General features: G+C 70.3%; 47 protein-coding genes, 2 pseudogenes and 1 riboswitch (2 of these 50 only partly in view). Of the genes and pseudogenes, 26 read left to right on the forward strand and 23 right to left on the reverse strand.

The genetic code is table 11. The features are described from left to right. Positions 1-1,129, forward strand: the 3' portion of a protein-coding gene (groL, locus tag AB0N06_RS04855) for a chaperonin GroEL (protein ID WP_327244799.1). 497 nt of this gene lie to the left of the window's left edge; 1,129 of the gene's 1,626 nt are visible here — the last part of the coding sequence; its start codon lies off the left edge, out of view; the stop codon is at positions 1,127-1,129. Between the two features lie 93 nt (positions 1,130-1,222). On the opposite strand, the gene AB0N06_RS04860 is transcribed toward groL, so the two are convergent. The 6 genes from AB0N06_RS04860 to AB0N06_RS04885 form a co-directional block, all read right to left on the reverse strand. Further along, positions 1,223-1,918, reverse strand: a complete 696-nt coding sequence (locus AB0N06_RS04860) for an ester cyclase (RefSeq protein WP_366133281.1) — start codon at positions 1,916-1,918, stop codon at positions 1,223-1,225. 266 nt (positions 1,919-2,184) lie between these two features. Beyond that, positions 2,185-3,213 (reverse strand): hydroxyacid dehydrogenase, encoded by a 1,029-nt coding sequence (locus tag AB0N06_RS04865; protein ID WP_366133282.1) that lies wholly within the window; start codon positions 3,211-3,213, stop codon positions 2,185-2,187. Positions 3,214-3,264: 51 nt separating this feature from the next. Then, complete coding sequence (locus AB0N06_RS04870) at positions 3,265-4,119, reverse strand: carbohydrate ABC transporter permease (RefSeq protein WP_366133283.1); 855 nt, start codon at positions 4,117-4,119, stop codon at positions 3,265-3,267. Continuing rightward, positions 4,116-5,009, reverse strand: a complete 894-nt coding sequence (locus tag AB0N06_RS04875) for a sugar ABC transporter permease (protein WP_366133284.1) — start codon at positions 5,007-5,009, stop codon at positions 4,116-4,118. The genes AB0N06_RS04870 and AB0N06_RS04875 overlap by 4 nt, the downstream gene beginning before the upstream one ends. Further along, complete coding sequence (locus tag AB0N06_RS04880; RefSeq protein ID WP_366133285.1) at positions 5,009-6,337, reverse strand: sugar ABC transporter substrate-binding protein; 1,329 nt, start codon at positions 6,335-6,337, stop codon at positions 5,009-5,011. Before AB0N06_RS04880 ends, AB0N06_RS04875 begins: the two co-directional genes overlap by 1 nt. Before the next feature lie 162 nt (positions 6,338-6,499). Continuing rightward, positions 6,500-7,597 (reverse strand): substrate-binding domain-containing protein, encoded by a 1,098-nt coding sequence (locus AB0N06_RS04885; RefSeq protein WP_366133286.1) that lies wholly within the window; start codon positions 7,595-7,597, stop codon positions 6,500-6,502. Between the two features lie 166 nt (positions 7,598-7,763). Between AB0N06_RS04885 and AB0N06_RS04890 the strand changes: the two genes are divergently transcribed. Then, entirely contained in the window at positions 7,764-9,293 is a 1,530-nt protein-coding gene (locus AB0N06_RS04890; RefSeq protein WP_366133287.1) for a right-handed parallel beta-helix repeat-containing protein, read from the forward strand. Between the two features lie 171 nt (positions 9,294-9,464). Here AB0N06_RS04890 and AB0N06_RS04895 read toward each other — a convergent pair whose 3' ends face one another. Together AB0N06_RS04895 and AB0N06_RS04900 are read right to left on the reverse strand one after the other, a co-directional pair. Further along, positions 9,465-10,238, reverse strand: a complete 774-nt coding sequence (locus AB0N06_RS04895; protein WP_366133288.1) for an SDR family oxidoreductase — start codon at positions 10,236-10,238, stop codon at positions 9,465-9,467. Between the two features lie 34 nt (positions 10,239-10,272). Further along, positions 10,273-10,947: an MOSC domain-containing protein gene (locus AB0N06_RS04900; protein WP_366133289.1), complete on the reverse strand. Its 675-nt coding sequence runs from the start codon at positions 10,945-10,947 to the stop codon at positions 10,273-10,275. 99 nt (positions 10,948-11,046) lie between these two features. Here AB0N06_RS04900 and AB0N06_RS04905 point away from each other — a divergent pair, with 99 nt between their 5' ends. Next, positions 11,047-11,937 (forward strand): LysR family transcriptional regulator, encoded by an 891-nt coding sequence (locus tag AB0N06_RS04905; RefSeq protein ID WP_366133290.1) that lies wholly within the window; start codon positions 11,047-11,049, stop codon positions 11,935-11,937. A gap of 90 nt (positions 11,938-12,027) precedes the next feature. Here the strand turns inward: AB0N06_RS04905 and AB0N06_RS04910 are convergent, their stop codons facing one another. Further along, entirely contained in the window at positions 12,028-12,360 is a 333-nt protein-coding gene (locus tag AB0N06_RS04910) for a WhiB family transcriptional regulator (protein ID WP_358860549.1), read from the reverse strand. Positions 12,361-12,773: 413 nt separating this feature from the next. On the opposite strand from AB0N06_RS04910, the gene AB0N06_RS04915 reads away from it, so the two are divergent. The 4 genes from AB0N06_RS04915 (at position 12,774) to AB0N06_RS04930 (ending at position 17,110) form a co-directional block, all read left to right on the forward strand. Further along, positions 12,774-13,385: a response regulator transcription factor gene (locus AB0N06_RS04915; RefSeq protein ID WP_003948568.1), complete on the forward strand. Its 612-nt coding sequence runs from the start codon at positions 12,774-12,776 to the stop codon at positions 13,383-13,385. 278 nt (positions 13,386-13,663) lie between these two features. Next, positions 13,664-14,239, forward strand: a complete 576-nt coding sequence (locus tag AB0N06_RS04920) for a sigma-70 family RNA polymerase sigma factor (protein WP_366133291.1) — start codon at positions 13,664-13,666, stop codon at positions 14,237-14,239. A gap of 139 nt (positions 14,240-14,378) precedes the next feature. Further along, positions 14,379-15,881, forward strand: a complete 1,503-nt coding sequence (gene guaB / locus AB0N06_RS04925; protein WP_366133292.1) for an IMP dehydrogenase — start codon at positions 14,379-14,381, stop codon at positions 15,879-15,881. A gap of 104 nt (positions 15,882-15,985) precedes the next feature. Continuing rightward, the gene (locus AB0N06_RS04930) at positions 15,986-17,110 is read left to right on the forward strand and encodes a GuaB3 family IMP dehydrogenase-related protein (RefSeq protein ID WP_030914322.1); all 1,125 of its coding nucleotides are present in this window, start codon (positions 15,986-15,988) and stop codon (positions 17,108-17,110) included. Positions 17,111-17,176: 66 nt separating this feature from the next. Here AB0N06_RS04930 and AB0N06_RS04935 read toward each other — a convergent pair whose 3' ends face one another. Both AB0N06_RS04935 and AB0N06_RS04940 read right to left on the reverse strand, forming a co-directional pair. Further along, positions 17,177-17,755 (reverse strand): hypothetical protein, encoded by a 579-nt coding sequence (locus tag AB0N06_RS04935; RefSeq protein ID WP_366133293.1) that lies wholly within the window; start codon positions 17,753-17,755, stop codon positions 17,177-17,179. Positions 17,756-17,859: 104 nt separating this feature from the next. After that, the gene (locus AB0N06_RS04940) at positions 17,860-19,122 is read right to left on the reverse strand and encodes a nucleotide sugar dehydrogenase (protein ID WP_366133294.1); all 1,263 of its coding nucleotides are present in this window, start codon (positions 19,120-19,122) and stop codon (positions 17,860-17,862) included. 249 nt (positions 19,123-19,371) lie between these two features. Between AB0N06_RS04940 and AB0N06_RS04945 the strand changes: the two genes are divergently transcribed. Further along, positions 19,372-21,078 (forward strand): glycerol-3-phosphate dehydrogenase/oxidase, encoded by a 1,707-nt coding sequence (locus AB0N06_RS04945; RefSeq protein ID WP_366133295.1) that lies wholly within the window; start codon positions 19,372-19,374, stop codon positions 21,076-21,078. Between the two features lie 36 nt (positions 21,079-21,114). Here AB0N06_RS04945 and AB0N06_RS04950 read toward each other — a convergent pair whose 3' ends face one another. Beyond that, a complete protein-coding gene (locus tag AB0N06_RS04950; RefSeq protein WP_366133296.1) occupies positions 21,115-22,203 on the reverse strand; it encodes a serine hydrolase domain-containing protein in 1,089 nt (362 codons plus the stop codon). A gap of 119 nt (positions 22,204-22,322) precedes the next feature. Between AB0N06_RS04950 and AB0N06_RS04955 the strand changes: the two genes are divergently transcribed. The 5 genes from AB0N06_RS04955 to AB0N06_RS04975 all read left to right on the forward strand — a co-directional run bounded on the left by AB0N06_RS04955 (position 22,323) and on the right by AB0N06_RS04975 (position 32,863). Continuing rightward, positions 22,323-24,275 carry a serine/threonine-protein kinase gene (locus tag AB0N06_RS04955; RefSeq protein WP_366133297.1) on the forward strand — a complete coding sequence of 651 codons (1,953 nt, stop codon included), beginning with the start codon at positions 22,323-22,325 and terminating at the stop codon, positions 24,273-24,275. Positions 24,276-24,442: 167 nt separating this feature from the next. Then, positions 24,443-27,085, forward strand: coding sequence for a protein kinase (locus AB0N06_RS04960; RefSeq protein ID WP_366133298.1), 2,643 nt, complete (start codon positions 24,443-24,445; stop codon positions 27,083-27,085). A 125-nt stretch (positions 27,086-27,210) separates the two neighbouring features. Continuing rightward, the gene (locus tag AB0N06_RS04965) at positions 27,211-28,857 is read left to right on the forward strand and encodes a protein kinase (RefSeq protein ID WP_366133299.1); all 1,647 of its coding nucleotides are present in this window, start codon (positions 27,211-27,213) and stop codon (positions 28,855-28,857) included. Positions 28,858-29,173: 316 nt separating this feature from the next. Further along, a complete protein-coding gene (locus tag AB0N06_RS04970; RefSeq protein ID WP_366133300.1) occupies positions 29,174-30,790 on the forward strand; it encodes a succinic semialdehyde dehydrogenase in 1,617 nt (538 codons plus the stop codon). Between the two features lie 243 nt (positions 30,791-31,033). Then, positions 31,034-32,863, forward strand: a complete 1,830-nt coding sequence (locus tag AB0N06_RS04975; protein WP_366133301.1) for a GMC family oxidoreductase — start codon at positions 31,034-31,036, stop codon at positions 32,861-32,863. Between the two features lie 933 nt (positions 32,864-33,796). On the opposite strand, the pseudogene AB0N06_RS04980 reads toward AB0N06_RS04975, so the two are convergent. After that, positions 33,797-34,024: pseudogene (locus AB0N06_RS04980) on the reverse strand (transposase); the annotation flags it as partial. A 202-nt stretch (positions 34,025-34,226) separates the two neighbouring features. Here AB0N06_RS04980 and AB0N06_RS04985 point away from each other — a divergent pair. Next, a complete protein-coding gene (locus AB0N06_RS04985) occupies positions 34,227-34,406 on the forward strand; it encodes a hypothetical protein (protein ID WP_366133302.1) in 180 nt (59 codons plus the stop codon). A gap of 92 nt (positions 34,407-34,498) precedes the next feature. Next, complete coding sequence (locus AB0N06_RS04990) at positions 34,499-34,726, forward strand: hypothetical protein (RefSeq protein WP_366133303.1); 228 nt, start codon at positions 34,499-34,501, stop codon at positions 34,724-34,726. A 95-nt stretch (positions 34,727-34,821) separates the two neighbouring features. Here AB0N06_RS04990 and AB0N06_RS04995 read toward each other — a convergent pair whose 3' ends face one another. Next, positions 34,822-35,127, reverse strand: coding sequence for a chorismate mutase (locus tag AB0N06_RS04995; RefSeq protein ID WP_358860534.1), 306 nt, complete (start codon positions 35,125-35,127; stop codon positions 34,822-34,824). 383 nt (positions 35,128-35,510) lie between these two features. Between AB0N06_RS04995 and guaA the strand changes: the two genes are divergently transcribed. From guaA to AB0N06_RS05025, 6 genes and pseudogenes are all read left to right on the forward strand, one after another. Continuing rightward, entirely contained in the window at positions 35,511-37,106 is a 1,596-nt protein-coding gene (gene guaA, locus AB0N06_RS05000; protein WP_366133304.1) for a glutamine-hydrolyzing GMP synthase, read from the forward strand. A 114-nt stretch (positions 37,107-37,220) separates the two neighbouring features. Further along, positions 37,221-37,823: a Uma2 family endonuclease gene (locus AB0N06_RS05005; RefSeq protein ID WP_366133305.1), complete on the forward strand. Its 603-nt coding sequence runs from the start codon at positions 37,221-37,223 to the stop codon at positions 37,821-37,823. Positions 37,824-37,898: 75 nt separating this feature from the next. Further along, positions 37,899-38,204: pseudogene (locus AB0N06_RS05010) on the forward strand (SAM-dependent methyltransferase); the annotation flags it as partial. Positions 38,205-38,296: 92 nt separating this feature from the next. Further along, on the forward strand, positions 38,297-39,094 hold the full coding sequence (locus AB0N06_RS05015; RefSeq protein WP_366133306.1) for a class II aldolase/adducin family protein: 798 nt from the start codon (positions 38,297-38,299) through the stop codon (positions 39,092-39,094). A 113-nt stretch (positions 39,095-39,207) separates the two neighbouring features. Next, positions 39,208-40,473 carry a hypothetical protein gene (locus tag AB0N06_RS05020; protein ID WP_366133329.1) on the forward strand — a complete coding sequence of 422 codons (1,266 nt, stop codon included), beginning with the start codon at positions 39,208-39,210 and terminating at the stop codon, positions 40,471-40,473. A 284-nt stretch (positions 40,474-40,757) separates the two neighbouring features. Next, the gene (locus AB0N06_RS05025; protein ID WP_366133307.1) at positions 40,758-41,267 is read left to right on the forward strand and encodes a DoxX family protein; all 510 of its coding nucleotides are present in this window, start codon (positions 40,758-40,760) and stop codon (positions 41,265-41,267) included. Here AB0N06_RS05025 and AB0N06_RS05030 read toward each other — a convergent pair. Both AB0N06_RS05030 and AB0N06_RS05035 read right to left on the reverse strand, forming a co-directional pair. Beyond that, a complete protein-coding gene (locus AB0N06_RS05030) occupies positions 41,174-41,437 on the reverse strand; it encodes a hypothetical protein (RefSeq protein WP_366133308.1) in 264 nt (87 codons plus the stop codon). The two genes, AB0N06_RS05025 and AB0N06_RS05030, sit on opposite strands and share 94 nt — an antisense overlap. Beyond that, entirely contained in the window at positions 41,424-42,734 is a 1,311-nt protein-coding gene (locus AB0N06_RS05035) for a PspC domain-containing protein (RefSeq protein WP_366133309.1), read from the reverse strand. Before AB0N06_RS05035 ends, AB0N06_RS05030 begins: the two co-directional genes overlap by 14 nt. A 200-nt stretch (positions 42,735-42,934) precedes the next feature. Here AB0N06_RS05035 and AB0N06_RS05040 point away from each other — a divergent pair, with 200 nt between their 5' ends. Next, on the forward strand, positions 42,935-44,221 hold the full coding sequence (locus tag AB0N06_RS05040) for a PspC domain-containing protein (RefSeq protein ID WP_366133310.1): 1,287 nt from the start codon (positions 42,935-42,937) through the stop codon (positions 44,219-44,221). Then, positions 44,218-44,913, forward strand: coding sequence for a response regulator transcription factor (locus AB0N06_RS05045; RefSeq protein WP_366133311.1), 696 nt, complete (start codon positions 44,218-44,220; stop codon positions 44,911-44,913). Before AB0N06_RS05040 ends, AB0N06_RS05045 begins: the two co-directional genes overlap by 4 nt. A 110-nt stretch (positions 44,914-45,023) precedes the next feature. Here the strand turns inward: AB0N06_RS05045 and AB0N06_RS05050 are convergent, their stop codons facing one another. Together AB0N06_RS05050 and AB0N06_RS05055 are read right to left on the reverse strand one after the other, a co-directional pair. Next, positions 45,024-45,797: a GNAT family N-acetyltransferase gene (locus AB0N06_RS05050; RefSeq protein ID WP_366133312.1), complete on the reverse strand. Its 774-nt coding sequence runs from the start codon at positions 45,795-45,797 to the stop codon at positions 45,024-45,026. 71 nt (positions 45,798-45,868) lie between these two features. After that, positions 45,869-46,918 (reverse strand): C40 family peptidase, encoded by a 1,050-nt coding sequence (locus AB0N06_RS05055; protein ID WP_366133313.1) that lies wholly within the window; start codon positions 46,916-46,918, stop codon positions 45,869-45,871. Positions 46,919-47,273: 355 nt separating this feature from the next. On the opposite strand from AB0N06_RS05055, the gene AB0N06_RS05060 reads away from it, so the two are divergent. Then, positions 47,274-47,627, forward strand: a complete 354-nt coding sequence (locus AB0N06_RS05060; protein WP_366133314.1) for a hypothetical protein — start codon at positions 47,274-47,276, stop codon at positions 47,625-47,627. Between the two features lie 93 nt (positions 47,628-47,720). On the opposite strand, the gene AB0N06_RS05065 is transcribed toward AB0N06_RS05060, so the two are convergent. Continuing rightward, on the reverse strand, positions 47,721-48,887 hold the full coding sequence (locus AB0N06_RS05065) for an NlpC/P60 family protein (RefSeq protein WP_366133315.1): 1,167 nt from the start codon (positions 48,885-48,887) through the stop codon (positions 47,721-47,723). Further along, a riboswitch (cyclic di-AMP (ydaO/yuaA leader) is annotated at positions 48,886-49,049 on the reverse strand. Its footprint overlaps the gene before it by 2 nt. Before the next feature lie 257 nt (positions 49,050-49,306). Here AB0N06_RS05065 and pcrA point away from each other — a divergent pair. Further along, positions 49,307-51,760 carry a DNA helicase PcrA gene (pcrA, locus tag AB0N06_RS05070; RefSeq protein WP_366133316.1) on the forward strand — a complete coding sequence of 818 codons (2,454 nt, stop codon included), beginning with the start codon at positions 49,307-49,309 and terminating at the stop codon, positions 51,758-51,760. A gap of 83 nt (positions 51,761-51,843) precedes the next feature. Here pcrA and AB0N06_RS05075 read toward each other — a convergent pair whose 3' ends face one another. Both AB0N06_RS05075 and AB0N06_RS05080 read right to left on the reverse strand, forming a co-directional pair. Next, entirely contained in the window at positions 51,844-53,331 is a 1,488-nt protein-coding gene (locus AB0N06_RS05075; protein ID WP_366133317.1) for a M23 family metallopeptidase, read from the reverse strand. A 294-nt stretch (positions 53,332-53,625) separates the two neighbouring features. Then, on the reverse strand, positions 53,626-54,489 hold the full coding sequence (locus AB0N06_RS05080) for an alpha/beta fold hydrolase (protein ID WP_366133318.1): 864 nt from the start codon (positions 54,487-54,489) through the stop codon (positions 53,626-53,628). A 352-nt stretch (positions 54,490-54,841) separates the two neighbouring features. On the opposite strand from AB0N06_RS05080, the gene AB0N06_RS05085 reads away from it, so the two are divergent. After that, on the forward strand, positions 54,842-55,255 hold the full coding sequence (locus AB0N06_RS05085; RefSeq protein ID WP_358863017.1) for a cobalamin B12-binding domain-containing protein: 414 nt from the start codon (positions 54,842-54,844) through the stop codon (positions 55,253-55,255). A gap of 170 nt (positions 55,256-55,425) precedes the next feature. Here AB0N06_RS05085 and AB0N06_RS05090 read toward each other — a convergent pair whose 3' ends face one another. After that, complete coding sequence (locus tag AB0N06_RS05090; protein ID WP_366133319.1) at positions 55,426-57,024, reverse strand: DUF5691 domain-containing protein; 1,599 nt, start codon at positions 57,022-57,024, stop codon at positions 55,426-55,428. A 17-nt stretch (positions 57,025-57,041) separates the two neighbouring features. Next, positions 57,042-57,671: the 3' portion of an SWIM zinc finger family protein gene (locus AB0N06_RS05095; protein WP_366133320.1), read on the reverse strand. 774 nt of this gene lie beyond the right edge of the window; the window shows 630 of its 1,404 coding nt (coding positions 775-1,404); the start codon falls outside the window, past its right edge; the stop codon is at positions 57,042-57,044.

Here is a 57,671-nt window from a genome sequence, read left to right on the forward strand (position 1 = left end):
GGTCGGCAAGGACGGTGTCATCACCGTCGAGGAGTCCAACACCTTCGGTCTGGACCTCGAGTTCACCGAGGGCATGGCCTTCGACAAGGGTTACCTGTCCCCGTACATGGTGACCGACCAGGAGCGTATGGAGGCCGTCCTCGACGACCCGTACATCCTGATCCACCAGGGCAAGATCGGCTCGATCCAGGAGCTGCTCCCGCTGCTGGAGAAGGTCATCCAGGCCGGTGGCTCCAAGCCGCTGCTGATCATCGCCGAGGACGTCGAGGGCGAGGCCCTGTCGACCCTGGTCGTCAACAAGATCCGTGGCACCTTCAACGCCGTCGCGGTGAAGGCCCCGGGCTTCGGTGACCGCCGCAAGGCCATGCTCGGCGACATCGCCACCCTCACCGGTGCGACCGTCATCGCCGAGGAGGTCGGCCTCAAGCTCGACCAGGCCGGTCTCGACGTGCTGGGCACCGCCCGCCGTGTCACCGTCTCCAAGGACGACACGACCATCGTGGACGGCGGCGGCGAGCCCGGCGACGTCAAGGGCCGGGTCAACCAGATCAAGGCCGAGATCGACGCCACCGACTCCGACTGGGACCGCGAGAAGCTCCAGGAGCGCCTCGCGAAGCTGGCCGGCGGCGTGTGCGTGATCCGTGTCGGTGCCGCCACCGAGGTGGAGCTCAAGGAGAAGAAGCACCGTCTGGAGGACGCCATCTCCGCGACCCGCGCCGCGGTCGAGGAGGGCATTGTCTCCGGTGGTGGCTCCGCTCTGGTCCACGCCGTCAAGGTCCTCGAGGGCAACCTCGACAAGACCGGCGACGAGGCCACCGGCGTCGCGGTCGTGCGCCGCGCCGCGGTCGAGCCGCTGCGCTGGATCGCCGAGAACGCCGGTCTCGAGGGTTACGTCATCACCTCGAAGGTCGCCGAGCTCGACAAGGGCCAGGGCTTCAACGCCGCGACGGGCGAGTACGGCGACCTGGTGAAGGCCGGTGTCATCGACCCGGTCAAGGTCACCCGCTCCGCGCTGGAGAACGCCGCGTCCATCGCGTCGCTGCTGCTGACGACCGAGACCCTGGTCGTCGAGAAGCCGGCCGAGGAAGAGGCCGAAGCCGGCCACGGCGGCCACGGTCACTCGCACTGACGCGCTGCCGCCTCGGCTCACCGCCGCACAAGGCCCCCGTTCCCGCTGTTCAGCGAGGGGAACGGGGGCCTTCGGCCGTCCTTGGCCGCTGGATCAGTCGAGCGCGCCGAGCTGCCGCATCAGGCCGAGGAGATCCTCGTGCCACCAGCCTTCCTGGATCCTGCCGTCCTTGAAACGGAAGATCGTGGTGCCCGTCATGGTGCACTGCCTGCCCGTGGGGGCGATCCCCATGAAGTCGCCCTCATGGGTGCCGGTCCAGGTCCACAGCGTCACGACGTCGTCACCCTCGCAGACCTGCCGGTCCAGGCTGAAGGTGAAGTCGAAGGCCGCGCGCCATGCGATCACGTCGTTCTTCAGGGAGCCGGACCCGATCACCGTGTCCTGTTCCTTCGCGACGTCGTGGTCGATGTAGTCGGGCGCGAACACCTCGTCGATGGCTTCGAGGTTGCCCCCGACAGCGATCTCGTGGAAGAACCGGCGCGACAGTGTCTGGTTCAACTGTTCGTCACGGACCACATCGAGGTCGGTGAAGGTGGGCATCCCGTCGCAGAGCGCCACCAGTTCCTGGAAGATCTGGTCGGTCTCCGGCAGCTTCGAGTTCGCCATCGCATCTTCGTACGAAGGGAATTCGACGATCTCGACGTAGTGGGACCCGTCGGAGCGGTCCTTGCCGATGAGGCTGTGCGTGGCCGTCCGGGTGCCCTTGGTCTGTGCGACCCATTCGTCCATGAGGCGGTCCATGTCGTCGAACCGCTCGGTCTTGCAGTCGATCACTTGTACGAATCTCATGGCGTCTCCCGGTCCTGCGGTGCGGATGGGATCCTTTCAGTTTAGAGGCCGCGCCCATAGGTGGGGCGGCGTCGCGTGCCGATGGGCGGCGCCTGGCGGCGTTGTCCTCGGTCGACGACTCCCCCATGGCCCGAAAGGCATGGGAGGGGCCCCCTCCGCGTCGCCTCCCTCCTCCGCCTTGGCAGGCTTGCCCCTCGCCCCGCTCCTTCCTCCACCCCACCTCTGTGCGCGGCCTCTTACAGGAGCGGGCTTTCGACCTTCAGGGCTCAGGCCGAGTGCTGGAGGCTTCCGGCGTGCACGGGGTCCGCGAAGGGCAGACCGGACGCGAACCGCTCCATCTCGTCGAGTGCCTGGTCGGCCATCCGGTGCAGCTCATCGCCCAGCGAGCCCGCGATGTGCGGAGTGAGCAGCACATTCGGCAGCTCGTACAACGGCGAGAGCGCGGGCGGAAGTTCGGGATCCGTCACATCCAGCACCGCGTGCAGCCGCCCGCTCCGCAGCTGGGGGAGCAGGGCGTCCTCGTCGATCAGTGACCCGCGAGCCGTGTTGATCAGCGTCGTGCCCGTCGCCATCGCCGCCAGCTGCGCCGCGCCGATCAGATGATGCGTCTCCGGCAGCTGCGGCGCATGCACGGAGACGACGGAACTGCCTGCGCACAGCTCGTCCAGCGCCGCGAGCCGTACGCCCAGCCGGGCCGCCTCCGCCGCGTCGACGTACGGGTCGTACAGCAGGACGTCCAGGTCGAAGGGGCGCAGCAGCTCGATCACCCGTCGGCCGATGCGGGATGCGCCGATGATGCCGACGGTACGGCGGTAGTTGCCGGAGCCGGCCAGCTCCTGGAGCCAGTCGTGGCCGGTGCGCAGGGCGGCGTAACGCTGCGCGGTCTGCAGCACCCGCTTGCCCGCGAACAGGATCGCGGCAAGGGTGAACTCGGCGACGGGCAGCGCATTGGCAGCGGCCGCCGAGGTGACGGCGATCCCGCGTTCCCAGCAGGCGTCGGTGATGTGGTGCTTCACGGAACCGGCCGCGTGCACCACCGCTCGCAGCCGCGGCGCGCCCTCCAGCACCTCGGCGGTCAACGGTGTCGCACCCCAGCAGGTCAACAGCACGTCGGCCTCGGCGAGCGCGGCGGCCGTCTCCGGTGTCGGGTCGGCCAGGTCGTGGGCGACGAAGCGGGGATCCGTACGGGTGAGGGCGGCCAGTCGTGTGCGGTGGCGGTCGGCGAGGAGCCGGTCGGCGATGCCGGGGCCCATCGCCAGCAGGGCTTTCGGCCGGTTGTCAGTGGCGTGGGGCATGGTGGAACTCGGACTCCTCAAAGGGTGCTCGGCTCACGGGGCGGGTGACGGTCACTTGACGCTTCCGGCGGTCAGCCCCGCCTTCCAGTGCCGCTGCAGGGAGACGAAGGCGACGATCAGGGGGATCACGGCGAGGAGGGATCCGGTGACGACGAGCGGATAGAAGCTCGGCTCGCCGTGGGTGTTGGTGTTCCAGGAGTACAGACCGAGGCTCAGCGGGAACAGCTTGCGGTCCGACAGCATCACGAGGGGGAGGAAGAAGTTGTTCCAGATCGCGGTGAACTGGAAGAGGAAGATGGTCACGAAGCCCGGCATGACCATGCGCAGCCCGATCGACCAGAAGACGCGCAACTCGCCGGCTCCGTCGATACGGGCGGCCTCCAGCGCCTCGTTCGGGATGTAACCGGCGGAGAAGACCCGGGCGAGGTAGACGCCGAACGGGTTGACGAGGACCGGGATCAGCACGGACCAGTAGGTATTGACGAGGCCGGTCTTGGACGCCAGGAGATACATCGGCAGGGCGAGCGCGGTGGTCGGGACCAGCACGCCCATCAGCACCAGGCCGAACAGCTTCTCCTTGCCCCGGAATTCGTACGTGTCGAAGGCGTACCCCGCGGCGACACAGATCAGCGAGCAGACGACCGCGCCGCCACCCGCGTAGATGAGGCTGTTGAGGTACCAGCGGAAGTAGATGCCGTCGCCGTAGGAGGCGAGGTTCGACAGGTTCTCGCCGAGGTTGAAGCCGTCGAAGGAGAACGCGTTGCCCGCGAGCAGGCCGCCGGTGTCCTTGGTGGCGGCGGTGACCAGCCAGACGAGGGGGAAGAGCATGTAGACGACCGCGAGGACCAGGAAGCCGTTGACCGCCGTCCTGGACATCCAACGGCTCTTAGGGGCTGAGGAGTTCATGCCTTCCTGGCCTTCTGTCCGGTGAAGCGGGTGACGACGAAGGACAGCAGCGCGGCGGTGAGGGCCAGCAGGATGGAGGCCGCGGCCGCGAGGCCGTAGTCGTTGCGTTCGAAGGCCGCGGTGTACGCGTACATGTTCGGCGTCCAGGTGGAGGAGACGGCGGATCCAGTGCCCTTGTTGAGGATCAGCGGTTCGGTGAACAGCTGCAGCGAGCCGATGACCGTGAACAGGGCGACCATCACGACGGATGCGCGGATCAGCGGCACCTTGATGCTCAGCGCGATGCGCCAGGCGCCCGCCCCGTCGACGGTGGCTGCTTCGAGCACGGAGCGGTCGATGGCCTGCAGCGCCGCGTAGAAGATCACCATGTTGTAGCCGAGCCATTCCCACAGGGCGATGTTGACGACGGACGGGAGCGCGCCCTCGGGGGAGAAGAAGTCGAAGCCGATACCGCCGGACTCCATGGCGCTGATGACCGGGCTGAGCTGCGGCGTGTAGAGGTACACCCAGATCAGCGCGGCGATGATGCCTGGCACGGCATGCGGCAGGAAGAGCGCGAGCTGGAAGAACCGGCGGGCGCGGGCCAGCGTGGAGTCCAGCAGCAGGGCGAGGGCGAGGGCCCCGATGAGCAGCAGTGGAATGTAGAAGAGGCAGTATCCGAGGAGTACGCCGAAGCCCTCGCGGAACGCCCGGTCGCCCAGCGCCGCCGTGTAGTTGTCGAGTCCGCTGAAGACGGTCTCGGTGCCGCCGAAGCCCAGGCCGGACTGTTTCTCGGTGAACAGGCTGAGCCAGACCGCGTATCCGGTCGGCACCACCATCGCCAACGTGAACAGTACGAAGAAGGGCCCCAGCAGGATGGCGGCGGCTCTGGTCGTCCGGGCGCGGTTCATCAGCCTGCGTCCTCGACCTTCAGACCGCGCTTCTTCAGTTCGGCGACCGTGGCGTCATGGCCCGCCTTGACCGCGTCGGTGATCGTCGTGCCGCCGGCCGCGACCTTGCCGAACTGGTCCTTGACGGTGGTGTTCGTCGTGCCGGTGGTCGGACCCCAGGTCCAGTCGGGGCCGATGGACGCCGCCGCGTCCTCGAACACCTGGTAGATGTCCTCGCCGCCGTAGAATTCCGCGTCGAAGGCCTTCTTCGCCACCGGACGCAGCTCGGCCGCGGCCGGGAAGGCGCTCGACGTGCCGGACTCGATCCGGGCCTTGATGCCGTCCTCGGAGGTCGACATCCAGGTGGCGAACTCGACCGCGGCCTTCGCCTTCTTGCTGGTCTTCGTCACCGCGAAGGTGGAGCCGCCGAGCATGCCGCTGGCCGGCTTGCCGTCCCAGCTGGGCATCGGGGCGACCGCCCACTTGCCGCTCTGCTCGGGCAGGGTGCCCTTGAGGACGCCCGCACCCCAGGAGGCGCCGAGATAGCCGACGGTGCCGCCGCTCTTCAGGGAGTTGGTCCACTCGGGGCTGAACGAGGCGTTGGCGCGTATGAGGTCGTCGTCGAGCAGACCCTGCCAGTAGTCGGCGACCTTGTTGGTGGCCGCGTCGGTCGTGTCGACCTTCCAGGTGTCGCCCTCGGCCTTGAACCACTGGGCGCCGGCCTGCCAGGCCATTGCCTGGAACGTGGTCGGGTCGTCGGGGAAGAACGTGCCGATGCGGGCCTTCTTGTCGGCCTTCTTGATCTTTTCGGCCGCCTTGCGGAACTCGTCCCAGGTGGTGGGGACCTCGACGCCGTACTTCTCGAACAGGTCCTTGCGGTAGTAGAAGGACTGCGGCGAGGCGTCGAAGGGGACGGCCCAGTTCTTGCCGCCGAGCGTCGTCAGTTCCACCGCCTGCGGCAGCAGCTTCTTCCTGATGTCGTCGGTGAAGTACTGGCCGATGTCCTGGAGCGCGCCCTGACTGACGTACTCCGGGAGCTGCGGGTACTCGATGGAGACCAGGTCGGGGGCGTTGCCCGCCTTCACCGCGTTGGAGATCTTGGCGTAGCCGCCCGCATTGCCGGACGGGATCTCCTCGTACACGACCTTGATGTTCTTGTGCGAGGCGTTGAACGCGTCAACGACCTCCTTGGACCCCTTGGCCCAGCCCCAGAAGGTGATGCTGACGGGCTTGCCGTCGCTTCCGGGCGCGGCGCTGTCGTCGCCGCTGCCGCCGCAGGCCGTGAGTACGGCGAGGGCGGTGGCGGCGCCGACGAGGGCAAGGGACGTTCTGCTCGAACTGCGGCTCACAGCGAGGCTCCTGAACAGGCGACGACATTGGCGTTGGCCGTGATCCTTGAACCAGTCGTGACCGAAGTCAAGAGCGAAAGATTGATTGATCGAAAAAAGATCAAATAAGTTACGTACGGAAGCGGGCGGTGGGAGCTGCGGGAGGGACCGCGTGGGGACGGGTTACGGGAGGGGTGAACCGCACGAGTCGCGGACCCGCAGCTGCGGCAGCAGCGTCAGATGGCGCCGCGGCGCACCCTCGCCCCCGCCCAGCCGTTCCACCAGCAGTTCGGTGGCATGCCGGCCCACATCGCGCTTGGGCGGCGCCACCGCCGTCAGCGGTGTGTCCGCGAGCGCCGCCACCTCGTCGTCGTACGCGATCAGCGCCAGGTCGTCCGGCACCCGCACACCCAGCTCGGCCAGGCGCTGCACCACCTGGATCGCGTCCACGTCGTTGTGGATCAGCGCCGCCGTGGCCACCCCCGAGACGACCGCCTCGCGCAGCGCCTGCACCGCCGCCTCGAAGGCGTCGGGGGCCAGCTCCGCCGGTACGGAATCGATCACGTCCTGCGGTGCGCGCAGCCCCAGCACGGCCAATGCCTCCGCGTATCCGGACCGCACCGCGACCGCTGTCGGGGAGTCGGCGCGGGCCATCAGCAGCGGCGCCCCGTGTCCCAGTTCCACCAGGTGGCGCACGGCGAGCAGCACCCCGTGGGCATGGTCCGAGCAGACCCGGTCCAGGCCGTCCAGCCGCGAGCCCGCGGCGGGCCGGCGCTCCAGCAGCACCGTGGGCACCGGCAGTGAGGCGATCCAGTCGCCGAACGCCGCCGGGTCGCCGGGATGCTGCCAGCCTGGCGCGATCAGCAGGCCCTCGGCGCCCGCCGAGAGCAGCCCCTCGGTGCGCGCGTGGTCCTCCTCGGGCCGGTAGTCCGAGATCCGCAGGATCAGCCGGGCCCCGGCCCGGGCCGCCGCCTCGTGCGCCCCGCGGATGACCTCGGCGAAGTAGTACGTCGCTGAGGGCGCGAGCATGCCGAGGACCAGGCCGCTGCCTGCGCCGGTGGCCGCACCGGAGGCGGCACCGGTGGCCGCGTGGTCCTGCGGCCAGGAGACCGAGCCGTGCACCCGGTCCAGCAGGCCCCGGCCCGCCAGCTCCTCCACGTCCCGGCGCGCCGTGACGGGCGAGACGCCCAGCTGGGAGGCGAGATCGGAGACCCGGGCCGAGCCCCGTTCCCGTACCAGCCCCAGCAGCCGGTCATGACGTTCAGCAGCAGTTTCGCGCACGGCAGCAGTCCCCTCGTAGTGATCCGACCCCGGGGTCGACCCTAGTCCAGCGTGATCGAACGATGGAAGTTTCGATCATTCAAACGCAATCCATTGACGTTCGATCAATCCGAGTCCAGGATTCCGGCGATGCCGACTCGACCCTGACTGTTCGTACGGAGGAATTGTGAGACATCGCGTCACCGTCGCAGCGCTCGCGGCCCTGACTGCTGCCGCGGGTGTGACCGTCGCGGACCAGGGAGCCGCACAGGCCGCGCCCACCGGCCGCACCTTCCATGTCGACTGCTCGGCCGACCCGGCCGGTGCCACCGGCAGCAAGGAGCATCCGTGGACCACCCTGGCCGAGGCCGGCGCCCCCACCTACGGCCCCGGCGACCGGCTGCTCTTCAAGCGCGGCACCACCTGCACCGGCACCTTTGCCCCGCAGGGTGAAGGCTCCGCCCGCGCGCCCTTCACCATCGCCGACTACGGCAGCGGCGAGGCCCGCGCGAAGCTCGACGGCGCGGGCGCCCACGACGTCGTCCTGCTCTCCAACACGCAGTACGTGCACCTCGGCGACCTGGAGATCACCAACGCCGCCGCCCCCGGCAGCGAGCGCAACGGGGTCCGGCTGCGCCTGACCGACTACGGCACCGCCCGCGGCTTCAAGATCTCCGGCCTGTACATCCACGATGTGCGCGGCGGCGACTACAAGACGGTCTCCGGCTCCAGCGCGATCCAGATCGCGGTCGAGGGGAAGGCGAAGCCGAGCGCGTACGACGGTCTCGACATCAGCCACAACCGCATCGAGGACGTCGACCGCGAGGGTATCTACTTCAAGTCGACCTTCTCCAAGCGCGATCTGGTCGGCCAGCAGCAGGACCCGAACGTCTACCCGGGGGAGTGGACGCCCAGTACCGGCGTCCGGATCCACCACAACACGCTGAAGTCCCTCGCGGGTGACGGCATGAAGCTCGACACCACCAGCGGCGCCCGCATCGACCACAACAGGGTCGACGGTTTCCAGCTCCGCTCGCCCTCCGCCAACGCCGGCATCTGGACCTTCAACACCGACGACACGACCATCGAGTACAACGAGGTCTCGGGCGGCGGAAACACCCACGACGGCATGTCCTTCGACGCCGACGGCGCCTCGCAGAACACCGTCTTCCAGTACAACTACAGCCACGACAACGCCGGTGGCTTCCTGCTGATCTGCCCGTACAGCGGCGCCAAGACCATCGGCACGGTCGCCCGCTACAACGTCAGCCGGAACGACGGCGCGCGCCTCATCCAGAACTGCTGGGGCCCGATCCTCGACACGCAGATCTACAACAACACGTTCCACAACAAGGAGAAGGTGCCCGGCTACCTCGTCCAGGACGACGCCGGAAGCCCCGCCACCACCCAGCACGAACTGTCCGTCCGGAACAACATCTTCGTGAGCGAGGGCACCGGCGGCTACGCGTTCAAGAACCCGACCCCCGGGCTCTCCTTCGACCACAACGCGTTCCACGGCATCGACATGACCCGCCCCAACCCCGGCGGCATCACCGAGGACCCGAAGCTGCGGGACGACTTCCGGCTCGGCGACGGCTCGCCCGCCCTGGCCGCCGGAGCCGTCATCGAGAACAACGGTGGCAAGGACTGGTTCGGCAACGAGCTGAAGCCCGGCGCCCCCAACATCGGCGCGTACGCGGGCCGCGGCGTCAAGTAAGACCGACCGGCACATGGGGGGTCGGAGTGGGAGCGGGGCTGGGTGCGTGCAGCTGCAAGGCGGAGGACTGAGCCATGGTGATGGACGACAACGCGGCAGATGTGCGTGCCCAGCCCCGCGACGCCGCCCCCCATGTGCCGGTCTGTCTCATCCGCTCACCGTCCGACCGCCCTACTGCGGACCGTACTTGCGGCCTGTCTTGGAGGTGACCCCTCCGAGCAGGCCGCGCGGCGCCACCTTCGCCAGCCCCATCAGCGCCTTGTACCGCGCGTCCGGGATCGACACCGACTTCCCGCGCGCCAGATCCGCCAGCGCCGAGGCGACCAGCTTGTCCGCGTCGAGCCACATCCAGCCCGGGATGTTGTCGGTCCCCATCCCGGCGCGCTCATGGAACTCGGTCCGTACGAAGCCGGGGCACAGCGCCATCAGCCGCACCCCCGAACCGGCCAGGTCCTTCGCCGCGCCCTGGGTGAACTGAACAACCCACGCCTTGGACGCGCCGTACGTTCCGCGCGGTACGAACGCCGCCACCGAGGCCACATTGACCACCCCGCCCCGCCCGCGTTCCTTCATCCCCGCCGCGGCAGCCGAGGTCAGCCGCAGCACCGCCTCGCAGTGCACTTTCAGCATCTTCAGCTCGTCCGCCATCGACACATCCAGATAGCGGCCCTTGTTGCCGAACCCGGCATTGTTGATCAGCAGATCGACAGGCTGCCGGCGGTTCGTCAGCCGCGCCTCGACCGAGGCGATCCCGTCGTCCTCGGAGAGGTCGGCGGTCAGCACCTCGGCCTCGATGCCGTGCCGGTCGTGCAGCTCGGTGGCCTGTTCCTGGAGCCGTTCCGTGCTGCGCGCCACCAGCACCAGGTTGTGCCCGTCTGCCGCAAGACGCCGCGCGAAGGCGGCCCCGATTCCCGCGGTCGCGCCCGTAATCAGTGCAGTCGTCATACGCGGCACGTTAGCGCCCCGCACGCCGCACTGATCACTCGCCGGGTGCCTGCGACGCCACGTACTTCAGGGCGGCGCGCAGCGTCTCGGGATGCAGTGCGTCCCGGGCCGTGAGCAGCTCCGGCAGCAGGTCCCGTCGCGTCGTCGCCGCCAGGAACTGCATCCGTACGGTGACGTCGTGGTCCGGCCGGTGCACGATCTCGACCGGGTCCCCGGCGCGGATCTCGCCCGGCTCGATCACCCGCAGGTAGGCACCCGGAGCGGCCGCCTCCGTGAATCGCTTGACCCAGTGCTTCTCTCCGAGGTGGCCGGCGAACGTGCGGCACGGAATGCGGCCCGACGTCACCTCCAGGACCAGATCGGGTCCGATCCGCCAGCGCTCGCCGATCCTCGCGTCGCTCACGTCCAATCCGGCGGTCGTCAGGTTCTCGCCGAACGCGCCGTTGGCCAGCGGGCGGCCGAGCGAACGCTCCCAGACGTCGAGATCCTCGCGGGCGACGGCGTACACGGCCTGGTCCGAGCCGCCGTGATAGCGCAGATCGCACACCGCGTCCCCGGCCACCCCACTGCCGCCGCTGCCCTTGGGACCGGGATCGGTGACCCGCACCGGGCCGTCGGCCGGCTGCTTGCCGATCCCGGTCACGCCGCCGGCGGCGTCGGTGTAGTCGACGGCCTCGGGCCGTCCCACATTCACAGTCAGCAGTTCCATGCAGCGAACGCTAGCGCCGCGACCGGCACTAGCGACCCCATCCTCAAAGCTACACGCGAATAATTCGCATGTGTTCCAAGCTGCCCTTATGGTTGAAGAGTGATCGAAGCCCGTCATCTCCGTGTCCTGCGCGCCGTGGCCGCCACCGGCTCGTTCTCCGCCGCCGCGCGCGAACTGGGCTGCACCCAGCCCGCGGTCAGCCAGCAGATGAAGGCTCTGGAGTCCTCGGCCGGCACCACGCTACTGATCCGGACAGGCCGCGAGATGCGGCTCACCCAGGCGGGTGAGGCGCTGGCACGTCACGCGTCCGGCATCCTCGCCGGGCTGACCGCCGCCGAGGAGGAGGTCGCCGCGATCGCCGGGCTGCGGGCCGGCCGGGTCCGGCTCGTCTCGTTCCCCAGCGGCAGTTCCACTCTGGTTCCCGGGGCACTGGCCGCCCTGCGCGCCGCCCACCCGGGGACGAGGGTCTCCCTGGTCGACGCGGAGCCGCCGCGCTCGGTCGAGATGCTCAGGGAGGGGGACTGCGACATCGCTCTGGCGTTCCGCTACGGCGCCTCGGGCGGCGAGTGGGAGGACCTGGTCGTGCGCCCCCTGCTCACCGACCGGCTGATCGGCCTGGTTCCCGACGGGCACCGGCTGGCCGGCGCGGACGCGGTGGGGATCGGTGAACTGGCCGACGAGTCCTGGATCGCGGGCTGCCCGCGCTGCCGTCGACAGCTGGTGGAGGTCTGCGAGAAGTCCGGCTTCATTCCCCGGATCGACTTCGCCACCGACGACTACCCCGCGGTGATCGGCCTGGTCGGCGCCGGTCTGGGAGTGGCCGTACTGCCGGAGCTGGCGATCGAGTCGGTACGTCCCAAGGGGGCCCGTACGGTGACGGTGGAGCCGGCGATCGAACGCGAGATCGTCGCGCTGACTCTTCCCGACCTGGCCCACGTTCCCGCGGTGGCAGCCACCCTGGACCAGCTGTCCCTGGCGGCCGCCCGCTAGGCCGGGTCCGGGGCATGCCACTGGCCCGCCCCGCAGGCATGCGGTGCAGGAACGTTTCTTCCGTTGTTTTGCAAGGCGCGGAAGGATCGATCAGCCGTGTCCGGACGGGGCGGCCATCCCTGTAGGTGCCGCCGCGATCAGCCGGTTGCGGGCCCGTCCCATGAGCTCCTCACGCTCGTCCTCGGTCAGTCCGCCCCACACTCCGTAGGGCTCGCGCACTGCCAGGGCGTGCGCCGCACACTCGGCCCGTACCGGGCATCGCATGCAGACCTCTTTCGCCGAGTTTTCGCGGGCGCTCCGTGCCGCTCCGCGCTCACCCTCCGGATGGAAGAACAGCGAGCTGTCGACCCCACGGCAGGCCGCCAGCAGTTGCCAGTCCCACAGATCGGCGTTGGGTCCGGGAAGGCGGGAGAAATCTGCCATTGCTTGTCTCCTCGAAACCTTGGTGGGTCGGAAACGTCGTTGTCGTTCGTCGTTGGACCGGTGCCCATGACCGTACATCTACGGTGCTAGTAGATGTAAATATGACTGATTGCGAATCTAGCCACAGACACCAGCAAAAGGGAAGAAAAGTGACTAAATGGGGCATACGTTCAAGTGAAGTTCGGTTGACGGCTTGACGATCCGCGCCGCTCTCCTCTGTGCACGGCCCCTCACGTAGAGTGCCGAACCCGCCCTGCGGGCCCGTAACTCTTTCGAGTGACCATCGTTGAGAGTGCGGAGGCGGTTGGCAGAAAAAGCGATCGGGCAGATGTCCGAGAGCGTCAATCGCACAGGTGACGACTTGTAACAGCCTGGAGGCTCAAGGTGACGCGCATCAGCTGCGGAGGACGGCCATGACATCCGTCCTCGTCTGCGACGACTCCCCGCTTGCCCGAGAGGCGCTCCGTCGCGCGGTCGCGACCGTGCCCGGCGTCGAGCGTGTGACGACGGCGGCCAACGGCGAGGAAGTTCTCCGCCGCTGGGGAGCCGACCGTTCGGATCTGATTCTGATGGACGTACGCATGCCCGGCCTGGGAGGTGTGGAGACGGTCCGGCGGCTGCTCTCCGCCGACCCCGGGGCCCGGATCATCATGCTGACCGTCGCGGAGGACCTGGACGGTGTCGCGCTCGCGGTCGCCGCCGGTGCCCGCGGATATCTGCACAAGGACGCCTCCCGCGCGGAGCTGCGGGCGACCGTCACCCAGGCGCTGGCCGATCCGACGTGGCGGCTCGCCCCGCGTCGGCTGCGGTCCGCCGAGATGGGTGCGGCGCCCACGCTCACCGCGCGTGAGATCCAGGTGCTCGAAGGGATGAGCCATGGCCGTTCCAACGCGGAGATCGGGCGCGAGCTCTTTCTCTCCGAGGACACGGTGAAGACGCACGCCAGGCGGCTGTTCAAGAAGCTCGGCGCCTCGGACCGGGCGCACGCCGTCGCACTCGGCTTCCGCTGGGGCCTGGTCCGCTGATGACCGGCCATGACCGGTAGCCGGCCGCTTCCCCGTCCGCACTTCGGCGGACGGGGTGACGGGGCGGCAGGACGTCGATCGGCTGCTCGGCGGCCGCGGTATGTGACGCTTCCCGGCCGATGACGCATCCTTGAGATGTGGAGTTCCTCGGGAACGATTCGGTCGAGCGGAAGGGGAGGGCGCAGGACATGACTTCCGGCGCACCCGCTCATAACGCTTCGGTGCACAACTGCGGACGCGGTGCCGCGGATGAAGCGGCGTCGAGGCACCATGGTCCGATGCGCGACGACGAGACGACGGTGATCGGTGCTCTGGTGCAGCGCGCCGTCGACGGAGACGCCCAGGCCACCCATGACCTGCTGGCCCATGTCCATCCCCTCGCGCTGCGCTATTGCAGGTCCAGGCTGAACCGGTTGCCCGGTGATGCTCGCCACTTCGTGGAGGACCTGGCGCAGGAGGTCTGTGTCGCGGTACTGATGGCGTTGCCGCGCTACAAGGACACCGGCAGGCCCTTCGAGGCTTTTGTCTTCGCCATCGCCGGCCACAAGGTTGCCGATCTCCAGCGGGCCGCGATGCGGCACCCGGGGTCGACCGCCGTGCCCTCCGACGAGATGCCGGAGCGGCCGGACGATTCACTCGGGCCCGAGGAGCGTGCGCTGCTCAGCAGCGACGCGGCCTGGGCCAAGAAACTCCTCGCCAATCTTCCGGAGAACCAGCGTGAGCTGCTGGTTCTCCGGGTCGCGGTCGGTCTGACCGCCGAGGAGACCGGACAGATGCTCGGCATGTCGCCGGGTGCGGTCCGGGTTGCTCAGCACCGCGCACTGAGCAGGCTGCGCGCCCTCGCCGAGCAGTAGAGCGGCGTCGGATGTCCTTGTACGCAGGTTCCGTACGAAGCTACAGAACCTCTAGGTGATCTTGATCGTGGAATGAGACACCCCCGGAGGCCGTTAGCATGGACATCCGCACCGATCAAGGCCATTTGGGGAAGGTGTCATGACTGCAAACGTCGACGGAGTGCCCGAGAAATTCGCGACGCTCGGGCTGACATACGACGACGTGCTGCTGCTGCCCGGCGCGTCCGACATGGCGCCCGATCAGATCGACACCTCCTCGTACATCTCCAAGAACGTACGGGTGAACATCCCGCTGCTCTCCGCAGCGATGGACAAGGTCACCGAAGCCCGCATGGCGATCGCCATGGCCCGGCAGGGCGGCGCCGGTGTACTGCACCGCAATCTCTCCATCGCCGACCAGGCCAACCAGGTCGACCTGGTGAAGCGCTCCGAGTCCGGGATGGTCACCGACCCGATCACGGTGCACCCGGACGCGACCCTGCGTGACGCCGACGAGCTGTGCGCCAAGTTCCGCATCAGCGGCGTGCCGGTCACCGACGCCGCGGGCAAGCTGCTCGGCATCGTCACCAACCGCGACATGGCCTTCGAGTCCGACCGTTCGCGCCAGGTGCGCGAGGTCATGACGCCGATGCCGCTCGTCACCGGCAAGGTCGGCATCTCGGGCGTGGACGCCATGGAGCTGCTGCGCCGCCACAAGATCGAGAAGCTTCCGCTGGTCGACGACGCCGGGGTCCTCAAGGGCCTCATCACCGTCAAGGACTTCGTCAAGGCCGAGCAGTACCCGAACGCCGCCAAGGACAAGGACGGCCGACTGCTGGTCGGCGCCGCCGTCGGTGTCGCGGGCGACGCGTACGAGCGGGCCCAGGCGCTCATCGAGGCGGGCGTCGACTTCATCGTCGTCGACACCGCGCACGGCCACTCCCGCCTCGTCTCCGACATGGTCGCCAAGATCAAGTCGAACTCCTCGGTCGATGTCATCGGCGGCAACGTCGCCACCCGTGACGGCGCCCAGGCGCTGATCGACGCGGGCGTGGACGGCATCAAGGTCGGCGTCGGCCCCGGTTCCATCTGCACCACCCGCGTGGTCGCCGGTATCGGTGTGCCGCAGGTCACGGCGATCTACGAGGCCTCGCTCGCCGCCAAGGCGGCCGGTGTCCCGGTCATCGGCGACGGCGGCCTGCAGTACTCCGGCGACATCGCCAAGGCTCTCGTGGCCGGTGCGGACACCGTGATGCTCGGCTCGCTGCTCGCGGGCTGCGAGGAGTCCCCGGGCGAGCTGCTCTTCATCAACGGCAAGCAGTTCAAGTCGTATCGCGGCATGGGTTCGCTTGCCGCGATGCAGTCCCGTGGCGACCGCAAGTCGTTCTCCAAGGACCGCTACTTCCAGGAGGGCGTCGCCTCCGACGAGAAGCTCGTCCCCGAGGGCATCGAGGGTCAGGTCCCGTACCGCGGCCCGCTCTCCGCGGTCGTCCACCAGCTCACCGGCGGTCTGCGCCAGTCGATGTTCTACGTCGGCGGCCGCACCGTCCCGGAGCTCCAGGCCAACGGCCGGTTCGTACGGATCACCTCGGCGGGGCTCAAGGAGAGCCACCCGCACGACATCCAGATGACGGTCGAGGCGCCGAACTACAGCAGGAAGTAACGCATCACCACAGGTGAGGGGCGGTCCGGGCGCACCGGGACCGCCCCTCAGCCGTGTGTCGGGGATACTGGGAACGCAGACGTAGAGGGAAAGGCCACACCATCGTGACTGAGATCGAGATCGGGCGCGGCAAGCGCGGCCGCAGGGCGTACGCATTCGACGACATCGCCGTCGTTCCGAGTCGTCGTACCCGCGACCCGAAGGAGGTCTCGATCGCCTGGCAGATCGACGCCTACCGGTTCGAGCTGCCGTTCCTGGCCGCACCCATGGACTCCGTGGTCTCCCCGCAGACCGCGATCAGGATCGGCGAGCTGGGCGGCCTCGGTGTCCTCAACCTCGAGGGCCTGTGGACCCGGCATGCCGACCCGCAGCCGCTCCTCGACGAGATCGCCGAGATGCCCGTGGAGTCGGCGACCCGCCGCCTCCAGGAGATCTACGCGGCCCCGATCCAGGAGGAGCTGATCGGGCAGCGCATCAAGGAGGTGCGCGACTCCGGTGTCGTCACCGCCGCCGCGCTCTCGCCGCAGCGCACCGCGCAGTTCTCCAAGGCCGTCGTCGACGCAGGTGTGGACATCTTCGTCATCCGCGGTACGACGGTCTCCGCCGAGCACGTCTCGGGCGCGGCCGAGCCGCTCAACCTCAAGCAGTTCATTTACGAGCTGGACGTCCCGGTCATCGTCGGCGGCTGTGCCACGTACACCGCGGCCCTGCACCTGATGCGGACCGGCGCGGCCGGTGTCCTCGTCGGCTTCGGCGGCGGCGCCGCGCACACCACGCGCAACGTCTTCGGCATCCAGGTCCCGATGGCGACCGCGGTCGCCGATGTGGCCGGGGCCCGCCGCGACTACATGGACGAGTCCGGCGGCCGGTACGTGCACGTGATCGCGGACGGCGGCGTCGGCTGGTCCGGCGACCTGCCGAAGGCCATCGCCTGCGGTGCGGACGCCGTGATGATGGGCTCCCCGCTGGCCCGCGCGACGGACGCGCCCGGCCGCGGCCGGCACTGGGGCATGGAGGCCGTCCACGAGGACGTGCCGCGTGGCAAGCTGGTCGACCTGGGCTCCGTCGGCACGACGGAGGAGGTCCTCACCGGCCCCTCGCACACCCCCGACGGTTCGATGAACATCTTCGGTGCGCTGCGCCGGGCGATGGCGACGACGGGATACAGCGACCTCAAGGAATTCCAGCGCGTCGAGGTGACGGTGGCGGACTCGCAGCACCGCCGCTGATTGTTCCCGGACATACGGGAGGGCCCGGACCGCTCGTGCGGTCCGGGCCCTCCCGTATGCGTGCGGTCAGTCGCTCGCCTTCTTGGCACCGCCATAGGCGGCGACGGCGGCGATGGCGATGAACAGGTACGTCTTGAAGCCCGCGGCCTCGCTCCAGGCGTCGGTCAGCGGACCGAACTTGTCGAAGAAGACGTCCGTGAACGAGACGCTGAACTTGTCGGACACGATCACGGCCATGCCGATGAGCTGGCCGAGGTAGACCGCACCGGGCGACAGGACGGCGCTGACGATCGGCAGGACCGGGTTGCTGCCGCCGACCTTGCCCGCGGCGAAGCCGATCAGGAAGCCGACACCGATGGCGATGTAGCTGACCTCGCGCTCGATCGCACCGGCGATGACGCCGTAGAGCACCGCCGTGACGATTGCCGTGATCACGGCGGTGACCGCACCCAGAGCGATGTTGTTGCGGGCGGGAGCGGCCGGTGCGAACGGCGCGCCGCCGAACTGGCCGGGCTGCTGACCCGCGAACGGGTTGCCGGTCGGGACGCCGGGCTGACCCGGCTGCTGACCGGCGTACGGGTTGCCGCCGGGCTGGGCGTCGTAGGGCTGCTGCGACTGATTCGGCGGCGGCACGGGCTGACTCATGGTGGTATCCCCCTGGGACGGAGCGCACGACTGTGCGAGAAGTGACGCCGCAGGCTAGCAGCCGCCTGTGACATCGCCCACTGAAATCCTTGGGGGAGCCGCGCTCACAACCGGTGTGCGGCTCCGGCCGGGGTGGCGCCGCGGGTGTCCAGAAGGAGCTGGGCCTTCACGGCGAGGCCCTGGAGGTCGTACGTACGGTGGTGCTGCAGCAGCAGCGTCAGGTCCGCGCTCGCCGCCGCCTCGTACAGCGAGTCGGCGCGCGGGACAGGCAGTTCGCGTACGCGCCAGTCCAGGACGTGCGGGTCGTGATAGCCGATCTGCGCGCCCATGTCCATCAGTCGCGTCGCGATCTCCCGGGCGGGGGACGCCTCCTGGTCGGCGAGGTCCGGCTTGTAGGTGACGCCGAGGAGCAGGACCCTGGCGCCGCGGACCGACTTGCCGTGTTCGTTCAGCAGGGTGGCGCAGCGCTGGATCACGTAACTCGGCATCCGGTCGTTGATCTCCTGGGCGAGCGAGACCATCCGCAGCGGGTGGCCGGGGGTGCGGCTGCTGTACGGGAGGTAGCCCGGGTCGACCGGGGCGCAGTGGCCTCCGACGCCGGGGCCCGGACGGAACGGCTCGAAGCCGAACGGCTTGGTCTCGGCGCACCGGATGACGTCCCAGAGGTCGACACCGAGGTCGTGGCAGAGCACCGCCATCTCGTTCACCAGGGCGATGTTGACGTGCCGGAAGTTGGTCTCCAGAACCTTCGTCATCTCGGCCTCGCGCGGCCCGCGGGCGCGTACGACCTTGTCGGTGAGCCGGCCGTAGAACGCGGCGGCCGATTCGGTGCAGGCGGGAGTGAGGCCGCCGATGACCTTGGGGGTGTTGGCGTAGACGTGGGCGCGGTTGCCCGGGTCGAGACGGCTGGGGGAGCAGGCGAGGTGGAAGTCGCGTCCGGCGCGCAGTCCTGAGCCCTCTTCGAGGAGGGGGCGAACGAAACTCTCGGTGGTGCCGGGGGGCACGGCCGATTCCAGCAGGACCGTGGTGTGCGGGCGGAGGCCGGCGGCGAGGGCGCGGGTGGCGTCGGCGACGGCGGTGAGGTCGATGGTGCGGTCGGCGCCGAGAGGGGTGGGCGCGCAGATCACGGCGGTACGGACCCGGCCCAGCTCGGCCGGGTCGGTGGTGGGCCGGAAGCCCCTCGAGAGCATCCTGCGGATCTCCGAGGCGGTGAGGGCGCCTTCGACGGGGGTGCGGCCGGCGGAGAGCTCGGCGAACGGGTGTGGGTCGGTGTCGTAGCCGACGGTGCGGATACCGGCGGCGACGGCGGCTTGGGCGAGAGGCAGGCCGAGATGACCGAGTCCGATGACGGCGAGGTCTGCGGGCATAGAAGTGGCCGTCCTTCCCTAAGACCATGAGAGCAGAAAGCGCAACCGCTGAGGACAGCGCAATGTCAGACTAGGCGTAAATATGACCTATATGTCGCATTGCGAGAGGCTCGTCGTCCGGGTGTTGTCCACAGGCGGTGGCTGAAGTCGTGGACCACGGACAGAATCGAGAGGTGGCCACGGGCGCCCGACCCCCCGGTCGGACCTCAGCCCCGTGCCGGACCCACCCCGATCTACCGGGAGGCAGCGGTGAGGACAGCGACACTGGGACCCGCGGAGCGCGCCGAGGCGCTCGCCGTGATGGCCGAGCGCGAACTGGACGTGCTGGTCGTGGGGGCGGGCGTGGTCGGCGCCGGAACGGCGCTGGATGCGGCGACACGAGGGCTCTCGACCGGACTGGTCGAGGCGCGCGACTGGGCGTCCGGCACGTCGAGCAGATCGAGCAAGCTGATCCATGGGGGGCTGCGCTATCTGGAGATGCTCGACTTCGCGCTCGTGCGGGAGGCGCTGAAGGAGCGCGGGCTGCTGCTGGAGCGGCTGGCCCCGCATCTGGTGAAGCCGGTGCCGTTCCTCTATCCGTTGCGGCACAAGGGCTGGGAGCGGTTCTACGCCGGTTCGGGCGTTGCGCTGTACGACGCGATGTCGGTGTCGTCGGGACACGGCCGAGGGCTGCCTGTGCACCGGCACCTCTCCCGCCGCCGGGCTCTGCGGGTCGCGCCCGCGCTGAGGAAGGACGCGCTGGTCGGGGCGTTGCAGTACTACGACGCCCAGATGGACGACGCCCGCTACGTGGCGGCGCTGGTGCGCACGGCCGCCGGATACGGCGCGAAGGTGGCGAACCGGGCCCGGGTGATTGGCTTCCTGCGCGAGGGCGAACGGGTCGTCGGCGCGCGGGTGGAGGACGTCGAGGCGGGTGGGGAGTACGAGGTCAGGGCCAAGCAGGTGGTCAACGCGACCGGGGTGTGGACGGACGACACCCAGGCGCTGATCGGTGAGCGCGGACAGTTCCACGTCCGGGCGTCCAAGGGCATCCATCTGGTCGTCCCGAAGGACCGCATCCACTCCTCGACCGGACTCATCCTGCGGACCGAGAAGTCCGTGCTGTTCGTGATCCCGTGGGGCCGCCACTGGATCATCGGGACCACAGACACCGACTGGGACCTGGACAAGGCGCACCCGGCCGCATCCAGCGCCGACATCGACTACCTCCTCGAGCACGTCAACTCGGTCCTGGCCACCCCGCTGACCAGGGATGACGTCGAGGGTGTCTATGCCGGGCTGCGGCCGCTGCTGGCCGGTGAGTCGGACGCGACCAGCAAGCTGTCGCGCGAGCACACGGTGGCGCACCCGGCCCCGGGGCTCGTCGTCGTCGCGGGCGGCAAGTACACGACGTATCGGGTGATGGCGAAGGACGCCGTGGACGAGGCGGTGCACGGCCTCGATCAGCGGGTGGCCGACTGCGTCACGGAGGACATCCCGCTGCTGGGCGCGGAGGGCTACCGGGCGCTGTGGAACGCACGGGCGAGGATCGCGGCCCGCACGGGGCTGCATGTTGCCCGGGTGGAGCATTTGCTGAACCGGTTCGGGTCGATGACCGAGGAGATTCTGGAGTTGATCGCCGCCGATCCTTCGCTGGGCGAGCCGTTGCCGGCGGCGGACGACTACCTGAAGGCCGAGATCGTCTACGCCGCCTCGCACGAGGGGGCCCGTCATCTCGACGACGTTCTGACGAGGCGGACCCGGATCTCCATCGAGACCTTCGACCGGGGCACTCGCTCCGCGCGGATATGCGCGGAGCTGATGGCTCCGGTGCTGGGCTGGGACGAGGGGCAGATCGAGCGGGAGGTGGAGCACTACGAGAAGCGGGTGCAGGCGGAGCGGGAGTCGCAGCGTCAGCCGGACGACCTGACGGCGGACGCGGCACGGCTCGGGGCGCCGGACATCGTGCCGATCTGACGGTCCGATCGTCGGTCCGAGCCGATCGGCGGCCCTTCAGGAGGTGGGATGACGGTTCTGCCCGGTGGGGCAGAACTCGGCTTCGAGGAGCGCCGGTTCGAGGGTCGCTTCGGTCAGGGTGTCTGTGTTGATGCGGAACGTCAGGATGTGTCGGCCGTCTCGGGTGGCTGCGGTACGGACGTAGCTGCCCGCGATGTGGCCGTTGTGACCCCAGACGGTCGTCCCGCACGAGAGTTTCCGCGGATAGATGCCCATGCCGTAGGTCCCGTGCGCCGTAACGGTGTTCAGCAGGGTGCTCAGCTGGGCGGGCGGCAGCAGGCGGCCGCCCAGCAGGGCCGCGTAGAAGCGGTTCAGATCGGCGAGCGTGGAGATCAGCTCTCCGGCGGCGCCCGCGGTGCGCGGATCGAGGACGGTGACATCGCGGAGGGAGCCGTCGGCCGGGTCGCGGGAGTAGCCGCGCCCGTGCGGGGCCGGCAGGCCGGTGCGGGCGCCGGGGAGCGAGGTGCCGGTGAGATGGAGGGGCTTGATGATGCGGTATCTGATCTCGGCGGCGTAGCTGTGTCCGGTGACGCGTTGAACAACCAGGCCGAGCAGGACGTAGTTGGTGTTGGAGTAGGAGTAACCGCCGGTGGTGTTCGTGGGGCGGTGGGCCACGGCCGTTTGGATCGCGGCGATGGCGGAGACGGGGTGCGCGCCCGGGACCGCGGTGTAGTCGTAGAGGCCGCTGGTGTGGGTGAGCAGGGCGCGCAGGGTGATGCGGCGGCCGTCGTTGCCGTGACCGCGTACCAGCCCGGGCAGATGGCTGTCGACGGTGTCGGACAGCTGCAGCCTGTGCTCCCGGGCGAGTTGGAGGACGACCGTCGCGACGAACGACTTGGTGATGCTGCCTGCCCGGAACCGGTCCGCCGAGCGGATGCCGGGACCGGTCGAGCGGTAGGTGGCGTGGCCGACGGAGGAGGTGTCCCGGGTGAGAAGTGCCGCGGCCGGGGCGCCGCCCTCGGCGACGAGCCGGGGGAGGTACGCGGCTGCGGGCGTGAGGTGTGGTTCGCTGGGCAGGCTCGTTGTTCCGAGGCCGAACAGCGTGAGCACCACCAGGGTGGCGGGCAGCGCTCTGAGTGACGGCATGGCAGGGAGTCCCTTCCTCCGGCCACATCATGACGGACCCCGGACCCGGCACCATGACCGGTCCTGGGGTGAGGGACAATGAACGCTCTGCCAGGGCGGGTTGATCGCAGAGGGGACGCATGTCGGAGGCGGAGCAGGCACGGGAGCCCCAACGGGACACGGATGGACGTCTCCTTGCGGGTAGGTACCGGCTCGGGGTGGTGCTCGGCCGGGGCGGTATGGGCACGGTCTGGCGTGCTGTCGACGAGACGCTGGGCCGCACGGTCGCGGTCAAGGAGCTGCGGTTCCCGTCGGCCATCGACGAGGACGAGAAGCGTCGGCTCATCACGCGCACACTGCGCGAGGCGAAGGCGATTGCCAGGATCCGCAACAACGGTGCGGTGACGGTCTACGACGTGGTCGACGAGGACGACCGGCCGTGGATCGTGATGGAACTCATCGAAGGCAAGTCGCTCGCCGAGGCGGTGCGCGAGGACGGGGTGCTGACGCCGAAGCGCGCCGCCGAGGTCGGCCTCGCCATCCTCGACGTGCTGCGCTCGGCGCACCGCGAGGGCATCCTGCACCGCGATGTGAAGCCGTCCAACGTACTGATCGCCGAGGACGGCCGGGTCGTGCTGACCGACTTCGGCATCGCACAGGTCGAGGGCGATCCGTCGGTCACCTCGACGGGCATGCTCGTCGGCGCTCCGTCGTACATCTCGCCGGAGCGCGCCCGCGGACACAAGCCGGGACCGCCCGCGGACCTGTGGTCGCTCGGCGGACTGCTGTACGCGAGCGTCGAGGGTTCCCCGCCGTACGACAAGGGTTCGGCGATCGCCACCCTGACTGCGGTGATGACCGAGCCGCTCGACCCGCCGAAGAACGCGGGCCCGCTGGAGGAGGTCATCTACGGCCTGCTCGCCAGGGATCCGGAGGAGCGGCTCGACGACGCGGGTGCGAGGGCCCTGCTCAACGAGGTGATCCACGCCGCCGACGAGCCGGCCCCCGTGGTGCCCCCGCCGGCCGACTCCACCCAGGTCATGGCGCTGCCCGGAAGTGTCGTCGCTCCCCGCACCAAGGGGGCGTCGTCCGGCGAGGCGGCGGAGGGCGGCCGGGACCGGCTGCGCGGTGCGCTGCGTTCCGCGCGGAACGCGAAGGCGGCGCCCGGAGCGGGTGCGGCTGTCACTGCTCCTGTCTCCGCCGCCGCACCCTCTGCCTCTGCCGATTCCCCGGCTCCGGCCCGGCCCAAGGTGGCGGCAGCCTCCGCCTCCGGGGGTGTACCGCCGCAGCGCCCGGGAGGCCCGTCGAGCACGCCGGTCCGCGCGTCCCTCACGGACGTGGTGTCCCGTCGCACTCTGGCGATCATCGCGGCCGCCGTCGCGGTCGTCGTGCTCGGCACCGTCCTCGCGCTCACGCTCGGCGGGGACGACACGGACAACCGGAGCAGCGGCTCCGGCAAGGGCGGCACGTCGGCCTCGGCGGGGGCTACCACGAGCGCCGGCTCCGGAAAGGACCAGGACCAGGGTCAGGAGCAGAGCGGCGATCAGGGCAAGGGCAAGGGCAAGAACAAGGACGACGACTCGGGCAAGGGGTCGGACGAGTCCAAGGGGTCGGACGCGGGCAAGGCGGGCGCGCTGCCCGACGGCTACAAGATGGTCACCGACAAGCGGTTCCACTTCATGATGGCGATGCCTGAGAACTTCACGCCTTACAAGATCGCGGGCGCCAACTCCGGCCGGATCTACGCCGTGAACGGCGGCTACCCGCGCGTCCAGGTCGACTACAACAACTCTCCCAAGGACGATGCCGCCGCGGCCTGGAACGCGGCCAAGGGCTACATCGCGTCCACGAGCAGCGGTTACCGGCACCTCGGGATCGAGACCGTCGAGTTCAACGGCTATCCGACCGTTGCCGACTGGCAGTTCGAGCGCAATGAGAACGGGCAGCGGAGCCGCGTGCTCAATCGGGGCTTCAAGGTCGATGCCACGCACGGCTACTCGATCATGATCAGCTGCAAGGCGAGCGAGTGGAACGACGAGGCGTGCCGGACCGCGCGTGAGACGGCGTTCGCCACGTTCCGGCCCAAGGACTGAGCGGCGGTTTGCCTCGACCCTGCCGCACGGTCGGCACTTGCCACGTATGGTGAGAGGCCGAGGACCGTACGCAGTCATAACCGTAGGTGAATTGCACAGTATGTGACCGCAATTGACGGTTGATGCGGTCTCTGTGGCCGGGGGACAGCGCGCTCTGGGGAGGCGTCGTGGACGACTATGCGGGTCGGGTGCTTGCCGACCGCTACCGCCTTCCGTTGCCTCCGTCCGATGAGTACGAACTGGTCGAGACCCGGGCGTTCGACACCTACAGCGGGCAGGAGGTTCTGGTCCGGCAGGTGCCGCTGCCCGAGGTGGTGGACGCCGAGGTGCTCGACGGCGACCGGCCGGTCCCGGCGGCCCGGCGGGTGACGGGGCGGGCCGTACGACGGTCGACGGACCCGGCGGTCCGGCGCGCCATCGAGGCGGCGCAGGCGGCGGCCCAGGTCCCCGACCATCCCCGGCTCGACCAGGTCTTCGACGTGTTCGCCGAGGATGGATCGCTCTGGATCGTGAGCGAACTGGTCGCGGCCCGTCCGCTGGCCGCGCTGCTTGCCGAGCGGCCGCTGAATCCGTACCGGGCCGCCGAGATCGGCTCCGATGTGCTGACGGCCCTGCGGGTGCTGCATGCACACGGCTGGACCCACCGGAACATCACCATCCGTACGGTGCTGATCTGCGACGACGGACGCGTCATGCTGACCGGCCTGGCGGCCGGGGCGGCGGAGGAGGCGTTGTGCGGGTATGTGCCGACGCCGCAGCCCGAGGACGGGAACGGGTACGGGCGGCCCGCGCTCGAGTCGGGCCCGACCGGTCCGTATGTACCGCCCGAGGAGCCCGCCGAACGAGCCGGGCCGCCCGGACCCGTTGAGCTGCCGTCCTCGCGCGGTCCGGCCGGTGAGCTGGAGACCGTACGGTCGCCGCTGCTTTCTGACGCGGCTGCCCCCGGCGCGGACGGCTCCGCGCAGCTGCGGGCCGCGCGCGCCGGAGCCATCGCCGCCTACCGCGCGGGCGCCCGCGCCGCCGCACGCGTCAGCGAGGACCAGCGACGTGCCGGGACCGGCGAGCCGGAGGAGGCGGACCGGACCGGCAGCCTCCCCGCTCAGCGTCCCGGCCCCCCGGACATCGGCCGCCCGCATCTCACGGGTGGGTGGGGCGCCGCCGCGACGGACCCGTACGACGACGAGGGTGACGAGGACGACGACGAGTACGACGCCCCGTACGGCCGTGACGGCGGCGACGGGGGCCACGGTGGCCAGGGGCCGCCCGACCGGCGGATGCACCTGATCGGCTCATGGGGCGACGGCGCCGACTTCGGGCGCCCTGTTCCCGCGGGCGGCTCCAACGAGGACGCCCTGCGCGCCGACGCCCGTCGCCACGGCAACTTTGCACCGCAGCAGCAGGAGCACCGACAGCAGCCCACCTCCGGCCGCTGGGACGACGTCGTCGCCGGTGACCAGGGAGCCCCCGCCTACCGCGGCCCCGCCACCACCCTCGCCGCCGAGCGCGCCCGGCAGGCACGGATCGCCGTCGTCGGCGCCGTCACCGAGCGCTGGGCGCCCGAGCAGGCCGGACCGGTGCACGAGAACTGGCAGCTGGCACCGCCCATCGGCCCCGCCACCGATCTCTGGGCGCTCGGCGCCCTGCTCTACCGCGCTGTTCAGGGCCACGCCCCGTACCCCGAGGAGAACGCGGCCGAGCTCGTCCAGATGGTCTGCGGCGAGCCGCCCGCCTTCGCCGAGGAGTGCGGTCCGCTGCGTCCGGTCGTTGAGTCGCTGCTGCGCCAGGACCCCACCGAACGCCCGGACTTCGAGGAGCTGCGCGGCTGGCTGCGCTCCCTCGTGCGGTCGGCGCCCGAGCCCGAGGCCGGTCTCGACGTCGTGCCGCTGCCGTCCGTCGACGGCACCCGGCTGCCCGTCGTACGCCGCCGGGGCGAGCTGGTCCGCAAGCGCCGCGGCCGGGGCAGCGCCTTCGCGCACGGTCGCCACCGTCAGACGAGGGAGCGGCCCGAGCGGTACGAGAAGCCCCGCGAGCCCAAGGGCCCCAAGGCGCTGCGCACTCCGCCCCGCCCCCGGCAGGGCGAAGGACGTGCGCCGCGGCGGCTCGGACGGCTGCTGCTCGTACTGATCCTGCTGGGCCTGGCCGCCGCCATCGCATACGCCGTGATGTTCATGCCCAAGGCGGACAGCGGCGCCGGGCCGGGCTCCCCCTCCGGTTCCAAGGGCTCGAGCGCGGCGGCCTCGGACACCGGCTCACCCGACTCCTCCGACGGGAAGCCGCCGGCACAGTCCGAGCCGCCGTCACCGTCCCGGTCGCCCGGTGCGGAGCAGCCGCAGACCAGCCGTTCGGCCGTCGCGCTCGCACCCGGTTACACCCTGCGCAAGGACGCCGAGGGCTTCGAGGTCGGCGTCCTCAAGGGCTGGCAGCGCAGCGCCGGTGGCGCCGACCGGCGGGTCAGGTACGGCAGCGACGGGTTCAGCCTGCTGGTCGTGCCGGGCCGCGACACCGTGAAGGCGAACGGCGGCGACCCGCTCGTCTATCAGAGCGACAAGGAAAGGGAGTTGCAGCCCTTCCGGGACTCCAGCTGGTCATCGGCGACCGGGTTGCGCCGAATCGACGTCGGCCGACAGGCCATGGCGGAAGGCCAGTTCACCTGGCAGGACGAGACCGGGCGCGAGGTGTACGTCCGCAACCTCGCGATGATCGTCGACGGCCGCTACCACGTCATCCAGGTGATCGGCCCGGAGAACGAGCGGGACAAGGTGACCGCCGTCTACGAACAGGCCATCGCCTCCTACGGCGTGGACTCCTGAGGCATCGTCACCGCAAGAGCGCCCGCGCGACAAGCATCACAGTGCGGTTTCTTGGGCGGTGCGAGGTTCCGTGGTTGTACTCCCCCTCCGTAACCTGGCATTCGAAGGAAACGGGGCGGGGGACAGTGGAACGATCACAAGGAACGGGAGCGGGACTGATACTGGCCGGAAGATACCGGCTCGGTGAAGTCCTGGGGCGCGGCGGCATGGGCAAGGTGTGGCGCGCCCACGACGAAGTGCTGCATCGCACCGTCGCTGTCAAGGAGTTGACCGCCGGGCTGTACGTCGCCGAGGCCGACCGGGTCGTGCTCCATGCCCGGACCCAGAAGGAGGCCCGCGCCGCGGCCCGCATCACCCATCCCGGCGTGGTCACCGTCCACGACGTGATCGAGTACGACAACAGGCCCTGGCTCGTCATGCAGTACGTCGACGGTCCGTCACTCGCCGACGCCGCCAAGGAGAGTGGCGAGATCGCGCCGCGCGAAGCGGCCAGGATCGGCCTCCATGTCCTGAGCGCGCTGCGCGCCGCGCACACCGCCGGTGTGCTGCACCGGGACGTGAAGCCCGGCAACGTACTCCTCGCCCGTGACGGTCAGGTGCTGCTCACCGACTTCGGTATCGCCGCGATAGAGGGCGACTCGACCATCACCAGGACCGGTGAACTCGTCGGGTCCATCGACTATCTGGCGCCCGAGCGGGTACGCGGCGGCGATCCCGGTCCCGCATCCGACCTCTGGTCGCTCGGCGCCACCCTCTACTCCGCGGTCGAGGGACGCTCGCCGTTCCGTCGTACGTCCCCGATCTCCACCATGCAGGCCGTCGTCGCCGAGGAACCGCCGCCGCCCGCCCGGGCCGGCGCGCTCGGCCCGGTGATCACCGCGCTGCTCCGCAAGGACCCGGCGGACCGGCCCTCGGCGGCCGAGACGGAACGGATGCTGCTGGACGCGATGGAGGGGCGGGAGCCCCGGGCGGCGCAGGCGTACGTACCGACGCAACGGGTGCCCGAGGAAGCCCTGCGGGCGACGGACCCGGGTGCCACGGGGCGCACCGCCGGTACCGGGCCGGAGGCACTCGACCCCGAACCGCAGTTCACGGCCGGCCCGGTGACCCGCCGCAGCCGCGGCCGGTGGCGTACGACGGTCCTGGTCATCGCGCTCGCCGCGCTGGTCGGCGGTGGCGCCGGACTGGCCGCGATGAAGTTCGGCGAGAGCCCCGGAACGGGCGGCACGGAGAGCGGAACGGTCCATGCGACCGGCACTCCGCCGCACACCCCGTCCCAGGGCCCGGGGCCCGGCCCCTCCGCCAAGGCAGTGCCCGACGGCTGGCACCCGGTCACCGATCCCGAAGGATTCGGCCTGGTCGTCCCCGACGGCTGGAAACGCCGGGTGAAGGGTCGGAACGTCGACTACACCCCGGACAACGGCGAGCACTACATCCGGATCAGCGTCGACCCGGAGCCCGACTTCGACAGCCCCTACATGCACATGGTGGACCTGGAGAAGACGCTCACCGGGCGGCTGCCGGGCTATGAGCGCAAGACCCTCCACTCCAACCCCTACCGCGATCGTCCCGGATCCCTCTGGGAGTTCACCTGGACCGAATCCAAGGATCACCCCGGCCCGCGCCACGCGATCGATCAGATGTACTTCGCGGAGGACGGCGGCCCGGAGTACGCGTTGTACATGTCGGGTCCGGCGGAGGACTGGGACGCGACGCGGGGCCAGTTCGACACGATGCTGCGGGGCTGGCGCGCCCCGGGTGACGCCGGCTGACGGGGCCTGCGCGTGCGGCATGACGAGCGCACGGAAAACCAGGGGGAGCAGGGCGGCGGTGGCCGAGAACCAATCCGCGGACGACCGGCCGGAGGAGCGTGCGGAGGATCGGGCACACGAGGATCCCGCGTCCGCTGAGGACTGCGTGCCGCTGCCGCGCAGTTGTTTCGCGAACGGCCGGTCGGCCCGTCCGGCTCGGTAGATAGCCCCTGATCAGCAAATATGCCGCCAGTGAACACTGGCTCGATTTGTGGGGACTGTGAAAACCTGTTACCGGCGGGTATCCAAAGTGTGCGGCTGGACATACGCTCGCCCCATGACGGACTCGCAGGCCTCTGTTGCCCACCCTGGTTCGAACCCTGTGGCCGCCGCCCCCGCGGGCGCGCGCACAGCCGCCGACGTGGTGACGCCCGAGGTGGTCGCCCAGTTGACCCGTGGCGCCGTCGGCTCCGGCCGTACCGCGAACCACACCCCCTTCACCGGGGAGAAGCTCGCCGACCTGCCGGAGTCCACCCCCGAGGACGTCGCCGAAGCCTTTTCCCGGGCCCGCGCCGCCCAGCCCGCCTGGGCCGCCACCCCCGTCCGGGCCAGGGCCGCCGTCCTGCTCCGCTTCCACGACCTCGTACTCCAGCGCCAGGCCGAGGTCCTCGACCTCATCCAGTTGGAGACCGGCAAGGCCCGCCTGCACGCCCACGAGGAGGTACAGGCGGTCGCCATCGTCGCCCGGCACTACGGGCGCAAGGCGTCCTCGTATCTGAAGCCGAGGCGGCACACCGGTGCCGTACCGACGCTGACCAAGGCGACCGAGCTGCGCCAGCCGCGCGGCGTCGTCGGCCAGATCGCGCCGTGGAACTACCCGCTCGAACTGTCTGTCGGCGACGCGCTGCCCGCGTTCGTCGCCGGCAACGCCCTTGTGATGAAGCCCGACACGGAGACCGCCCTCACCGCGCTCTGGGCCCGTGACCTGCTGATCGAGGCCGGGCTGCCCGCCGAGGTGTTCCAGGTCGTCCTCGGTGACGGACCGGTCGTCGGCCCCGAGGTCGTCAAGCACGCCGACTACGTCTCGTTCACCGGATCCACCCGTACCGGCCGCGAGGTCGCTCAGGGAGCCGCCGCCCGCCTGGTCGGCGTCTCGCTGGAGCTCGGCGGCAAGAACGCCATGCTGGTCCTGAAGGACGCCGACGTGGAGAAGGCCGCCGCGGGCGCCGTCCGCGCCTGCTTCTCCTCCGCCGGACAGCTCTGCATCTCCATTGAGCGGCTGTACGTCCACGAGTCGGTCGCCGACGACTTCGTGGCGCGGTTCGCCGCCCGCACCAAGGCCATGCGGCTCGGCAGCTCCCTCGCGTACGGCGCCGACATGGGTTCGCTCGTCAGTGAACGCCAGCTGGAGACCGTCACGCAGCATGTCGCGGAGGCCGTCGAGAAGGGCGCCACACTCGTCGCGGGCGGCGTCGCCCGCCCCGACATCGGCCCGCTGTTCTACGAGCCGACCATCCTCGACGGCGTCGAGGCACCCATGGCCGTCTGCACCCAGGAGACCTTCGGCCCGGTCGTCTCCCTCTACCGCTTCTCCGACGAGGACGAGGCCATCGCCCTCGCCAACGCCACCCCGTACGGCCTGAACTCCAGCGTCTGGACCAAGGATTCCAGGCGCGGCCACCGGGTCGCCGCCCGGCTGCGGAGCGGCACGGTCAACATCAACGAGGGGTACGCCTCCGCCTACGGCAGCGTGCAGTCCCCGATGGGCGGCATGAAGGATTCCGGTCTCGGCCGGCGGCACGGCTCCGAGGGCATCCTCAAGTACACCGAGGCCCAGACCGTCGCCCAGCAGAGGCTGATCCCGCTCGCCCCGTCCTTCGGGATGGACGACGAGAAGTACGCGGCGTTCATGAGCCGCAGTCTGCAGGTGATGAAGGCGCTCCGCCTGCGCTGAGCCCGTAACGGGCTCCCCCACGGTAGGGAGTGGGCGCCCGACGCCCTGCGACTCCGCTTGCGGCGTTGTCGTCAGTCACCGACTCCCCCATGGCCTTAAGGGCATGGGAGGGGCCCCTTCGCGTCGACTCCTTCCTCCGCCTTGCAATCGAAGCCGCACGACGCCGCTCGCTGATCCACTCCCTATCGTGGGGGAGCCCGTAACACCGCAGCACGTTCTGTCCTTTTCGCACCGAGGAGAGCCATGTCCCAGGACAGCCCTGCCCAGAATCAGGCCGGACCGGCGGGTGAGACCGAGGACGACGCGGCGTACGACTACGACGTCCTCGTCGTCGGCTCGGGCTTCGGCGGCGCGGTGTCCGCCCTGCGGCTGAGCGAGAAGGGGTACCGGGTCGGGGTCCTGGAGGCGGGCCGCCGCTTCACCCCCGGCACCCTCCCCAAGAACTCCTGGGACATCAAGAACTACCTGTGGGCCCCCGCCCTCGGGCTCTTCGGCATCCAGCGCGTGCATCTGCTCGGCAAGGTGATGGTGCTCGCCGGGGCGGGCGTCGGCGGCGGCTCCCTCAACTACGCCAACACGCTGTACGTCCCGCCGGCCCCGTTCTTCGAGGACCGCCAGTGGGCCTCCATCACCGACTGGCAGGACGAGCTGACGCCGTACTACGACCAGGCCAAGCGGATGCTCGGGGTGCGGCTCAACCCCACGATGACCCCGTCCGACGTCCATCTGAAGGCGGCCGCGCAGGCCATGGGCGTCGGCGACACCTTCCATCTCGCCCCGGTCGGTGTCTTCTTCGGCGACGGCAACGACGCCGACGGCGCGGCGAAGGCGAAGCCCGGCAAAACGGTCGCCGACCCGTACTTCGGCGGCGCGGGCCCCGCCCGCAAGGCCTGCACCGAGTGCGGCGAATGCATGACGGGCTGCCGCCACGGCGCGAAGAACACCCTCAACGAGAACTACCTCCACCTCGCCGAGAAGGCCGGTGCGGTCATCCACCCGATGACCTCCGTCGTCGCGATCACGGACGACCCGGAGGGCGGGTACCACGTCACGACCGTCCCGACGGACCGCCGGAAGAAGGGCGGGCCGACGCGGCTGCGCGCCCGCAAGGTGGTCGTCGCGGCGGGCACGTACGGCACCCAGACCCTGCTCCACACGATGAAGGACAAGGGGCTGCTGCCCCGGCTCTCCGCCAGGCTCGGCGAGCTGACCCGTACCAACTCCGAGGCGCTCGTCGGCTCCCAGACCAGCGACCGCCGCTACCGCAGGAAGCACGGCACCGCGAAGGCCGACTTCACCCAGGGCGTCGCCATCACGTCCTCGATCCACCCCGACGAGAACACCCACATCGAGCCGGTCCGCTACGGCAAGGGTTCCAACGCCATGGGCTCCCTGTCGATCCTCCAGGTCCCGTACGGCAGCCGCCGGGTGCTGGGCTGGCTCGGCAACATGGCCAAGCACCCGACCCTCGCCGTCCGGTCGCTCTCCAACCGTCGCTGGTCGGAGCGGACCATCATCGGTCTCGTCATGCAGTCGCTGGACAACTCCCTGACGACGTACCGCAAGCCCAGCGGTATCGGAAAGGGCCTGCTCACCGCCCGGCAGGGGCACGGGGCGCCCAACCCCACCCAGATCGAGGAGGCGACGCGCAGCGCCTCGTTGCTCGCCGACGAGATCAACGGCTTCGCCGGGTCGAACGTCGGCGAACTGATGGGCACCCCGCTCACCGCGCACTTCCTCGGTGGCTGCCCGATCGGTGCGAGCGCGAAGGACGGTGTCATCGATCCGTACCACCGGCTGTACGGGCACCCGGGCATCTCGGTCGTGGACGGCTCTGCGGTCTCCGCGAACCTCGGCGTCAACCCGTCGCTGACCATCACCGCGCAGGCGGAGCGGGCCATGTCGTTCTGGCCCAACAAGGGGGAGGCGGACCCGCGCCCGGCGCAGGGCGAGGCGTACGAACGGCTGGCCGCGGTCGAGCCGAAGGCACCGGCGGTGCCGAAGGAGGCGTTCGGCGCACTGAGGCTGCCGTTCCTGGGTCTGCCGACGGTCCCGCCGAAGAAGAAGCAGTAGGGCCTCGCTTTCGCACCGGGGCGGATCCGGACAGCGGAAAGGGGCTGCACCCCCCTCCGAGTGCAGCCCCTCACGCCGACCGGTGACCTCGCCCGTTACGCGGCGGCGTCACCGTTCCTGCGGCGCCGCACGACGAACATCGCACCGGCGCCGAGCACTACGGGGGCTATGACTGCGGTGGCGGCGGCCACCGCCATGGCGCGGCGAAGCTTCATGAAGACCTCAGAAATCCGGTGTACCGCTGTGGCCGCGGTACGCGGGTGGGGACGGGCCTTCCGTGAGGGGGTCACAGCTGGGGCCGTTGTTCTGCATGCATGACCAGCCAGCCGCCGCAATGGTTGTCCCAGTGTTCACGGAATCTTTATGTGACATATGCCGCATGGCGCTCCGTCGCCCTCGTGACCTGCGGAAATTCGCCGCTGCTCCATGACCAAGGGCCCCGCGGTCCGGTGTGAACCGGCCCGCGGGGCCCTTGTCGATCAGCACCGACGTCAGGGCAGCGCCGGTGCCGAGGGGCGGCGCCGGGGGGTGGCGCCGCGGGAAGGTGGTGCGTCGAGTCGGCGCCCCCCGCGCACCGGGGGTGCGTACGAGGCGTCGACCCACGTCGTGGGTAGTGCGATATGGGGGACTTGCCCCTTGCATCGTGCTGGATCGGCTGCGTCCCGCGCAACCGTTTCGTCCGGATGCGGTCGGCTCCGGGCGTCCCCGGGGCCGACCGCTCTTGGGGTGACCGGGCAGCTGTCCCCTGCCGACCGGTCACGCACGCTGGGGCGCGGTCCCACGGCGTACCTGCAGTACGCCACACGCTCCAGCGGAGCCACGCGTGGTTTCTTCCTGGGCCGCCCCTGGCTGGCACGGACACCGGGATCAACGAAGCCACCGAGGTGCCGGTCACGCGCCGTACGGGTGAGAGCCTGTCGGGTGGCCGGTTGATTACGCTGCGACGGGGTCCTTGACGGTCTTGGTTCGGGCGGTCTTGCGGTGGGATTCATGGCTCCACCGTGATGGCTGCCCGGCGGGCCGGACGAGCATCAGGCGGATCATCGCCACCTTGATCAGGGCCTCGGAGGTCGCGGTCAGCCGTTCGTAGTCGCGGGCCGGCCGGCAGTTTCGGACCAGCCGGCCGAAACGTCGCTCCACCATCCAGCGGCGGGGCGGGACCTTGAGGCACGTGACGTCGTCGGTCCCGCTTCACGCAGTTCGCACGCCGAACCTGCGCCACCACCGACTGGACAGAACACGCGCGGCTCTGCGGCGACCGTGTGCGCGTCGTGGGCGTCTGACGGGATCGAACCCGTGCCGGGGCCCCGCACGGATGCGACCCGCCTTGATCCATTCGGCTCCGTACCTGTTCAATCTGCGGATGACCGATACCGATGCCGATGTGGATCTGGGCGCTGTCACCGCCCCCTGCGGAGCCCTCGTATTCGGGATGGCGGGCTGGATCGACTACTGGCCGCAGGTGGGACCGCCGCTGTCCGAGCGGGCCGCGGAAGCCGCAGCGGCCGGCGGCGCGTCCACTCCGAGCGAAAGGAAGGACTGACCCTGCTCCCCGTCCCGTCGGTCGACTACCGACTCGACGTCGACCAGGCCAACAGCGCCCGGCCGCACTCCACCACCCGCATCGGACTGGGCGTGCGCTACCCCAAGGGCCTGGACGGTCTGAAGCTCGCCGGGGCGAAGCTGTGGGCCTCGTACGACGACGGCACCAACTGGCAGCAGGTCCGCCTCGACGACGGCCTCAACGGCACGATCGACAACCCCGCGAACGCGGGCTTCGTGTCGCTGCGCGTGCAGGCCACCGATGCCGATGGCGACACCATCGAGCAGACGGCGACCCGCGCCTACCAGATCCGCCGCTGACCGATGCCGGGGCGCCTGCACCGCAGGCGCCCCGGCGTGCGCGTCCACCCAGCGACACCCAGCGACGGTGACATGGGCGGGCCACACATGCGGAGTCACACGCGGCCGCGGCACAGCTCCAGCAGCGTCATGGCGAGCGAGGTGCCGGGCTTGCCGAGCGCCTTCCGGTACTGGCCGAGGATCTCCATCTCGCGGGAGAGGTTGACCCGGCGGCCGCCGGAGGTGATCCGCGCCTCCTGAATGACTGCCGAGACGGCCATCCGTTCCTGGACGAGCCCGATGATCCGGTCGTCGAGGGCGTCGATGCGCTCGCGGGCGTCACCGATCAGCCGGGCGGCCTCATCGGTGTTCGCACCGGTCTTCTCGATGAGGGTCTTCGCGGCGGCGGTGCTGTTGCTCATGGTGTGACTCCTGGGGGATGTGCTCCCCGGAGCGGTCGGGCCCCGAACGCAGAACGCCCCGGGCCTGTCGGCCCGGGGCGCCTGGAACGTTGCTTGTCAGTTGCTCAAGCAGCACGACCATGGCAGCCGGCGGGCCGGATGCCATAGGTAAAGACGAAGGTCGTGTGCTGACGCATGGCGCCAGTATGGACCCGCGCGGGGCGATGGGCCAACGCGCGGCCCGGATGCTGAGACGCCGCCGACGGCGCGGTCGCGCGCACCGCTCCGGCCGACGCCCGGAGGGTCTTGGCCCGTACCCTGGAAGACGCAGAAATCCCTCTCTCTCGCAACCCCGGTAGAATCGGCAGAACCGACCCCCCTCTCAACGCCGGAAGGCCGCCCCCGTGCCAGCAGCACCCCCCGCCGCCCCCGACACCACACCCGACGTGGTCCTTGTCGTCGACTTCGGCGCGCAGTACGCCCAGCTCATCGCCCGCCGCGTCCGTGAGGCCCGGGTCTACAGCGAGATCGTCCCGTCCACGATGCCGGTGGCCGAGATGCTGGCCAAGAACCCCCGGGCGATCATCCTGTCCGGCGGCCCCTCCTCGGTGTACGCGGACGGCGCGCCCAGTCTCGACCGCTCGCTGTTCGAGGCCGGGGTTCCGATCTTCGGTATGTGCTACGGCTTCCAGCTGATGGCCACCACGCTCGGCGGCACCGTCGACGACAACGGTGCCCGTGAATACGGCCGCACCCCGCTGACCGTCTCCAAGACCGGCTCCACGCTCTTCGAGGGCACGCCCGCCGAGCAGTCCGTCTGGATGTCGCACGGCGACGCCTGCTCCGCCGCCCCCAAGGGCTTCACCGTCACCGCGTCCACGGACGTCGTACCGGTCGCTGCCTTCGAGAACGACGAGAAGAAGCTCTACGGCGTCCAGTACCACCCCGAGGTTCTGCACTCCACGTACGGCCAGCAGGTCCTGGAGCACTTCCTCTACCGCGGCGCGGGCATCGAGCCGACCTGGACCACGACGAATGTCGTCGAGGAGCAGATCGCGCTGATCCGTGAGCAGGTCGGCACCAAGCGCGCCATCTGCGGACTCTCCGGCGGTGTGGACTCCGCGGTCGCCGCAGCCCTCGTTCAGAAGGCCATCGGCTCCCAGCTGACCTGCGTGTACGTGGACCACGGTCTGATGCGCAAGGGCGAGACCGAGCAGGTCGAGAAGGACTTCGTGGCCGCCACCGGCGTCCAGCTGAAGGTCGTCGACGCCGAGGAGCGGTTCCTGAAGGCGCTGGCCGGGGTCTCCGATCCCGAGCAGAAGCGGAAGATCATCGGCCGCGAGTTCATCCGCGTCTTCGAGCAGGCCCAGGCCGAGCTCGTCGCCGAGGCGGGCGCGGCCGGCGAGGACGTCGCGTTCCTCGTGCAGGGCACGCTCTACCCGGACGTCGTCGAGTCCGGCGGCGGCACCGGCACCGCCAACATCAAGTCCCACCACAACGTGGGCGGCCTCCCCGACGACATCGAGTTCCAGCTCGTCGAGCCGCTGCGGCAGCTGTTCAAGGACGAGGTCCGGATGGTCGGCCAGGAGCTCGGCCTGCCGGAGGAGATCGTCCAGCGCCAGCCGTTCCCCGGCCCGGGTCTCGGTATCCGGATCGTCGGCGAGGTCACCAAGGACCGGCTCGACCTGCTGCGCGAGGCCGACGCCATCGCCCGCGAGGAGCTGACCGCGGCCGGACTCGACCGCGACATCTGGCAGTGCCCGGTGGTCCTCCTGGCCGACGTCCGCTCGGTCGGCGTCCAGGGCGACGGCCGTACCTACGGCCACCCGATCGTGCTGCGCCCCGTCTCCTCCGAGGACGCGATGACGGCCGACTGGTCGCGTCTGCCGTACGAGGTCCTGGCGAAGATCTCCACCCGCATCACCAACGAGGTCGCCGACGTCAACCGCGTCGTCCTCGACGTGACGAGCAAGCCGCCGGGCACCATCGAGTGGGAGTAAACCCGCCCCGCAGGGTCAACGTGATGCCGTCGCTCATTCGTCCGAGCGGCGGCATTGCCGTATCCGCTGGGTACGCTGGCTCAAGAGACGAGACTCACTCCTATGGGAGCAATCATGAGCGCCGCACCCGAGTTCGAGTTGGACGAGAAGTACAACTATCCGGTCCCCCCGCCCGGCGGCTGGACGGCTGACGACCTCGACCGGCTGCCGAACCTGCCAAGGCGCACGGAGTTGATCGACGGGAGCCTCGTTTTCATGAGTCCGCAGACCAAGTTTCATATGCGAACCATGCGTCTGCTGGAAAACGCACTTCTTGACCAGGCCCCGGACGATCTCGATGTCTTCCGAGAATTCAGCATCAGGCTGAACAAGCGGAACCGACCTGAGCCGGACGTGCTGGTGGTTCCTCGCGGGGCCGATACCGGTCCAAAAGATACGTGGCTCCGGCCGGAGGACGTCATTCTGGCCGTGGAGGTCGTCTCTGAGGAATCGGAAGACAGGGACCGTGACGTCAAGCCCCGCAAGTACGCCGCCGCAGGCGTGCGGTACTTCTGGCGGGTGGAGCAGAATCAGGGCCTGCCGGTCGTGTACGTCTACGAACTCGATCCCGCGCTCAGGGCTTACGTGGCCACCGGCATCCACCACAACAAGCTGAAGCTGGACGTGCCCTTCCCCATCGAGATCGACCTCACCGCGATCAACCGCCGCCGCCCGTAAAAAAATTGGGGAGAACCGCTCCCGGTATCCGTGCCAGGCTTCACCCTCATGCCTGCCGATGAGATCCGCGCCCTTGAGCCGTCCGAGCGGGCGCTGGCCGGGCTGGGGGCCGAGCCGGGGGACTTCGGTTCGCTGCTCGAGCTGATCCGGCAGGCCGAGGCCGTCGGGCTGCGGCTGCTCCAGGTGACCGTCGCCGACCAGCGTGAATGGGACCTCTTCGAGGCGAACGCCAACATCGGGAGGGGCGAGCGCTGGGCGCCGGCCAACCCGGGGCATCCGCTGCACGGGGATGTCGTCGCAGCAGTTGACGACCGACGCACCGGCTACTACGGGGGCTACCGGGGAACATTCGGCCTCGCCTACCTCGTGCTCAGCGCCTGAAAGGGGCCCCGAACCCGTACCCGGTCCGGTGCATGAATCGGTACGTGATCGCTCTGGTCACCTGCGGTGACCGGCGGTACCTTCCGAGCCGAATGACCTGGGAGCCCCGAGGAGTCGCCATGCCCGAGCCCACGCCGATCCCCGTCGAACAGCTGCAGTTCGCGATGCCGCCCGTCCACGAGTCGGTCGGCGAGGAACGCGCGCACCGCAAGGAGCGGCTGGCCGGGGCGTTGCGGCTGTTCGGTGAGTACGGGTACGAGGACGGGGTCTCCGGCCATCTCACCGCGCGCGACCCGGAGTTCTCCGACTGCTTCTGGGTCAACCCGTTCGGCGCCCCCTTCGACGGGATGAGCCCGGAGGATCTGATCCTGGTCAACGGCGATGGTCAGGTCGTCGAGGGGCGCCACCACGTCAATCAGGCGGCGTTCGCCGTCCATGCCCAGGTGCACCGGGCGCGCCCGGACGTCGTCGCCGTCGCGCACACCCACTCCCTGCACGGCCGGGCGCTGTCCACGCTCGGTGAGTTCATCGAGCCGATCACCCAGGAATCCTGCGCGTTCTACGAGGATCACGCGGTCTACCAGGCCTACACGGGGGTCGTGGTCGACGAGGACGAGGGGCGTCGGATCGCGGCCGCGCTCGGCACCCGCAAGGCGATCATTCTGCGCAACCACGGGCTGCTGACCGTCGGTGACTCGGTGGACGCGGCCGCCTGGTGGTTCCTCACCATGGAGCGCTCCTGCCAGGTGCAGCTGACCGCGCGGGCGGCCGGGAAGCCAGTGCTGATCGAGCACCGGGACGCCGTCGCCACCCGCGAACAGCTCGGCAGCGACCTGGTGGCCTGGATCAATTACCAGCCGCTGTGGAAGCGGATTGCTCGAACGTTCTGACGATCTACCCGTCCGGACCGCCCCGATGCGGCATCTGGCCGTCCCGTACGGCACAATTCGCAGCAATCGGTGGTCAGTTGGCAGTACTGGGGCGGGAAAGGGCGGCGTTCTCCGTGGCGTTGGACGAGGCACGACAAGGCGCGCACGGCGGTGGCTGTACGTGCGGCGACTGCCCGCACGGAGCGCGCGAGGGGCACCGGCGCGCGGTGGCCGCCTTCCTGGCCAAACGGGACGGACTCGCTGCGGGCCAGGGCCTGCCGACCGGCGTCGCCCAGTCCGCGTCCGCGACCCGTCAGTGGGTCTCCGACGAGCTGACCGAGTCGGCCCGCACGGTCGCCGAACGCAGCCGGGAGGAGGGGGACGCCTGGCTCCACCGGGTCTGGCAGCGCACCCTGGCCGTCGTCTGGGGGAGCGTCGCCGTGCTCGTCATCGGCGAGTCGGTCACCGCGATCGGCGCGGGCTGGTCGACCGCCCGCACCGCCGGTCTGCTCGCCGGGGTCGTCACCGCGGCGCTGCTGACCGGCGCCGCCCGCTTCCACCGGGCCCGCGGCGGCGTCCTCGCCCCGCTGATCGGCGAGGACAACCGGCTCTCCACCTCCCGTGCGGTCGCCGTCGCCTGGGTGCTGCTCGCCGTCTTCTCCGTACTCGTCCTCGCGCTGCAGCTGGCCGGGGCCTCCGGCCACGCGGAGCGCGACGCGCTGATCGACGGTCTGGAACTGGCGCGTGGCGCCGGGGTGCTGACGGTGCTGGCGCTGGTGTGCGCCGTCGCCGTGCTCGTCCGCCGGGTGGTGACCGTACGCGTCCTCGCGCAGCGCCTGCAGAAGCTGCGGGCGGACCGGCCGCGCGCAGCCGATCTGCTCACCGACGACTCCGGGCGCGGCAGTTTCACGGATGTGCAGTACGTGCTGGTGAGCGCCGTAGCCGTCCTCTTCTCCGCGGTCCGGCTGGCCCGCCGGCCCGAGCAGCTTCCCGATCTGCCCTGGGGGCTGGCCCTGCTGGTGGCGGTCTCCGCGGCGACGTACTTCGCGGGGAAGCACGCGGAGGGCGGGCGCCCGGTCGTGCTGTCCGTCGTACGGGCCCGGGAGGCCGGTGACCTGGACGCGCCGATCCGTACCGGCGACGACATCGAGATCCGCGGCGCGGGCTTCGTGCCGCCAGGCGCCGGGGCCCCGGACCGGCTGGCCCGCATGGTGGTCCGAATCGGCCATGTTCATGTCCATGTTCCGCTGATCCCGGTCACCGGGGGCTTCGCCAACCCGACCGACACCGTGCTCACCGTGCCGGTCCCGGTGGAGGTGGAACCCGGGCGGGTGGACGTCCAGGTCGTGACAGCCGCCGGGGTGGAGACGAACCGGGTCGAGATCGACGTCACGGACTGAGACCGGCCGGCACATGGGGGGCGGCGTCGCGGGGCTGGGTGCGCACATCTGCGGCGTTGTCGTCAGTCAACAACTCCCCCATAGCCCGAAAGGCATGGGAGGGGCCCCTCCGCGTTGCCTCCCTCCTCCGCCTTGCAGCTGCACGCACCCAGCCCCGACCGATCTGAGACCGGCCGTCCTTCCTCCGGCCGTCGCTTGGGTCTGATCGAACCGCGGGGTAGCTGAGCAGCCCGTTCACCGCGTACGTATGGTCTGGTGACGGGTCGACGGAAGGGTGGGGTCTTATGCATGGGTATGGCGCGAATTCGCGAGGTCTGGGCGAGGCGGTAAGCATCCGGGAGCTGGCGCGGGAGCATGCCCTGCTGCCGCTGCGGATCTTTCTCGGTGTCACCTTTCTCTATGCCGGGCTCGACAAACTGACGGACAGTGCCTTCATCCGCGCCACGGGCCCCGGCTCCATTGGCGAGACGATGCACGCGGTGCGCGACTCCGCCGCGATCCCGGCCCTCGTCGATCTCGCACTGAAGAGCCCGGGAGCCTTCGGGTACGCCATCGCCCTCGGTGAGATCGCCGTCGGCATCGGCACGCTGATCGGGCTGTGGGCCCGGCTCGCCGCACTCGGCGGGGCGCTGATCTCGCTGAGTCTGTGGCTGACCGTGAGCTGGCGGGTCAAGCCGTACTACTTCGGCAACGACCTGGCCTACCTCATGGCCTGGCTGCCGCTGGTGCTCGGCGCCGCCGCGTCGTTCTCCGTGGACGCCTTCCTCGCGTCGCGACGGCGGCGGATACGGTAGCCGATCCACGTCGTGGTCGCGGCGAGCCAGAGGCCGCCGAAGAACACCGGGAAGAAGAAGACCCAGGGGGCGTCCCAGGTGCCCGCCGCGTCCGCCGCGTAACCGGCGGCGAGGGCGAGCATCGCGATCCCCGCGACCGCCCGGCCCGGCCGGATCTCATGACGCAGCACGAATGACCTCCACCTGTCCGATACCGACTTCCAGATCCAGCTCGACCGTGCCCGCCGGGGTGACGCCCGCGGGCGGGGCGATCGTGCGGTGTTCCTTCGGCGACGGGCTGATGTCCACATGGCCCGGCGGATCGCCCGGCAGCCGGACGTTGCCGACCCCGGCGTGCGCCCGCACCTGGAGCGTCACCGCCTTCGGTACGACGACGACCGCCCGGCCCGCGCCGACCCCCAGCTGCGTCCGGACCGTGTCACCCTTCAAGGCCGGCACCTTCGACAGGTCGAGTCTGCCGACACCGCTGCCCAGCTGGTACCGCGGCTGGACCGCGGCGACCGACGCCGGGCGCCATTCCTTCCGTACCCAATGGGTGCTGATGTCCTTCGGCAGCGCGGCCGCGCCCGCCAGCAGCGCCGCCGTGATCATTGCCAGCAGGACGGTGCCGAACCCGGTCCTGCCGAGAAAGGTGCTGACCAGCATCCCCGCACCGAACACGGCGAGTGCCGCGGCCAGGCCGAACTGCAGGCTCGTACCGAACGGATGCGTATGCCAGCTGAGCCCCGTGCCCAGACCGCCCGCGATCAGGGCGAGCAGAAAGACCAGGCCGCCGATCGAGCGTGGCCCCCGGTTGGCCCGGGCCGGCTCGGGTGCGCGGTACGGGGAGTCCGCCGCCCTGCGGGGTACCGGCGGACTGCCGGCCACCGCACCCGCCGGGCCCCACAGATATCCCGGTCCCGCCGGCCCGGACGTGCCGTCCTTGATGATCGGATCCCGCCACCAGGACGGGCTGCCCGGCGACGGCGGCGCTTTCACCTCCGGCGGGGCGTCCGCCACCGCCTGCGCGGCGGCCGTCGGGTGCAGCGGGTCCTCGGGCGCGGCGGTCCTGCGGTGCTGCGTCCACACGCTGAAACCGACGACCGCGAGCGTCAGCATCGCGGAGAACGCCAGCGTGCCCCCGTTGCCCAGCATGGACAGGAAGAGCCCGCAGCCGATCAGCGCGAACAGCGCCGCGACCAGCGACGCCCCCTCGACCCGGCCGGACAGCAGCTTGCGCGCCTCGTTCTCCTCCTCGCCCTCCAGCGGGAGCAGCAGCCACGCGAAGCCGTAGAAGATCAGGCCGACGCCACCGGTCACCGACAGCACACCGATCACGATCCGGAAGATCACCGGGTCCACGTCGCAGTACCGGCCGAGTCCGCCGCACACCCCGGCCACTACTTTCTGCCGCGAGCTGCGCTGCAGCTGCGGTCTCGGTGCGGGCGGCGGTGCGACGCCGGGCGCGGCGTCCTGGGGAACGGTCATGCCTCCATGGTGACGGGCGGCCGGCGCCGACGGGACCCGTGCCGACCCTGGCCGGTCCCTGATATTCGTACCCCCGGACCCTGAAGGGCGCCGTCGCGGGGCGTGCGGTGGGTGCGGTGGGTGCGACCTGCCCATCTCAGGGTCGAAGTGGGGGCAGACCCTGATACCGCCGCGTACACCGTCCATGTGACGATCGGGGCATGCCGACCGCCACACCCCGAGCCGCAAGCTCCCTCAGCGCCGACCCGGAGGAGCCACCGCTGCGCAAGCTGTACCGCAGCGCCGACGGACGGCTGCTCGGCGGCGTCGCGCGCGGTCTCGCCGGACATCTCGGGCTGCCCGTCGTCTGGGTGCGGTTCGTCTTCCTCGGACTGTTCTTCGCGGACGGCCTCGGGGCTCTGCTCTACGCCGTGTTCTGGATCGTCGTCCCGCTCGGCGTCGGCGGCGTCGAGGCGCCGCGCTCCGTCTTCGAGACGGCCCCCGACGGCCGGCGCAGGCTCCGCAAGCCCGACAAGGGGCAGGTGTTCGCTCTCCTCGCGCTCCTCATCGGCGCCGTCATCTTCGTCGGCAACGTCGACATGGGCAGCGAGGCCGACCGTTACATCTGGCCGACGCTGCTGATCGGCGCGGGCTCCGTCCTGGTGTGGCGGCAGGCCGACAACGCTCGCCGGGCCCGCTGGATGGAGGTCGGAAGCCGCCGCCGGGTGCTGCATCTGGCCCGGGCGCTGGCCGGGGTCGCCCTGGTCGGCCTGGGGCTCGCCGTGTTCATAGTGGTACGCGGCTCCGCGGCCCAGCTCGGCAATGTCCTGACCGCGGCGATCGCCGTCCTCACCGGCATCGCGCTGCTGGCGGGCCCCTATCTCGTGCGCATGACGCAGGACCTGTCCGAGGAACGCCTGATGCGCATCAGGGCCCAGGAACGCGCCGAGGTCGCGGCTCACGTCCACGACTCCGTGCTGCACACCCTCACCCTGATCCAGCGCAACGCGGACGACGGCAATGAGGTCCGCAGACTGGCCCGCGCCCAGGAACGCGAGCTGCGCAACTGGCTGTACAACCCCGAGGGCACCGGCAAGGACGAGGACGACGAACCCGAGACCCTTGCCGAGGCGGTCAAACGCGCCGCCGCCGAGGTCGAGGACAAGCACGGCGTCCCGCTGGAGGTCGTCGTCGTCGGCGACTGCCCGCTGGACGAGAAGCTTGCCGCACAGATGCAGGCCGCACGCGAGGCGATGGTCAATGCCGCGAAGTACGGTGGCGAGGGCGGCGCCGTGCAGGTCTACGCGGAGGTCGAGGGCCGCACGGTCTTCGTCTCCGTACGGGACCGTGGACCGGGATTCGATCCGGATGCCGTACCGGGGGACAGAATGGGCGTACGAGAATCAATCATCGGCCGGATGCAGCGCAACGGCGGTACGGCGCGGCTGCGTTCGGTGCCCGGCGGGGGCACGGAAGTCGAGCTGGAGATGGAGAGGGCGAGCGAATGACGGAGACCACCGAAACGGCCGGGGGCCGGGAGCGCCGGGTACGGGTCGTGCTCGTCGACGACCACCGGATGTTCCGCACCGGAGTCCAGGCCGAGATCGGTCGCACCGAGGAGACCGGTGTCGAGGTCGTCGGCGAGGCCGCCGACGTCGATCAGGCGGTCACCGTCATCACGGCGACCCGTCCCGAGGTCGTCCTCCTCGACGTGCACCTGCCGGGCGGCGGCGGCGTCGAGGTGCTGCGCCGCTGCACCCCGCTGATGGGCACGGTCGAGAACCCGGTGCGGTTCCTCGCGCTGTCCGTCTCCGACGCCGCCGAGGATGTCATCGGTGTCATCCGCGGCGGCGCCCGCGGCTACGTCACCAAGACGATCACCGGCACCGACCTCGTCGATTCGGTCTTCCGGGTGCAGGAAGGCGACGCGGTGTTCTCGCCCCGGCTGGCCGGCTTCGTCCTCGACGCGTTCGCCTCGACGGACGCACCGCCGGTCGATGAGGACCTGGACCGGCTGACGCAGCGCGAGCGCGAGGTGCTGCGGCTGATCGCACGCGGCTATGCGTACAAGGAGATCGCCAAGCAGCTGTTCATCTCGGTGAAGACGGTCGAGTCACATGTCTCGGCGGTACTGCGGAAGCTCCAGCTGTCGAACCGGCACGAGCTGACGCGGTGGGCGACGGCCCGACGACTGGTCTGACCGCGGCCACGTTGAACGCCAAGCTGAGAGGCTGTCGGGCTACCTCTGATCGGGCGGTCGTGCCCTGGCACGCACGCTTCCCGGTCGAAGGCAGCCGGACAGCCTCGGAGTCAGCTGTTCTCCCGTTCGGGGTCGACGGAGATGTTGAGTTTTTCGCCGATCCTTCGGTAGCCGATGCCCGCGTAGATCCGTTCCACAGCGGCGTCGGCCGGCTCCAGCCACACCACCCGGCAGCCCCGCGCGAACGCGGCCGCGGTCAGATGGGCGGAGAGTGCGGCGCCGATGCCGCGGCGGCGGAAGGCGTCGGCGACGGCGAGACCGGACAGTTCGGTGAGGCCGTCGACCGGGACCGAGCAGCCGCCCGCGCCCGCCGGGGTGCCGTCGAGGGTGGCGAGCGCCGCCACTCCGCCGCCCGCCACCGCGTCGCGCAGCCACGCGGCTTGGCCGCCCTCGGGCTCCCCGGTCCCGCCGTACCCGTGGTGCTGTACACGGGCGGCGGCGTCGAACTCGGCGTCGGTGGCCGGTTCGGCCAGCACGAGGGTGTCGACGGGCTTCGGCGGCAGGAGGTCGCCGGGTGTGCACGCCAGGATCGGCGGACGGTCCTCGACGGTGAACCCGGCGGCGAGAAGGGCCGGTTCGACCGCGGGTGCCCAGCCAGGCAGATACTCCAGGCGCGGCATCCGGTCCCGTTCGCGGAATGCGGTGATCAGCTCCTGCACGTCGGTCGCGGTCGGTTCGGAGTCCCGGTCCGGGATCGCGTAATTGGCGTACTTCAGCGACCAGTTCGGGTTGTGGCGGACGGTGAACGGGCCGACCCGGAGGTGGCCGGGGGAGCGGAGGGCGAGTGTCTGGGCGTAGGTCTGGACGTCGGTGTCCATGGGCATACGAGGGCTCCCCTTCGACCGGTCCGGTCGGGGCTCCGGACTCAGGACGGCGAACTGTGCAGCAAGGGAGCCTATGCGACCCGGGTCGCTCCCGCGAAGGGCATGCCGTCGATCGGCGCGATGCGGACCGGCGCTCCGGGGTGCGGCGCGTGGATCATCTGTCCGTCGCCGATGTAGAGACCGACATGGCTGATCCCGGAGTAGAAGAACACCAGGTCGCCAGGGACGAGTTCGGAGCGGGGGATGTTCCGGCCGGCGTTGATCTGGGTGTAGGTGGTGCGGGGGAGTGAGACGCCGGCGGAGCGCCAGGCGGCCTGGGTCAGCCCGGAGCAGTCGAACGAGGACGGTCCGGTCGCGCCCCAGACGTACGGCTTGCCGAGCGCCCCGTAGGCGAACGCGATGGCCTCCGCGGCGCGGGCGTTGGGGGCCTCGGCGGTGCCTAAGCGCGGGGCGCTGCGATCCGCGCGGGCGGCGGCGCGGGCGGTGTCCGAGCGTTCGAACTCGGCGCGCTCCGTGGGTGAGAGGGTGTCGAGGAGCTTCTGGGCATCCGCCAGTCTGGCCCTGACCGTCGTCCGGTGCTTCTTCAGGTCGGCACGGCGGGCGGTGAGGTCCGCCAGCTCGTCCTTCGCCTCCGTGCGCAGCTGGGCGATCTCGGTCACCTGCCGCCGCACGTTGGAGACCTCGGCCGCCTGGCGGTCGGCGGCCCGGTCCACGTACGAGGCCCGTTGCAGATACTGGTCGGGGTCCGAGGACAGCGCCAGCTGCACGGCGGGGTCGAGGCCGCCGGTGCGGTACTCCGCGGCGGCGAGCGAACCGAGTGCGTTGCGGGAGGCGTTGAGGCGTTCGGTCCTGCGGGCGGCCTCGTCGCGTAGTGCGTTCAGGGACTTGGCGGCGGCGGTCGCCTTCTCCTTCGCGCCGTTGTACTGCTCGGTGGCGACCTCGGCGTCGTGGTACAGCCGGTCCACCGCGGCCTTGATCCGGGAGGGGGTGGGCTGTGGTTCGGCGTGCGCGGAGCCCGGCAGGGCGACGGCGGTCGCCGCCGCGGCGAAGGCGAGGGTGGCTGCGGTGCGGGCGGCGGAGCCGGGGTGCGGGCGCTGCCTGGGTTTCCGATGCGCTGCCACGGGGACGGGGCTCCTTGTGTCGACTGCCCGTCGGGGCCTACCGGCGGGCCGCTGAGGTCCGGCGGCGGCACGCCAACAGGGGGAGCGGCCCGCCGCCGGATTTCTCGGCGGGGTGACCGGGCTGCCGTCCGGGTGCGGAGCGGTGGTGAAGCCGGCCACCTGGACAGGGACGCTAGGCCCGGGGCGCGGGGAAGAGTCGCAATGACGGTTATTGCCCGAATTTAGCGATGTGTTGTCGTTGAGTGACCGGAAAATCACACCAGAGTCAGGCAATTGTTGCAGATGCAAGCGAAATGCCGAGGAGCCCCCACCTCGCCGAAGAGGGGTGATATGGCCCCGGCTAGGCTGCTGCCTCATGGACGTACTCATCAATGTCTTCGTCGCGCTGCACATCATCGGCATCGCCTCCCTCCTGGGCGGCTTCCTGACCCAGATGAAGGCGATGGGCGCGGGAACGGCACGCTTCGTCCCGGCGATGCTGCACGGCGCGCTGACCATGCTGGTCACCGGCGTCGCGCTGGTCGGGCTCAATCAGGCCGACGGCCACTCGGTCAACAACATCAAGATCGGCGTGAAGCTGGCGGTCCTGGTGGTGATCCTCGCGCTGGTCTACATCAAGCGGGACGAGGAGAAGGCTGAGAAGGGCGTGTTCGCGGCGGTCGGCGGACTGACGGTCGCCAATATCTTCATCGCGATGCTCTGGACCTGAGAGGCTGTCGGGCCTCTGAGCCGGACCACCCTCATGCGCGAGTGAGCCCCTGCCGGACCCGGCAGGGGCTCACTCGTGCATGAGGGCCCGCCGTCACGCCGGGCGCACGCTGCCGTAGATCGGCATGTAGTAGATCGACTCCTCGCGGACGTTCGCCCCCGGCTTCGGGGCGTGGATCATCATGCCGTCGCCCTTGTAGATACCGACGTGGCTGATGTCGTCGTAGAAGAAGACGAGGTCGCCCGGCTTGAGGTCGGCCGTGGCTATCCGGGTGCCGGTCTTCACCTGGTCCCAGGTGGTGCGGGGGATGTCGACGCCCGCCGCCTTCCAGGCGGCCTGAGTCAGCCCCGAGCAGTCGTACGAGGAGGGGCCCGTCGCTCCCCAGACGTACGGCTTGCCGATCTGGGCGCGGGCGAAGGCGAGAACCTTCTCGGCCTTCGTGGTGGCACTGGTGTCCGAGCCGGTCCCGGTTCCCGTGCCCGTCCCCGTGGTGCCGGTGGAGCCGGCCGCCTTCGCCGCCTCCTGGGCCTTGCGGTCCGCCTCGGCCTTGGCGGCGGCCTGTCGGCGGGCGAGTTCCTCCGCCTTGCGCTTGGCCTCCGCCTCCTTCTCGCGCTCCAGTGCCGCCAGCCGCGCCTTCTCCTCGGCCGTCAGCTTCGACAGCATCGCGCGCGCCTCGCCCAGCTTCTTCTGGACGGATCGTTTGCTGGTCCGGAGTGTGGCCTGGGACTCGGTGAGCGTCTCCAGGCTCTGCACCGCCTCGGTGCGCTTCTTCGCCGCTGCCGCCTGCTGCGTACGGAAGTCCGTGACCGCCTTCTGCTGCTGGGCGGTCATCCGGTCCATCAGCTGGTTCTGGTCGAAGTACGACTGCGGGTCGTCGGCCAGGAAGAAGGTGGCGGTCGGGGCGATGGAGCCGGTGCGGTACTGCGCGGCCGCGTAGTTGCCGAGCGTCCTGCGTGCCTCGTTCAGCTTGTCGGCGCGCTCGGCCACGTCCTCCAGCAGGGCGTTCACCTTGCCGCGCTGCGTGGCGGAGGCCTCCTTCGCCCTGTTGTACTGCTGGGTCGCGGTGCCCGCCTGCCGGTAGAGGTCGTCGACCTTCTTCTGTACGTCCTCGATGCTGGGCTTGGGTGAGCTCGGGGCGGCCATGGCGCTCTGGGTCGACAGCAGGGTCACCCCTGCCAGTGCGGCGGTCGTGAGCCCGACGGCGGGGGTGGTGGTGCGTACCCGGCTGCGCGGTTTGCGATGCGATGCCAAAGCCGGCATCTCCTTCCGTGGACCGCCTACCGGGTTAGCTGTCGGGTTCGGGCGGAACGGAAGGCTGCCCTACGGTCCGAGTGGGGATACAGACCGATTCACCCCGGTTTTGCCTATGGGTCCCCGGTTCCGAACTCCCCGCGGGCAGCCCGGATTCGGCGGGGGAGCCCGCTCGGCGTGGTTCGCCTCAAGGGGGTACGGGCCGCCCGACGGAGCACGCTAGCCAACCGTGGTGCCGCTGTGAAGGTTGATGTTCGATATGTCCGATACGTTTTCGTGACCTCGGTGAAGAGGGGGCGAAGGAGGCGGCCCGGGCCCCGATTTCCTTACGGGGCGTGGGTGGGCGTTCTCCGTATGTAGGCGCCTTCCGGTCGCGCTTCTCCATGCGGCCGCAGAGTGTCGGTGCGTCGCCCTAGACTCGTGAGGCGATGAGCAGCCTCTTTGACGACAGTTTCCTGGCCGGCCTCCAGCACTCGGAGGAAGAACCCCCGCCGCCCCCCGAGGACTCCGCACCCGAAGCGGTGCCGGAGGACCTCTTCGCGGGCGTGTTCGACGCGCCCCCGCCACCTCGGGACGCGTACTACCGGGACGGCGCTCACCGCCCCGCCATCGACTCCGCCGCCCTGCTCGACGGGCTGAACACCGAGCAGCGCGCCGCGGTCGTGCACGCCGGATCGCCGCTGCTCATCGTCGCCGGCGCGGGCTCCGGCAAGACCCGGGTGCTCACCCACCGCATCGCCCACCTGCTGGCCGAGCGCGGCGTGCATCCAGGCCAGATCCTGGCGATCACCTTCACCAACAAGGCCGCGGGCGAGATGAAGGAGCGCGTCGAGCAGCTCGTCGGACCGCGCGCCAACGCCATGTGGGTCATGACGTTCCACAGTGCGTGCGTCCGGATCCTGCGCCGCGAGTCGAAGCGGCTCGGCTTCACCTCGTCGTTCTCGATCTACGACGCGGCCGACTCCAAGCGGCTGATGGCCCTGGTCTGCCGTGATCTGGACCTCGACCCGAAGCGCTTCCCGCCGAAGTCGTTCACGGCCAAGGTCTCGAACCTGAAGAACGAGCTGATCGACGAGGAGACCTTCGCCGGCCAGGCCGCGGACGGTTTCGAGAAGACGCTCGCCCAGGCGTACGCGATGTACCAGTCCCGGCTGCGCGAGGCCAACGCGCTGGACTTCGACGACATCATCATGACGACGGTCCATCTGCTCCAGGCGTTCCCCGACGTCGCCGAGCACTACCGCCGCCGCTTCCGGCACGTCCTTGTCGACGAGTACCAGGACACCAACCACGCGCAGTACACGCTCGTACGCGAACTGGTCGGCCCGGCCGGAGAGGCCGACGCCCCCGCCGAGCTCTGCGTCGTGGGTGACGCCGACCAGTCGATCTACGCCTTCCGCGGCGCGACGATCCGCAACATCCTCCAGTTCGAGGAGGACTACCCGAACGCGACGACGATCCTGCTGGAGCAGAACTACCGCTCCACGCAGACGATCCTCTCGGCTGCCAACGCGGTCATCGAGCGCAACGAGAGCCGCCGCCCCAAGAACCTCTGGACGAAGGCGGGCGAGGGCGCCCGGATCACCGGCTACGTCGCGGACACCGAGCACGACGAGGCGCAGTTCGTCGCCGACGAGATCGACCGGCTGACCGACGCGGGCGACGCGAAGGCCGGCGACGTCGCGATCTTCTACCGGACGAACGCGCAGTCCCGCGTCTTCGAAGAGATCTTCATCCGCGTCGGCCTGCCCTACAAGGTCGTTGGCGGCGTGCGCTTCTACGAGCGCAAGGAGGTCCGGGACATCCTGGCCTACCTCCGGGTCCTCGCCAACCCCGAGGACACCGTTCCGCTGCGCCGCATCCTCAACGTGCCCAAGCGCGGTATCGGCGACCGCGCCGAGGCGATGATCGACGCCCTGTCGCTGCGCGAGAAGATCACGTTCCCGCAGGCACTGCGCCGCGTCGACGAGGCGTACGGCATGGCGGCCCGCTCGGCCAACGCCGTCAAGCGGTTCAACACGCTGATGGAGGAACTGCGCACGATCGTCGAGTCCGGCGCGGGCCCCGCCGTGGTGCTGGAGGCAGTGCTGGAACGGACCGGCTATCTCGCCGAGCTCCAGGCGTCCACCGACCCGCAGGACGAGACGCGGATCGAGAACCTTCAGGAGCTCGCCGCCGTCGCGCTCGAATTCGAGCAGGAGCGGGGGGAGTCCGCCGGGGAAGAAGGTGCAGGCACGGGCACACTCGCCGAGTTCCTGGAGAAGGTCGCGCTCGTCGCCGACTCCGACCAGATCCCCGACGAGGACGAGGACGGCTCCGGCGTCATCACACTGATGACGCTGCACACGGCCAAGGGGCTCGAATTCCCCGTGGTCTTCCTGACCGGGATGGAGGACGGCGTCTTCCCGCACATGCGCGCCCTGGGACAGGTCAAGGAGCTGGAGGAGGAGCGGCGCCTCGCGTACGTCGGGATCACCCGTGCCCGTGAGCGGCTCTACCTGACGCGGGCGGCGATGCGCAGTGCGTGGGGTCAGCCCTCGTACAACCCGCCGTCGCGGTTCCTGGAGGAGATCCCGGACCAGCACCTGGAGTGGAAGCGGACCGGGCCGATGGCGGCCCCGGCCGGACCGACGTCGGGGATCACGTCGTCGCTGTCCTCGTCACGCGCCCGCTCGGGCCCCTCGGGCTTCGCGACCCGGCGCACCTCGGACAAGCCGACGGTCACGCTGGTGGTCGGGGACCGGGTCACGCACGACCAGTTCGGGCTCGGCACGGTGACGGCGGTCGAGGGGATCGGCGACCAGGCGAAGGCGACGGTCGACTTCGGGGACGAGCGGCCCAAGAAGCTGCTGCTGCGGTACGCGCCGGTGGAAAAGCTCTAGGGTCTCGCCCCGGAACCGACGGGGCGGGCGCGGGTGTCCGCCCCGTCGGCGGGTGGGGTCTGTGCTGTGGCGGGCTCGGCTGCTCAGGACGGGTCGAGGCCGTGGCTGCGGAGCCAGGGCAGCGGGTTTATGGCCGCTCCGCCACCGGGCCGGACCTCGAAGTGCAGGTGCGGGCCGGTGGAGTTGCCGGAATTCCCGGAGTAGGCGATGACGTCACCGGCCTTGACCGGGCCCGAGCGGATCCTGGTGCTGCTGAGGTGGCAGTACCAGGTCTCGGTGCCGTCGGCCGTGGTGACGATGGCCATGTTCCCGTAGGCGCTGTTCCACTGAGTGCGTACGGTGCCGTCGGTCGCGGCCATCACCGGAGTGCCGTACGAGACGGGGAAGTCGATGCCCGTGTGCACGGACATCCAGTTGACGCCCGCCTGGCCGAAGTATGCGCTGAGGCCGTGCTGCTGGACCGGCAGCAGGAACTTGGGCCGCAGCGCCTCTTTCCGGGCGGCCTCCTCCTCGCGCTTCTTCTTCTCGGCGGCCTGCCGCTCCCTCAGGTCGATGCGCTCCTGGGTGCGGCTGGCGCGGTCGGCGAAGTTCTCGGCGTCGGCGCTGAGGTTGGCGAGCTGGGTGTCGAGCTTGTTGTTGGCGGCGACCGCCTTGACGCTGCCGGGGTCGGCGGCCGCCATCGACGTGGTGTCGTCCTTGGTGTCCTCGCCGCTGCCGAGTCCGCCGACGGAGGCGGCGGCGATACCGGCGACGCTCATCACGCAGGCGGAGGGGACGGCGACGGTGAGAAGAGCGGAACGCTTGGCGGCGGTACGACGCCGGCCGCGGCTGCCACCGCCGCCGCGGGTGACGGAACGGCTCGCAGGGCGGGGGATGCCGACGGTGTGGTGCACCGCGTGGTCTGCCCGGTCTGCCGCGTCGTCCGCGTCGGCGTCGGCGTCGAGGTCCGGGTCCACGTCGACGACGCCGAACTCGGAGGTCGCGGTGATGTCCGCGGGCTCCGCGGTCCCGGCCGGCGGGTAGGCCTCGTACGGAGCGTAGGAACCCTGGTCCTCGTACACCTCGTACGCGGCCTGTTCGGGTTCGTACGACTCGTGCGCGGTGTGCACGGTTTGCTGTTCGTGCTCGGGCGTGGCGCCGGTGTTCCAGGCAGTGGCGTCGTACGCGCCGGTGTCGTAGGCAGCCGTCCCGGTCGTCGCCCACTGGCCGTTCTGGTGCCAGCCGCTGGTGTCCCACTCGCCCGAGGTGTCCGGAGCGCCGCCCTGCGCGGGGATGCCCGGGGCTTCCGGCATCCAGGTCGCGGTGGCGTCGTACTGCTGCGGGTGCTGGGTCCCGTACGCGGCATAGGGGTCGTACGCGGCGGTCTGATGTGCGCCGGTGTCCCACTGGGCGGAGTCGTGCTGGCCGCTGTACCCGGCCTGTCCGGTGTCGTAGCCGCTGCTGTAGCCGGTGGTGTCGTACGTGCCGTCGTAGCTGCCCGGGAGGGAGCCGAAGAGCGGGCCGCCGTTGTAGCTGCCCGTGGAGTGGCTGTCGAAACCGACATACCCGGCGTGGGGGTGCTGGTCGTTCACCAACTTCTCTCTCGCCTCGGCAGCAGGACCTGGGTCTGGGGATCCGGTGGGGGAATCCCAGGGGAAAGCAGTGGCCGCGACTGTACCCGGCAGTACGTGACGGCGACAATCTTCGTCAGGTCCCGGGCTCGCAGGAAACGGGCAATCGGCCGTCTTTCGGCGGGCTGTGCACAGACCCTTGGCTCTATGTTCGAAACGCGTTCTATTTCTGGATGCGCTCCGGGCGGCCCTGGTGCCCGGGGGTGTGCCCCGGCACGGCGTGGCGGCCTTGCGCCAGTGAGGGGCTCCGGTCCTTCAGGCCACCGAGGCGGCCCCCATGAGGCCGGTGGCCGATTCCGGGGACTCCAGGGCCTGCCGGATCCCGGCGGCGACCGCCGGGTGGACCGGCAGCGCGAGGTGGCCGATCCCGGTGACGCGCACGTTCAGCGCATCGAGGTCCGGATGGTCGATGCAGGCCGCCTCGGCCGGGACGATCACCTGGTCCAGCTCGCTCCAGAAGCTCACGAACCGGGTGCGGCAGCCGGGCGCGGGGCGGCGCAGCTCCTCGATCGGGGCGGAACCGCTGCGCATCTGGCGCACGATCGGGTGCGCACTGGCCACCGGGGCGACGGCGGTCCCGCCGTGCGGGGTGCCGAGCGTGACCAGGGTGCGGACCCGTCGGTCACCGCCGAGTCGCTGCACGTAATAACGGGCGATCAGGCCACCGAGACTGTGGCCGACGATGTCGACCTCGTGGTGACCGGTGCGGGCGCAGATCTCCTCGACGTGCCGGCCGAGAAGTTCGGCGGCCGTGCGGATGTCACAGGTCAGCGGTGAGTAGTTGAGGGACTCCAGATGGTGCCAGCCGTGCCGGGCGAGGGAACGGCGCAGCAGGACGAAGACGGAGCGGTTGTCGATGAACCCGTGCAGGAGCACGACGGGCCGCCGCTCGAGGTTCTCGGCGGGCAGGGCCCGGGCTCCGGCCGGCGCGGTGGGCGGCTGTTCGGCCGGGGGCGTCGCGTCATGCCGCTCCCCGGTCATGCCGGAGGGGTAGAGCAGTACGTGCCCGACGAGCACGACCAGCTCCAGCGCGGTGGCTCTCAGCAGTGCCGATGACAGCCAGGTGCGGCGCAGACACGGCTGGCGCAGCAGTAGTGGATGAAAAGGCAGGACCTTCATGGCCGACCTCCTGCTTCGGCGCACGGGAGGCGGCTCAAGTCCCCGTATGCCCTCATGGGGCGCCGTGGCAGAGGCGCGGGTGGCTGGTCGGGCCACCGTGTCGACGGGCCGTACCACCGTGCCGTGCGGCTGACGGCGCGGTGGTACGGCGACCTCGTTGCGGCTCCCCTTGCCTCCGTGGCCCGCGCGGCAGGTGCGCCGCGTGATGCGGGAACGGGGCCTGGCGAACATGTCCCAGGTGTGATTTCCCCCTCCCGGCCCACCGCGAAACGGCGGGTTGCGGGATGCTGTCGATAACGTTCGTTCACATCCCCGGCCCTTTCCGGCACGGGAGACGCATGTGGAGGCAGTGATGGGTGTGACCGGTCCGATTCGTGTGGTGGTGGCCAAGCCGGGCCTGGACGGCCATGATCGCGGGGCCAAGGTGATCGCGCGGGCGCTGCGCGACGCCGGTATGGAGGTCATCTACACCGGCCTCCACCAGACGCCCGAACAGATCGTGGACACCGCGATCCAGGAGGACGCCGACGCGATCGGCCTCTCGATCCTCTCCGGTGCGCATAACACGCTCTTCGCCAAGGTGATCGAGCTCCTGAAGGAGCGCGAGGCGGAGGACATCAAGGTCTTCGGCGGCGGCATCATCCCCGAGGCGGACATCGCGCCGCTGAAGGAGCAGGGCGTCGCGGCGATCTTCACCCCGGGTGCGACGACGGGCTCGATCGTCGACTGGGTGAACGCCAACGTCCGCCAGTCCGCAGACGCCTGACCCGGGCGGGCCGGGGCGCCCGTCCGCCCGGTGCTCTGTGTCCTCAATCGCCTGCCCGGTGCGAGACGGAGTCCGTCGAAGGGATTCCCCATGCCCTGGAGACCATGGGGAGATTGAGGACACAGCACGGCGCGGGCCGCGCAACCCGCCGCCGGGCACCACCGCACCCCCTACACCGCCTCCGGCATCAGCTCCACCTCCATCACCGCGCGCAGCCGCAGGGTGGAGACCAGACGCCGGAACGCCTCCGACCAGTAGCCGGCGGCTCCCGGCGACGCGCCCTCCGGCTCGTCCGGTGTCGCCGTGAGGACCTCCAGGCGGTCCGCCTCCGCCGGGTTCAGGCAACGCTCGGCGAGGCCCATCACGCCGCTGAAGCTCCATGGATAACTCCCCGCGTCGCGGGCGATGTCGAGTGCGTCGACGACCGATCTGCCCAGCGGCTCCGCCCAGGGAGTCGCGCAGACCCCCAGGAGCTGGAACGCCTCGGACAGCCCGTGCGCGGCAATGAAGTCGGCCACCCACGCTGCCCGTTCCGCATCGGGCAGTGTGGCGAGGAGTGTGGAGCGCTCGGCGAGCGACGCCGTGCCGGGGGCGTTCGACGGGGGTACAGAGGGGGCGCCCAGCAGCGCGCGGGCCCACTCCGGGGCCCGCTGCCGCACCGCCGCCCGGCACCACGCCGCGTGCAGTTCCTCACCCCAGCCGTCGGCGACGGGCAGCGCGACGATCTCCTGCGCCGTACGCCCGCCGAACCGCGACGGCCAGGTGGACAGTGGGGCCGACTCCACCAGCTGGCCCAGCCACCACGACCGTTCGCCCCGGCCGGACGGCGGCGCCGCGATCACGCCGTCGCGCTGCATCTCCGCATCGCATTCATGCGGTGCCTCCACGGCGATGGACGCGGAACTGGCCGTCAGGTCCGGGTTCACGCACGACGCCGCGCGGGCCGCCATCCGCCCGGCCAGCGCCGACTCCGGCAGCGCGGACAGCAGCTCGGCGGCCGTCGCGCGGACATTGCGGCTGCGGTCGGAGAGCGCCTGCTCCAGGAACGGTTCGTCCGCACCGGACAGCCCGGTACGCAGCGAGTCCACGAACATCAGCCGGTCCTCGGCACGCTCCGTCGGCCACGTGCTGGTCAGCAGCGCGAGCGCGCTCCCCGGATCATGCGCGCGTACGGCCCCGAGCAGGGCGACACGCTCGGCGAACAAGCCCTCCTCCCACAGCCTGCGCACCGTCTCCGGGTCCGTCACCTCGGGCCGCGGCGCGCCGCCGGCCGAGCCGCGCAGCGCGAACTTCCACTCGGGGTTCAGCCGGGCCAGCCACAGCCCGCGGGGACCGGCGAACGCCAGGGCCTGCGGCCGCAGGTCGGTACGGGCGCGGGCCGCGTCCAACAGCGCCGGGAGCAGCGCCGCCGGAGCCCGGTAGCCGTGCAGACCGGCTGTGGCCAGCCACTGCGGGATCAGCTCGGTGAGATCCGGCGCGGCACCCCGCCGGCCGCCCGCACCGCCCGGCGCCGACCGGTCGGCGAGCAGCTGGGCGAGTCTGCGCCGCGCGGCCGGCGGCAGCGGCGGCCGGGGATCGGGGGGCGTCGTCCCCGGCCGCGCGGCCGCGGGCGCGGGCAGCAGTCCGGCTCTGTGCCGCACGGTCTGCAGTGCTGCCGCGTTCAGGAGGGCGACCGGCCCCCCATCGCCGCCCGCCGTTGACGGTCGGCGATCGGTGCCGAGCAACGCCGAGGTGACGAGTTCTTCCCACGGGGTGATTGTCCTGGGCATCGGTCCTCCTCCAGGGATCAGATGAGCGGTACGGTCTCGGTCGCACCGCCGTCGGAGCCATCGGTCCAGGCGGCGAGCGGGTCGAAGCCGCGGTGGCCGCATTCGCCGAACACCGTGACGGGCGCGCCGCCGGACAGCGCGACGAGCTTCCACAGGCCCGGCCGGGACAGCGCCGACGGAACGATGGGCAGGGCCGTACCTCCTGTGGCGTCCGCCAGTTGCCAGCCGTCGCCCAAGGGCACCGGTATGACCTCGCGCAGCGTCGCCGGCCAGGACTCCAGCCAGGGGTCGTCCCGCAGGGCGCGCCCGTACGCGGCGGCCGCGGCCGCGGTCGTGGAGCCCCGAGGGGGAGTGCCGGACGGCACCGGCGCACCGAACTGCGCGCCCAGCTCAGCACGTAGCTGCCCGGCCCCCTGATACGGCGTGAGTTCGGCGTCGAGCGTGACGCCCACCGGCAGGGCCTGCCCGGGGGAGCGCCCGGCCGCTCCGAAGGACAGCAGCAGCGCGGTGCGGCCGGAGTCCTTTCCGTACAGCCAGATCCGACGCGTGACGATCCTGCCGTCCGGGGTGTCGTACTGGGCGAGGACCAGCCACCAGTCACGGACCGGGAGGCCGTCGGCGGGGGATGTCAGCCCCACCCGCGTACG

The organism is Streptomyces sp. NPDC051020 (assembly GCF_040683105.1).
Taxonomy (GTDB): Bacteria; Actinomycetota; Actinomycetes; order Streptomycetales; family Streptomycetaceae; genus Streptomyces.

Coding starts and splice junctions, on each gene's coding strand:
- AB0N06_RS05045 (WP_366133311.1), top strand. CDS start 44,218: ATGACGGAGACCACCGAAACGGCCGGGGGCCGGGAGCGCCGGGTACGG.
- AB0N06_RS05040 (WP_366133310.1), top strand. CDS start 42,935: ATGCCGACCGCCACACCCCGAGCCGCAAGCTCCCTCAGCGCCGACCCG.
- AB0N06_RS04955 (WP_366133297.1), top strand. CDS start 22,323: ATGTCGGAGGCGGAGCAGGCACGGGAGCCCCAACGGGACACGGATGGA.
- AB0N06_RS04895 (WP_366133288.1), bottom strand. CDS start 10,238: ATGACGACTGCACTGATTACGGGCGCGACCGCGGGAATCGGGGCCGCC.
- AB0N06_RS05060 (WP_366133314.1), top strand. CDS start 47,274: ATGGACGTACTCATCAATGTCTTCGTCGCGCTGCACATCATCGGCATC.
- AB0N06_RS04995 (WP_358860534.1), bottom strand. CDS start 35,127: ATGAGCAACAGCACCGCCGCCGCGAAGACCCTCATCGAGAAGACCGGT.
- AB0N06_RS05090 (WP_366133319.1), bottom strand. CDS start 57,024: ATGCCCAGGACAATCACCCCGTGGGAAGAACTCGTCACCTCGGCGTTG.
- AB0N06_RS05035 (WP_366133309.1), bottom strand. CDS start 42,734: ATGACCGTTCCCCAGGACGCCGCGCCCGGCGTCGCACCGCCGCCCGCA.
- AB0N06_RS04900 (WP_366133289.1), bottom strand. CDS start 10,947: ATGGAACTGCTGACTGTGAATGTGGGACGGCCCGAGGCCGTCGACTAC.
- AB0N06_RS05080 (WP_366133318.1), bottom strand. CDS start 54,489: ATGAAGGTCCTGCCTTTTCATCCACTACTGCTGCGCCAGCCGTGTCTG.
- AB0N06_RS05015 (WP_366133306.1), top strand. CDS start 38,297: ATGACCTGGGAGCCCCGAGGAGTCGCCATGCCCGAGCCCACGCCGATC.
- AB0N06_RS04950 (WP_366133296.1), bottom strand. CDS start 22,203: ATGCCGTCACTCAGAGCGCTGCCCGCCACCCTGGTGGTGCTCACGCTG.
- AB0N06_RS04910 (WP_358860549.1), bottom strand. CDS start 12,360: ATGGCAGATTTCTCCCGCCTTCCCGGACCCAACGCCGATCTGTGGGAC.
- AB0N06_RS04870 (WP_366133283.1), bottom strand. CDS start 4,119: ATGAACTCCTCAGCCCCTAAGAGCCGTTGGATGTCCAGGACGGCGGTC.
- AB0N06_RS05025 (WP_366133307.1), top strand. CDS start 40,758: ATGCATGGGTATGGCGCGAATTCGCGAGGTCTGGGCGAGGCGGTAAGC.
- AB0N06_RS04915 (WP_003948568.1), top strand. CDS start 12,774: ATGACATCCGTCCTCGTCTGCGACGACTCCCCGCTTGCCCGAGAGGCG.
- guaB (WP_366133292.1), top strand. CDS start 14,379: ATGACTGCAAACGTCGACGGAGTGCCCGAGAAATTCGCGACGCTCGGG.
- AB0N06_RS05085 (WP_358863017.1), top strand. CDS start 54,842: ATGGGTGTGACCGGTCCGATTCGTGTGGTGGTGGCCAAGCCGGGCCTG.
- AB0N06_RS04985 (WP_366133302.1), top strand. CDS start 34,227: ATGACCGATACCGATGCCGATGTGGATCTGGGCGCTGTCACCGCCCCC.
- AB0N06_RS05065 (WP_366133315.1), bottom strand. CDS start 48,887: ATGCCGGCTTTGGCATCGCATCGCAAACCGCGCAGCCGGGTACGCACC.
- AB0N06_RS04970 (WP_366133300.1), top strand. CDS start 29,174: ATGACGGACTCGCAGGCCTCTGTTGCCCACCCTGGTTCGAACCCTGTG.
- AB0N06_RS04875 (WP_366133284.1), bottom strand. CDS start 5,009: ATGAACCGCGCCCGGACGACCAGAGCCGCCGCCATCCTGCTGGGGCCC.
- AB0N06_RS05050 (WP_366133312.1), bottom strand. CDS start 45,797: ATGCCCATGGACACCGACGTCCAGACCTACGCCCAGACACTCGCCCTC.
- AB0N06_RS05005 (WP_366133305.1), top strand. CDS start 37,221: ATGAGCGCCGCACCCGAGTTCGAGTTGGACGAGAAGTACAACTATCCG.
- AB0N06_RS04860 (WP_366133281.1), bottom strand. CDS start 1,918: ATGAGATTCGTACAAGTGATCGACTGCAAGACCGAGCGGTTCGACGAC.
- AB0N06_RS04940 (WP_366133294.1), bottom strand. CDS start 19,122: ATGCCCGCAGACCTCGCCGTCATCGGACTCGGTCATCTCGGCCTGCCT.
- AB0N06_RS04865 (WP_366133282.1), bottom strand. CDS start 3,213: ATGCCCCACGCCACTGACAACCGGCCGAAAGCCCTGCTGGCGATGGGC.
- pcrA (WP_366133316.1), top strand. CDS start 49,307: ATGAGCAGCCTCTTTGACGACAGTTTCCTGGCCGGCCTCCAGCACTCG.
- AB0N06_RS04975 (WP_366133301.1), top strand. CDS start 31,034: ATGTCCCAGGACAGCCCTGCCCAGAATCAGGCCGGACCGGCGGGTGAG.
- AB0N06_RS04935 (WP_366133293.1), bottom strand. CDS start 17,755: ATGAGTCAGCCCGTGCCGCCGCCGAATCAGTCGCAGCAGCCCTACGAC.
- AB0N06_RS04920 (WP_366133291.1), top strand. CDS start 13,664: ATGCGCGACGACGAGACGACGGTGATCGGTGCTCTGGTGCAGCGCGCC.